Source organism: Alistipes sp. Marseille-P2263 (genome assembly GCF_018101075.1).
In the GTDB taxonomy this organism is placed as follows: domain Bacteria; phylum Bacteroidota; class Bacteroidia; order Bacteroidales; family Rikenellaceae; genus Alistipes; species Alistipes dispar.
This window is the reverse complement of sequence record NZ_JAGQEJ010000004.1, coordinates 230687-281099: the sequence shown is the minus strand read 5'-3', so window position 1 is coordinate 281099 and position 50413 is coordinate 230687. Positions and strand designations below refer to the sequence as shown.

At 63.8% G+C, this 50413-nt stretch carries 46 protein-coding genes and 1 pseudogene (1 of these 47 only partly in view); 15 read left to right on the top strand and 32 right to left on the bottom strand.

Translation table 11 applies throughout. The features are described 5' to 3' along the window. Nucleotides 1–140: 140 nt before the first annotated feature. The 3 genes from yidC to KB554_RS07055 are packed head-to-tail and all read right to left on the bottom strand — an operon-like array spanning nucleotide 141 to nucleotide 6003. Complete coding sequence (gene yidC / locus KB554_RS07065; protein WP_211035352.1) at nucleotides 141–2072, bottom strand: membrane protein insertase YidC; 1932 nt, start codon at nucleotides 2070–2072, stop codon at nucleotides 141–143. A 58-nt stretch (nucleotides 2073–2130) separates the two neighbouring features. Next, complete coding sequence (locus tag KB554_RS07060) at nucleotides 2131–3753, bottom strand: CTP synthase (protein ID WP_211035351.1); 1623 nt, start codon at nucleotides 3751–3753, stop codon at nucleotides 2131–2133. A gap of 45 nt (nucleotides 3754–3798) precedes the next feature. Beyond that, the gene (locus KB554_RS07055) at nucleotides 3799–6003 is read right to left on the bottom strand and encodes a DUF349 domain-containing protein (protein WP_211035350.1); all 2205 of its coding nucleotides are present in this window, start codon (nucleotides 6001–6003) and stop codon (nucleotides 3799–3801) included. 164 nt (nucleotides 6004–6167) lie between these two features. Here KB554_RS07055 and KB554_RS07050 point away from each other — a divergent pair, with 164 nt between their 5' ends. From KB554_RS07050 to buk, 5 genes are all read left to right on the top strand, one after another. After that, nucleotides 6168–6845, top strand: a complete 678-nt coding sequence (locus tag KB554_RS07050; RefSeq protein ID WP_141427757.1) for a response regulator transcription factor — start codon at nucleotides 6168–6170, stop codon at nucleotides 6843–6845. Nucleotides 6846–7085: 240 nt separating this feature from the next. After that, nucleotides 7086–7457, top strand: coding sequence for a fluoride efflux transporter CrcB (gene crcB / locus KB554_RS07045; RefSeq protein WP_141427758.1), 372 nt, complete (start codon nucleotides 7086–7088; stop codon nucleotides 7455–7457). Between the two features lie 23 nt (nucleotides 7458–7480). Next, entirely contained in the window at nucleotides 7481–8683 is a 1203-nt protein-coding gene (locus KB554_RS07040; RefSeq protein WP_211035349.1) for an acetate kinase, read from the top strand. Between the two features lie 37 nt (nucleotides 8684–8720). Continuing rightward, nucleotides 8721–9626, top strand: a complete 906-nt coding sequence (locus KB554_RS07035) for a phosphate acyltransferase (RefSeq protein WP_141427760.1) — start codon at nucleotides 8721–8723, stop codon at nucleotides 9624–9626. A 40-nt stretch (nucleotides 9627–9666) separates the two neighbouring features. Next, nucleotides 9667–10734 (top strand): butyrate kinase, encoded by a 1068-nt coding sequence (gene buk, locus KB554_RS07030; protein ID WP_141427761.1) that lies wholly within the window; start codon nucleotides 9667–9669, stop codon nucleotides 10732–10734. Between the two features lie 62 nt (nucleotides 10735–10796). Here the strand turns inward: buk and KB554_RS07025 are convergent, their stop codons facing one another. The 3 genes from KB554_RS07025 to aroQ all read right to left on the bottom strand — a co-directional run bounded on the left by KB554_RS07025 (nucleotide 10797) and on the right by aroQ (nucleotide 14254). Next, nucleotides 10797–12245 carry a lipopolysaccharide biosynthesis protein gene (locus tag KB554_RS07025; protein ID WP_141427762.1) on the bottom strand — a complete coding sequence of 483 codons (1449 nt, stop codon included), beginning with the start codon at nucleotides 12243–12245 and terminating at the stop codon, nucleotides 10797–10799. 12 nt (nucleotides 12246–12257) lie between these two features. Further along, a complete protein-coding gene (gene pyk, locus KB554_RS07020; RefSeq protein ID WP_211035348.1) occupies nucleotides 12258–13727 on the bottom strand; it encodes a pyruvate kinase in 1470 nt (489 codons plus the stop codon). 95 nt (nucleotides 13728–13822) lie between these two features. Beyond that, the gene (gene aroQ / locus KB554_RS07015; protein WP_141427764.1) at nucleotides 13823–14254 is read right to left on the bottom strand and encodes a type II 3-dehydroquinate dehydratase; all 432 of its coding nucleotides are present in this window, start codon (nucleotides 14252–14254) and stop codon (nucleotides 13823–13825) included. A 112-nt stretch (nucleotides 14255–14366) separates the two neighbouring features. Between aroQ and thiL the strand changes: the two genes are divergently transcribed. After that, entirely contained in the window at nucleotides 14367–15305 is a 939-nt protein-coding gene (gene thiL, locus KB554_RS07010; RefSeq protein ID WP_211035347.1) for a thiamine-phosphate kinase, read from the top strand. A gap of 189 nt (nucleotides 15306–15494) precedes the next feature. Here thiL and KB554_RS07005 read toward each other — a convergent pair whose 3' ends face one another. The 3 genes from KB554_RS07005 to hpt are packed head-to-tail and all read right to left on the bottom strand — an operon-like array spanning nucleotide 15495 to nucleotide 16955. Beyond that, nucleotides 15495–15770, bottom strand: a complete 276-nt coding sequence (locus KB554_RS07005) for a septum formation initiator family protein (RefSeq protein WP_141427766.1) — start codon at nucleotides 15768–15770, stop codon at nucleotides 15495–15497. Nucleotides 15771–15777: 7 nt separating this feature from the next. Then, the gene (locus KB554_RS07000) at nucleotides 15778–16413 is read right to left on the bottom strand and encodes a 7-carboxy-7-deazaguanine synthase QueE (RefSeq protein WP_211035346.1); all 636 of its coding nucleotides are present in this window, start codon (nucleotides 16411–16413) and stop codon (nucleotides 15778–15780) included. Beyond that, complete coding sequence (gene hpt, locus KB554_RS06995; RefSeq protein ID WP_141427768.1) at nucleotides 16413–16955, bottom strand: hypoxanthine phosphoribosyltransferase; 543 nt, start codon at nucleotides 16953–16955, stop codon at nucleotides 16413–16415. The genes KB554_RS07000 and hpt overlap by 1 nt, the downstream gene beginning before the upstream one ends. An 87-nt stretch (nucleotides 16956–17042) precedes the next feature. Here hpt and KB554_RS06990 point away from each other — a divergent pair, with 87 nt between their 5' ends. Continuing rightward, nucleotides 17043–18200 carry a sialidase family protein gene (locus KB554_RS06990; protein ID WP_211035344.1) on the top strand — a complete coding sequence of 386 codons (1158 nt, stop codon included), beginning with the start codon at nucleotides 17043–17045 and terminating at the stop codon, nucleotides 18198–18200. 117 nt (nucleotides 18201–18317) lie between these two features. Here KB554_RS06990 and rsxA read toward each other — a convergent pair whose 3' ends face one another. The 15 genes from rsxA to trkA all read right to left on the bottom strand — a co-directional run bounded on the left by rsxA (nucleotide 18318) and on the right by trkA (nucleotide 33173). Then, nucleotides 18318–18896, bottom strand: a complete 579-nt coding sequence (gene rsxA / locus KB554_RS06985; RefSeq protein ID WP_141427770.1) for an electron transport complex subunit RsxA — start codon at nucleotides 18894–18896, stop codon at nucleotides 18318–18320. A 4-nt stretch (nucleotides 18897–18900) separates the two neighbouring features. Further along, nucleotides 18901–19485 (bottom strand): electron transport complex subunit E, encoded by a 585-nt coding sequence (locus KB554_RS06980; RefSeq protein WP_141427771.1) that lies wholly within the window; start codon nucleotides 19483–19485, stop codon nucleotides 18901–18903. Next, nucleotides 19478–20215 (bottom strand): RnfABCDGE type electron transport complex subunit G, encoded by a 738-nt coding sequence (locus KB554_RS06975; RefSeq protein ID WP_232522920.1) that lies wholly within the window; start codon nucleotides 20213–20215, stop codon nucleotides 19478–19480. Before KB554_RS06975 ends, KB554_RS06980 begins: the two co-directional genes overlap by 8 nt. A 13-nt stretch (nucleotides 20216–20228) precedes the next feature. Beyond that, complete coding sequence (locus KB554_RS06970) at nucleotides 20229–21194, bottom strand: RnfABCDGE type electron transport complex subunit D (RefSeq protein ID WP_211035343.1); 966 nt, start codon at nucleotides 21192–21194, stop codon at nucleotides 20229–20231. Between the two features lie 23 nt (nucleotides 21195–21217). Further along, a complete protein-coding gene (gene rsxC / locus KB554_RS06965; RefSeq protein ID WP_211035341.1) occupies nucleotides 21218–22561 on the bottom strand; it encodes an electron transport complex subunit RsxC in 1344 nt (447 codons plus the stop codon). A gap of 16 nt (nucleotides 22562–22577) precedes the next feature. Then, nucleotides 22578–23576, bottom strand: coding sequence for an RnfABCDGE type electron transport complex subunit B (locus KB554_RS06960; RefSeq protein ID WP_211035339.1), 999 nt, complete (start codon nucleotides 23574–23576; stop codon nucleotides 22578–22580). Beyond that, nucleotides 23577–23996 carry a SoxR reducing system RseC family protein gene (locus KB554_RS06955; protein ID WP_211035338.1) on the bottom strand — a complete coding sequence of 140 codons (420 nt, stop codon included), beginning with the start codon at nucleotides 23994–23996 and terminating at the stop codon, nucleotides 23577–23579. A gap of 4 nt (nucleotides 23997–24000) precedes the next feature. Continuing rightward, entirely contained in the window at nucleotides 24001–25581 is a 1581-nt protein-coding gene (locus KB554_RS06950; RefSeq protein WP_211035337.1) for an NAD+ synthase, read from the bottom strand. Between the two features lie 246 nt (nucleotides 25582–25827). Beyond that, complete coding sequence (locus tag KB554_RS06945) at nucleotides 25828–26589, bottom strand: C4-type zinc ribbon domain-containing protein (protein ID WP_141427776.1); 762 nt, start codon at nucleotides 26587–26589, stop codon at nucleotides 25828–25830. A gap of 22 nt (nucleotides 26590–26611) precedes the next feature. Then, the gene (locus KB554_RS06940) at nucleotides 26612–27394 is read right to left on the bottom strand and encodes a Nif3-like dinuclear metal center hexameric protein (protein WP_141427777.1); all 783 of its coding nucleotides are present in this window, start codon (nucleotides 27392–27394) and stop codon (nucleotides 26612–26614) included. Nucleotides 27395–27479: 85 nt separating this feature from the next. Next, a complete protein-coding gene (locus KB554_RS06935; protein ID WP_211035336.1) occupies nucleotides 27480–28193 on the bottom strand; it encodes a MerR family transcriptional regulator in 714 nt (237 codons plus the stop codon). 5 nt (nucleotides 28194–28198) lie between these two features. Then, the gene (locus KB554_RS06930) at nucleotides 28199–29713 is read right to left on the bottom strand and encodes an RsmB/NOP family class I SAM-dependent RNA methyltransferase (protein ID WP_211035335.1); all 1515 of its coding nucleotides are present in this window, start codon (nucleotides 29711–29713) and stop codon (nucleotides 28199–28201) included. A 1-nt stretch (nucleotide 29714) separates the two neighbouring features. Beyond that, nucleotides 29715–30332 carry a deoxynucleoside kinase gene (locus KB554_RS06925; protein ID WP_141427780.1) on the bottom strand — a complete coding sequence of 206 codons (618 nt, stop codon included), beginning with the start codon at nucleotides 30330–30332 and terminating at the stop codon, nucleotides 29715–29717. A gap of 13 nt (nucleotides 30333–30345) precedes the next feature. Further along, entirely contained in the window at nucleotides 30346–31830 is a 1485-nt protein-coding gene (locus tag KB554_RS06920; protein ID WP_211035334.1) for a GH3 auxin-responsive promoter family protein, read from the bottom strand. A gap of 2 nt (nucleotides 31831–31832) precedes the next feature. Then, nucleotides 31833–33173 carry a Trk system potassium transporter TrkA gene (trkA, locus tag KB554_RS06915; RefSeq protein WP_141427782.1) on the bottom strand — a complete coding sequence of 447 codons (1341 nt, stop codon included), beginning with the start codon at nucleotides 33171–33173 and terminating at the stop codon, nucleotides 31833–31835. A gap of 156 nt (nucleotides 33174–33329) precedes the next feature. On the opposite strand from trkA, the gene KB554_RS06910 reads away from it, so the two are divergent. Beyond that, nucleotides 33330–33587, top strand: a complete 258-nt coding sequence (locus tag KB554_RS06910; RefSeq protein ID WP_141427783.1) for a hypothetical protein — start codon at nucleotides 33330–33332, stop codon at nucleotides 33585–33587. Nucleotides 33588–33664: 77 nt separating this feature from the next. Here the strand turns inward: KB554_RS06910 and KB554_RS06905 are convergent, their stop codons facing one another. After that, nucleotides 33665–34510 (bottom strand): inositol monophosphatase family protein, encoded by an 846-nt coding sequence (locus KB554_RS06905; protein ID WP_141427784.1) that lies wholly within the window; start codon nucleotides 34508–34510, stop codon nucleotides 33665–33667. A gap of 285 nt (nucleotides 34511–34795) precedes the next feature. Here KB554_RS06905 and rplU point away from each other — a divergent pair, with 285 nt between their 5' ends. Continuing rightward, nucleotides 34796–35107: a 50S ribosomal protein L21 gene (gene rplU, locus KB554_RS06900; RefSeq protein ID WP_141427785.1), complete on the top strand. Its 312-nt coding sequence runs from the start codon at nucleotides 34796–34798 to the stop codon at nucleotides 35105–35107. Between the two features lie 21 nt (nucleotides 35108–35128). After that, nucleotides 35129–35389 carry a 50S ribosomal protein L27 gene (gene rpmA / locus KB554_RS06895; protein ID WP_141427786.1) on the top strand — a complete coding sequence of 87 codons (261 nt, stop codon included), beginning with the start codon at nucleotides 35129–35131 and terminating at the stop codon, nucleotides 35387–35389. 509 nt (nucleotides 35390–35898) lie between these two features. Here rpmA and KB554_RS06890 read toward each other — a convergent pair. The 3 genes from KB554_RS06890 to nifJ form a co-directional block, all read right to left on the bottom strand. Continuing rightward, nucleotides 35899–36336 (bottom strand): META domain-containing protein, encoded by a 438-nt coding sequence (locus tag KB554_RS06890; protein ID WP_211035333.1) that lies wholly within the window; start codon nucleotides 36334–36336, stop codon nucleotides 35899–35901. Nucleotides 36337–36490: 154 nt separating this feature from the next. Then, nucleotides 36491–37366: a hypothetical protein gene (locus KB554_RS06885; RefSeq protein WP_211035332.1), complete on the bottom strand. Its 876-nt coding sequence runs from the start codon at nucleotides 37364–37366 to the stop codon at nucleotides 36491–36493. A gap of 188 nt (nucleotides 37367–37554) precedes the next feature. Further along, on the bottom strand, nucleotides 37555–41082 hold the full coding sequence (gene nifJ, locus KB554_RS06880) for a pyruvate:ferredoxin (flavodoxin) oxidoreductase (protein ID WP_141427789.1): 3528 nt from the start codon (nucleotides 41080–41082) through the stop codon (nucleotides 37555–37557). A gap of 599 nt (nucleotides 41083–41681) precedes the next feature. Here nifJ and KB554_RS06875 point away from each other — a divergent pair. Further along, nucleotides 41682–42920, top strand: a complete 1239-nt coding sequence (locus KB554_RS06875; protein ID WP_141427790.1) for a pitrilysin family protein — start codon at nucleotides 41682–41684, stop codon at nucleotides 42918–42920. After that, nucleotides 42917–44191 carry a pitrilysin family protein gene (locus tag KB554_RS06870; RefSeq protein WP_211035330.1) on the top strand — a complete coding sequence of 425 codons (1275 nt, stop codon included), beginning with the start codon at nucleotides 42917–42919 and terminating at the stop codon, nucleotides 44189–44191. Before KB554_RS06875 ends, KB554_RS06870 begins: the two co-directional genes overlap by 4 nt. A gap of 63 nt (nucleotides 44192–44254) precedes the next feature. Here the strand turns inward: KB554_RS06870 and rsmA are convergent, their stop codons facing one another. The 4 genes from rsmA to recQ all read right to left on the bottom strand — a co-directional run bounded on the left by rsmA (nucleotide 44255) and on the right by recQ (nucleotide 48012). Beyond that, nucleotides 44255–45184, bottom strand: coding sequence for a 16S rRNA (adenine(1518)-N(6)/adenine(1519)-N(6))-dimethyltransferase RsmA (gene rsmA, locus KB554_RS06865; protein ID WP_211035328.1), 930 nt, complete (start codon nucleotides 45182–45184; stop codon nucleotides 44255–44257). A gap of 91 nt (nucleotides 45185–45275) precedes the next feature. After that, complete coding sequence (locus KB554_RS06860) at nucleotides 45276–45515, bottom strand: hypothetical protein (protein ID WP_141427793.1); 240 nt, start codon at nucleotides 45513–45515, stop codon at nucleotides 45276–45278. 13 nt (nucleotides 45516–45528) lie between these two features. Beyond that, entirely contained in the window at nucleotides 45529–45747 is a 219-nt protein-coding gene (locus tag KB554_RS06855) for a DUF1003 domain-containing protein (RefSeq protein ID WP_141427794.1), read from the bottom strand. A 72-nt stretch (nucleotides 45748–45819) separates the two neighbouring features. Continuing rightward, nucleotides 45820–48012 (bottom strand): DNA helicase RecQ, encoded by a 2193-nt coding sequence (gene recQ, locus KB554_RS06850; protein WP_141427795.1) that lies wholly within the window; start codon nucleotides 48010–48012, stop codon nucleotides 45820–45822. A 101-nt stretch (nucleotides 48013–48113) separates the two neighbouring features. Here recQ and lptB point away from each other — a divergent pair. The 3 genes and pseudogenes from lptB to KB554_RS06835 all read left to right on the top strand — a co-directional run. After that, a pseudogene (lptB, locus tag KB554_RS06845) lies at nucleotides 48114–48896 on the top strand (LPS export ABC transporter ATP-binding protein); the annotation flags it as partial. Between the two features lie 142 nt (nucleotides 48897–49038). After that, complete coding sequence (gene aroA / locus KB554_RS06840; RefSeq protein ID WP_211035327.1) at nucleotides 49039–50283, top strand: 3-phosphoshikimate 1-carboxyvinyltransferase; 1245 nt, start codon at nucleotides 49039–49041, stop codon at nucleotides 50281–50283. A 76-nt stretch (nucleotides 50284–50359) separates the two neighbouring features. After that, nucleotides 50360–50413, top strand: the 5' portion of a protein-coding gene (locus KB554_RS06835; RefSeq protein ID WP_211035326.1) for a chorismate synthase. 933 nt of this gene lie beyond the right edge of the window; 54 of the gene's 987 nt are visible here — the first part of the coding sequence; it begins with the start codon at nucleotides 50360–50362; its stop codon lies beyond the right edge, outside the window.

The window sequence follows — 50413 nt, the reverse complement described above, 5'->3', positions numbered from 1 at the left end:
GACATGTCCCGCCCGGAACGGACCGTCCCCCTTCCGAAACACTCCGGCCCGAAACGCCCCGGCCCGAAACGAAACGCCCCCGTCGCAATCGTTGCGACGGGGGCGTTATCCCTATGCGGAACGGGAAGGTTCCGCAAATCCTATTTCTTCGAATTCTTCGCGCGCTGCATGGCTTCCTGCTGGCGCATCAGCTCTTCGTAGCGCTGCTGGAACTTCGACTTCCGGCCTTTCGATTTCCGCGCGGCGTTGGCCTGCATGATGGCCTGAATCTTCGAATCGTCCACCATGCGCCGGATCACGAGCGTCTGGCCGATGGTGAGCAGGTTCGACAGCAGGTAGTAGTAGCACAGACCGCTGGCGTAGCTGTTGAACCACAGGAGCAGCATGACGGGCATCATATAGACCATCATGAATTTCATGCCGGCCATCTGGGGCTGCGCCGAAGCCGTCTGCTGGTAGTTATAATACGAATAGACGAACATCGACAGGGCCATCAGCAGCGCGAACAGGCTCACGTGGTCGCCGTAGAACGGAATCGAGAAGGGCAGGTTCAGCACGCTGTCGTACGACGACAGGTCGTCGGCCCAGAGGAACGACTGGTCGCGCAGCTCGATCGACGCCGGGAAGAACCGGAACACGGCGATCAGAATCGGCATCTGGATCAGCAGCGGAATGCAGCCGCCCATCGGGTTGATCCCGGCCTTTTTGTAGAGCTCCATCGTCGCCTGCTGGCGCTTCATGGCATCCTCCTGCTTGGGGTACTTCTTCGCCAGCTCATCGACCTGCGGCTTGATCAGCCGCATCTTGGCCATCGAAACGTAACTCTTGTAGGTCAGCGGCGAGATCACCAGCCGGATCAGCACGGCCAGGATCAGGATGACGATGCCGAAGCTCGGAATGTAGTTGCGCAGGAAGTCGAAGACCGGAATCACGCACCAGCGGTTCACCCAGCCGAAGATGCCCCAGCCGAGCGGAATCAGACGCTCCATGTGCAGGTCGTCCCCCTCCGAAAGGCTCACCTTCTTGAGGATCGAGTACTTGTTGGGGCCGAAGTAGAAGGCGAAATCATACCCTTCGGTCTGCGGCGTGTAGGGCACGGTCATCCGCGCCGTGAAATCCTTCACGTAGCCCGAACCGGGATGCGCCGTCGAGAAGCCCAGATCGGCATACGAGACGTTCTCCGGGGCGATGAACACCGACGAGAAGAACTGCTGCTTGAAGGCCACCCAGTTGAGCGACGAGGTCACCTCCTTCGACTTCTCCTCCTCGCTCATGCCCAGCTCCTCGACCGACTTCTCGCCCGGGAAACGGTAGGCCACCGTGGTATACATGTTCTCGTTCTTGAAGCCCTTCTCGTTCTGGTAGGAGGTGTTCGACCAGTCGATCTGTATCTGGGTCTGGTTGGCCATCTCGCGGGCCATGTTCACCAGCCGGACGTCGAACCCCACCAGATAGTCGCGCTCGGGCGACGCCGTGTCGTAGATCGTATAGCGGTACTCGAGGCTCGCATCCCCCGACACCGGGAGGCGCATGACGACCACCTGTTCGCCCTCCGGGCCTTCGGCGACCGGCTCGGCCTCGAAAACGTAGTCGAGCGTATTGACATCGACGTTGCGCAGGCCGTTCTTCACGTAGAAGGTCATGCCGAAACGCGCCGTGGCGGGGTCCATCATCTCGACCGGACGGCCCTCCTCGCCGCGGGGGGCATAGCGCTTGTAATCCTTCAGCGTCACGCCCGTCACCTGGCCGCCGCGCGTCGAGAAACGCACCGCCATCACGTCGTTCTCCACCGTGAACTCCTCCGCTTCGGCCTCACGGGCCGCAGCGAGCGTCGCGCCCAGCGCCTCCACCTGACGTTCGCGCACGGCGGCGGCCGCCACCGAATCCGCCGCGGCAACCGCCTCTCCGGCGGCGGGCGCCGTCACGGCCGCGGCCGCGGCCAGCGAATCCTGATAGGCCTGCCACCGGGCCATCTCCTGCTGGTATTTCTCCTGTTCCTTCGTATTCATATAGGCGAAGCCCAAAAAGAGCACCGCCACTACGGCAATTCCGATAATTGATTTTTTATCCATCTAACCAAATAAAATCGCTCTTCGTTGTCCTGCTTTTTGTTTTCCGGTCTCCGGGCCGCTATTTCCGCTCCTCCGCACAGGCGAGCGCGGCCTTCACGAAGGCCACGAACAGCGGCGAGGGACTCAGCACGGTGCTCTTGTACTCGGGGTGGTACTGCGTACCCACGAACCACGGGTGGTTCTCGATCTCGACGACCTCCACCAGATTCGTGTCGGGATTGACACCCACGGCCTTCATCCCGGCCGCCTCGAACTGCGCGAGGTAGTCGTTGTTGAACTCGTAACGGTGGCGGTGGCGCTCCGAAATGTTGAGCCGGCCATAGGCCGCGGCCACCTTCGACCCCTTGCGGAGCGTACAGGGATAGGCCCCCAGACGCATCGTGCCGCCCTTGGCCGTGATACCCTTCTGCTCCTCCATCAGGTCGATCACCGGATGGGGCGTCTGCTCCATTTCGCTCGAATTGGCGTCGGCGATTCCCAGCACGTTGCGGGCGAACTCGATCACGGCGCACTGCATGCCGAGGCAGATGCCGAGGAACGGGATGCCGTTCTCGCGTGCGAAACGCACGGCCTCGATCTTGCCCTCGATGCCGCGGTTTCCGAATCCGGGAGCCACCAGGATCCCGGCCATCCGGCCCAACTGCGCGGCCACGTTCGACGCGTCGATCTTCTCCGAGTTCACGTAGCGCAGCTTCACCTTGCAGTCGTTCACCGCCCCGGCGTGCACGAACGATTCGCAGATCGACTTGTAGGCGTCGGGCAGCTCGGTGTATTTGCCCACCAGCGCGATCTCGATCGTCTTCGCCGGATGCTTGATCTTCTCGACCAGCGCCGTCCAGGCGGCCATGTCCGGCTCCTTGTCGGCCGGCAGGTCCAGCTTGGCGAGCACCACTTCGTCCAGATGCTGCTCATGCATCTTCATCGGCACTTCGTAGATCGTCGGCACGTCGATCGACTCCATCACGGCGTTGGCGTCCACGTTGCAGAACAGCGCCACCTTGCGCTTGATGCCCTGCGTCAGCGGATGCTCCGTGCGCAGCACCAGAATATCGGGCTGCAATCCGTTCTCCAGCAGCGCCTTCACGGAGTGCTGCGTGGGCTTGGTCTTCAGTTCGCCCGACGCGGCCATGTAGGGGATGAGCGTCAGGTGCACCAGCGCCGTGTTCCTGTACCCGAGCGAATAGCGCAACTGGCGCACCGACTCGATGAAGGGCAGCGATTCGATGTCGCCCACCGTACCTCCGATCTCGGTGATAATCACGTCGTATTTCTTGGTCTGCCCCAGCAGCTGAATGCGCCGCTTGATCTCGTCGGTGATGTGCGGAATGACCTGCACGGTCTTGCCCAGGTACTCACCCTTGCGCTCCTTCTCGATGACGCTCTTGTAGATCTTGCCCGTTGTGACGTTGTTGGCTTTCGACGTGGGGTGGTTCGTAAAGCGCTCGTAGTGGCCCAGGTCGAGGTCCGTCTCGGCGCCGTCCTCCGTCACGTAGCACTCGCCGTGCTCGTAGGGATTCAGCGTTCCCGGATCGACGTTGATGTAGGGGTCGAGCTTCTGGATGGTCACCGAATAGCCGCGCGCCTGCAACAGCCGTGCGATCGAAGCCGAAATGATACCCTTGCCGAGCGACGACGCCACGCCGCCCGTCACGAATATGTACTTGGGTTTGGAGAGTTTCATGCTGTACTCTTAAAATATTTTAGTATCTGTCTTTTCCTGATGCCGTCAGGCCTTCTCCTGCCCGCCGGCGTCGCTCTCCGCCTGCCGGTCGATCAGTTTCACCTTCTCGATCGTGGCGGCCAGCTCCTCGCGGGCCCGGTCGATCTTCGCCCGCACCTCGGCGATCAGCGCTTCGGCGTTCTTCGACTTGGCGAAGAAGCCCACGTTGTTCTCCAGCAGGGCGATCTCCTGCTCGATCTGCCGCACCTTGTTGTAAAGGCGCTCGCGCTCCGAGCGCAGGCGGCGGTCCCCCGAGGCCTTCAGCGAGGAGACCTTCTCGCGGAAACGGGTCATCGAACGGTCGCGCTCCGAGCCGCGCAGCGTCGCGAACAGCTCATCGACGGCCGCCTTGTAGCGCTTCTGCACCGCCTCCTTCTGGCGGATGGGCACGAATCCGATCTCGCCCCAGCGGCGCTGGAAATCCCGGATCACCTCGTAGCCGCCGGCCCTGACGTCCGCCGCGGCCATCTCGTCGAGCAGCGCCAGCTTGCGGCGCAGGTTCTCCTCGTGCTCGCCGTCCACGCCGGCGAAATGCGCGCTCTTGCGCTCGAAGAAGCGGTCGCATGCCGCGCGGAAACGTTTCCACACGGCATCGGAATGCCGGCGCGACACAGCGCCGATCTGTTTCCAGCGGGCCTGCAAGGCGATCAGCTCGTCGGTGGCCTTCTTCCACTCCTCGCTCTGCATCAGCGACTCGGCAGCCTCGCACAGCTCGGTCTTGAGCTGCAAGTTGTGCTCCATCTCGGCCTTCACCCCGGCATAGAACTGCCGCTTGGCCTCGAAGAAGCGGTCGCACGCCGCACGGAACCGTTCGTAAATGCGGTTGTTATCCTTTTTCGGGGCGAACCCGATCGTCTTCCATGTCTTCTGTATCTCGAGCAGCCGGTCGCTCGCCCGGTTCCACTCCTTGCGCGCGGTGAAAGGCTGCGCGGCCAGCTCCTCCGTGGCTTCGCACAGCCCGGTCTTCAGCTCGAGGTTCCTGACCTGCTCGGCCTTCAGCGCCTCGAAATGCTCCTGATGCTGCTTGTTGATGCGGCTCGAAGCGGCCTTGAACCGCTCCCACAGCGCCTCCTTGTATTCGTTGGCCACGGGACCCGTCTCGCGCCATTCGTCGTGGAGCTTCTGCAACTTGTGGAACGCCTCCACCACCGACGGCTCCAGCACCAGCGCCTCGGCCTGCTCGCAGAGGGCGAGTTTCTGCTCGTAGTTCTTCTTCAGGTCCAGGTCGCGCAGCTCCTTGTTGATCTTGATGAAGTTGTAGAAATTCTCGACATGCAGGTTGTAGGTCTCCCACAGGTCCTTGACATGCTGCTGGGGCACGATGCCCGTCTCCTTCCAGCGCTGCTGCAACTCGCGGAATTTCGTGAAGGTATGGTTCAGCGTCTCGTCCGAATCGACCAGCTCCTTGAGCTCCTCGATGATCCCGAGTTTCGTCGCGAGGTTCTTCTCCTTTTCGGCCTCCAGTCCGGCGATGAACTCGTCGCGGCGGCGGCGGTACTCCCTGAACAGCTCCTTGAGCTGCACCTCGGCGCCGTCCACGGCGGGCGAGAACTCCTCCTCGGCGCCCCCCTCCTCAATGAAGCGGCGGCGCGCAGCCTCCACCTCGGCGCGGCGCAGCCGGTAGAAGGCGATCTTCAGCGCCTCCACGTCGCGCCGCAACGCCTGCACGGGCTGCTCCCCGAGCATCTTCCCGAACAAGGCCACCAGCTCCTCCTTGCTCTTTCCGACGAAACGGTCCTCGGCCGCGGGAGCCTCCGCCGCCAGCCGTTCGGCGGCCTCCTCCTCGGCCGTGGCCTCGTCCAGTTCGAGCCCGGCGCTCCGGGCCGCCAGCGCGGCGTCCTCGTCCGAAAAGTCCACCTGCACCTCCTCGGGCGCATCCTCCTCCTGCGGGGCTTCCACGGGCTCCGCCGCCGCCCTGATGCGGGCGCGGCGCGGACGCGGCGCATCCTCCTGCCGCACGGCCTCCCCGGCGGGAACCTCTCCGGCGACCTCTTCGGCGGCAGTCTCCGTCACGGAATCTCCGGCAGCGGTCTCCCCGGCGGCATCCGTCCCGGATTCTGCGCCGGCGGCCTCCGCGACAGGGGGTTCCGCCGCAGCGGGCATTTCGGGATCGGCGACGCCGTCGGTCGCCTCGCAGGCAGCGATCACATCTTCAGCCGCAGGGCTGATTTGCTCCTCGGAAGCAGGAAGGTTCGGTTTTTCAGTAGCCATTTCAGTACGCGTTTTCTTGCCCGCCGCGAAGCGGGAGTACATAAATCCCGCAAATATACTTATTTTTCCCGGTACGCCGAAGGTTTTAGCGGGAAATTTGCTATCTTCGCGGAAAGATAATCCGGGCCTCCGTCCGAAGGACGCCCCCATCGGAAAACCGACACATGAGCCATCGCATCCTGCTGGTGGACGACGAGGTGGACATCCTCGAATTCGTCCGTTACAACCTCGTCCGCGAAGGGTACGAGGTCTATACGGCCCAGAACGGCGCCGAAGCGCTGCAACGGGCCGCCGCCTGCCGTCCGCACCTGATTCTGCTGGATATGATGATGCCCGTGATGGACGGCGTGGAGACCTGCCGCGCCATCCGCCGCGACCCCCGGCTGCGCGACACGATGATCGTCTTCCTCTCGGCACTGGGCGAAGAGGAGCAGCAGCTCGCCGGCTTCGGCGTCGGAGCCGACGACTACCTCACCAAACCGATCAAGATGAAGCTGCTCGTAAGCCGCGTGCAGGCCATTCTCAAACGCATCGACGCCGACGACACCCCCGCCGCGCCGGACGGCGCGCAGACAGGAATCACGGTGGACCGCGAACGCCACACGGTGCTCTGCGACGGCCGCGAAATCACCCTGCCGCGCAAGGAGTTCGCCCTGCTGGAGCTGCTCTGCGCCGCCCCGGGAAGGCTCGTTTCGCGCGAGGAGATCTACGCCCGGATCTGGGGCTCGGAGGTGGTCGTGGGCGACCGTACGATCGACGTGCATATCCGCAAGCTCCGCCAGAAGATCGGCGAGCGGCGCATCGTCACGGTCAAGGGCATGGGTTACAAATACGAGCCGTAATCCCGCCGCACCCGGGAAACCGTCCCCGGAAGCGCACCGGCAATATCCCGCCCGGGCCGTCCCGAAGCCCCTGCCCGGAACCGTATCCGCTCCCCGCAGCCGGTCCCGCGCGGCCTCCGATTCTCCGACGCCGCGCCCATTCCGACAAAATTCCCGAAAAATTCGGCAGGCATCATAACAATCCGTAATCATTTTTTATCTAAATTTGCATATTCGCAGAAATATACATATATTTAACTTATGATTCGTGAACTCATCGCCGTAGGAATCGGGGGCGCCGCCGGAAGCGCCGCCCGCTACGCGATCTCCTGCTGGATGCTGGCCGGGCACACGCTGCTGGGCTTTCCCGCTGGGACGTTCGCCGTCAATGCCGCGGGGTCGCTGCTGATCGGCATTCTGCTCGAAAGCCTTTCGTCCGCCGCGGCCGGATGGCTGCTCGTCACGGGGTTCTGCGGCGGGTTCACCACCTTTTCGACCTTTTCGGCCGACGCCGTCCGCCTGCTCCGCGCCGGGGACTACGGCCCCGCCGCCGCATACATCGTCCTGAGCGCCGCGGTCTGCATCGCGTTCGCCGCGCTGGGCATGTGGATCGGCCACCTGTCACGCAATTAACTCAAAAAACCGCATAGAGAAAAATGGTAATTCTGGTACTGAACTGCGGCTCGTCGTCGATCAAATATCAGGTCATCGACATGGAGGCCGCCTCGAGCAAAGTGCTCGCAAAGGGAATCGTGGAACGCATCGGACTGGCCGAGGGCGATCTGGTGCACAAACCCGTCGGCAAGGAGCGGTTCGAACTGCGGCAGCCGATTCCCGACCACACGACCGGCATCCGTCTGGTGCTCGACGCCCTGACGGATCCTGCGCACGGCGTGATCCGCTCGCTGGACGAGGTGAAGGCCGTCGGCCACCGCGTCGCCCACGGCGGCGAATTTTTCCCCGAAAGCTGCCTGGTCACCGAGGAGGTCAAGGAGAAGATCCGCTCGCTGTTCGAGATCGCCCCGCTGCACAACCCCGCCAACCTCGAGGGCGTGCTCTCGATCGAGAAGGTGCTGCCGGGCGTGCCGCAGGTCACGGTCTTCGACACGTCGTTCCACCAGACCATCCCGGCCGTCAATTACATGTACGCCCTGCCCCACGCCTACTACGACAAGTACCGCGTGCGCAAATACGGTTTCCACGGCACGAGCCACCGCTACGTGGCCCGCGTGGGCGCCGAACTGGCCGGGCTGGACTTCCTCCGCTCGAAAATCATCACCTGCCACATCGGCAACGGCGCGTCGGTGACGGCCGTGCTCAACGGCAAGTCCTTCGATACGTCGATGGGCTTCTCGCCGCTCGACGGGCTGGTGATGGGCACGCGCTGCGGACAGGTGGACGCCAGCGCCGTCACCTACATCGGCGAAAAGGAGGGCATGTCCTACGCCGAGCTGAACGACATGATGAACAAGCGTTCGGGCGTGCTGGGGCTCACGGACCTCTCGAGCGACATGCGCGACATCGACCGCGCCTACGACGAGGGCGACCCGCGCGCGATTCTGGCCCGCGACATGCACTACGGCCGGATCAAGAAGTTCGTCGGACAGTACGCCGCCGAGATGGGCGGCGTCGATCTGATCGTCTTCACGGGCGGCGTGGGCGAGAACTCCGAGGAGATGCGCGAATCGGTCTGCTCGGGACTGGAGTTCATGGGCGTGAAGTTCGACCCTGCGGCCAACAAGGGCGCGCGCGGCGTGGACAAGCTGCTCTCGGCGCCCGACTCGCGCGTGAAGGTGGCCATGATCGCCACCGACGAAGAGCTGATGATCGCCACGGACACCTACAATCTGGTGAAATAAAACGCACACACGACAACAAATCAAACGACACAAAACTATGATTGAGCATCTTACGGAAATCGTCGAAGAGGCGAGAAAGAGAGGTAAAAAACGTCTTGCCGTAGCCTACGGGCAGGATTCGCATACGCTGGAGGCCGTCTATGAGGCCTACAAGGAGGGGCTGGTGGAGCCGACGCTCTACGGCGACAAGGCCACGATCGAACGGGTCTGCGAGGAGAACGGCCTCGACCTGAAGGCCTTCAACGTCGTGGACGAACCCAACGACGTGAAGTGCGTGCAGCAGGCCGTCGCCGCCGTGGTCGCCGGCAACGCCGACGTGCTGATGAAGGGGCTGGTCTCGACGGACAAGTACATGCGCGGCATCCTCAACAAGGAGGCCGGGCTGTTCCCCCCGAAAGGCGTGCTGAGCCACGTTTCGATCGTCGAGATGCCCTGCTACCACAAGCTGCTCGTCATTTCGGACGTCGCCGTGATTCCGCTGCCCGACTTCAAGCAGAAGACCGTGCAGATCGGCTACCTCGCCCGCACGGCCAACCTGCTGGGCATCAAGACGCCGAAGATCGCCTGCATCGCCCCCTCGGAGCAACTGCTCCCCAACGTCGTCTCCTCGACCGAAGGCGCGCTGCTGGCCAAGATGGCCGACCGCGGCCAGTTGGGCGACGTCGTCGTGGACGGTCCGCTGTCGCTCGACGTGGCGCTCTACAAGGAGGTGGCCGAACACAAGAAGGTACGGGGTTCGTCCGTCGCGGGCGATCCGGACTGCCTGCTCTTCCCCAATCTGGAGTCGGCCAACGTCTTCTTCAAGTCGGTGTCGCACCTCTGCGGCGGCGAACTCGCGGCCATGGTGATGGGCACGAAGGTTCCCTGCGTGCTCACCTCGCGCGGCGACACGAGCAAGACGAAACTCTACTCGATCGCCCTGGCCTGTCTGGCCGCCAGATAACCCCGAAACCGACCTGCTACTAACCTGAACCGAGAACTTTATGGGCTACAAAGTATTAGCGATAAATCCCGGCTCCACATCCACCAAGATCGCCCTCTACGACGACGAACGGCCCTTGCTGGAGGTGACCCTGCGCCACAAGACCGAAGAGATCGCGCAGTTTCCCGACATCATCAACCAGTTGGACTGGCGCCGGGGCCTGATCCTCACGGCGCTCCGCGAGAAGGAGTTCGACATCAAACAGCTCGCGGCCGTCATCGGCCGCGGCGGGCTGATCCGTCCGATCCCCGCGGGGGTTTACGAGGTCAATTCGCGGATGCGGTACGACCTGCGGAACGCCCAGATGAAGCACGCCTGCAACCTCGGAGGGCTGCTGGCGGCGCAGATCGCCCACATGGCGGGCGTGAAGGCCTACATAGCCGATCCGCCCGTGGTGGACGAGATGGACGACGCGGCCCGCATCACGGGCATGCCCATGTGCCCGCGCAAGCCGATCTTCCACGCCCTGAACCAGAAAGCCACGGCACGCCTGCACTGCGACCGCGCGGGACTGGTTTACGAACAGGCGAACCTGATCGTCGCCCACATGGGCGGCGGCATTTCGGTCGCGGCCCACAGGCAGGGCCGGATCGTGGACGTGAACAACGCCCTGGACGGCGACGGCCCCTTCGCCCCCGACCGCGCGGGAAGCATCCCCTCGAGCGAGCTCATCAAGGTCTGCTTCTCGGGGCAGTACACCCGCGAGGAGCTGCTCAAGTTCGTCTCCAGCAAGGGCGGCCTCGTGGCCTACCTGGGAACGAACTCCGTCATGGAGGTCATGGGACGCATCGCCGAGGGCGACCAGCGGGCGCAGAAGGTGCTCGACGCCATGTGCTACAACATCGCCAAACAGATCGGCGCCATGGCCGCTGCGCTTTCGGGACGGGTGGACGGGATCCTGCTCACGGGCGGCATCGCCTACAACGAGCCGGTCACCGACTACCTCCGCGACCGCTGCGGATTCATCGCCCCGGTCACGGTTTACCCCGGCGAGAACGAGCTGGAGGCATTGGTGGCCAACGCTCTCGTCGTCCTGCGGGGCTCCGTAGAGCCGAAGGTTTACGCATAGCGGCCGAATCTCCTTCCGGCGACGGTTCCGATACATTCATCCGAAACGAAAACAGGCTGTCCTCAACGGGCAGCCTGCTTTTTCAACAGGGAGACCACCTGCCGGAAAGCCTCCAGCCGGAAAAGCAGCGAAACGAGCAGGTAGCTCGCGCAGCCCGCCGCGACCTCCGCCGCGACCCGCAGCAGCGCGTGCCCGGGAGGCATCGCCGCAGCCGTCAGCCGCACCACGGCGTACATCGCCGCGGAAGCCAGCGCCACGGGCAGCATGGTCCGGAGGAACCGCCCGACGGAGAGCGTCGTGAAGCGCAGCGTGGCCCAGAAATTGACGGCCATTTCGCAAAAGGCGATGACGACCAGCCCCCACACCACGGCCATCACGCTGCAAGGGATCGTCACGGCGAACACGGCCGTCATGACGAGCTTCTTGAGCACTTCGAGCCGGACGATCAGCGGCCCCCGGCTTTTGATCTTCAGCACGTTGTAGGCGATCATCCCCACCGAGTAGAACATTCCGGCCAGACACACCACCTCGAAATAGGGAACCGTCGGCCGCCACTTGTCCGTCAGCAGCGCGTCGAACAGGTCGCGGGCCACGGCCGACAGCCCCAGCAGTGCGGGAAACATCACGTAGGCCATGACCATCATCACCTGCCGGTAGCTCTCGGCGAACTTCGGGGCGTCGTCCCCGATCTTCGCCAGCGCGGGAAAGGTGACGCTCTGCACGGACTGCACGGCGGCCGTCGTGGGCATGTCCTTGAGCTTGACGGCCTGTTCGAAGACGCCGAGCGTCGCCGCCGGATAGAGCCTGCCGAAGAAAAACTGCGGCAGCTTGTTGTAGAGAGTCGAGATCAGGTCGGTCGCCATGAGGCTCATGCTGAACGGAGCCATCTCGCGCAGGGGCGCGGCGCTGAACCGTCCCGAGGGATGCCAGTCGCTGAACCGCCACAACAGCGCGGCCCGCACGCCCATCGCCAGCAGCCGTTCGGCCACGAGGCTCCAGATGCCGCACCCGAGGGCAGCCAGCGCGACGGCGGCCAGTCCGCTCACGAAAGAGGAGAGGAAATTGACCTTCGAGAGCAGCGCGAAGCGGAACTGCCGCGTGAAGATGGCGTTCTGCACCGAGCAGAGCGACGAGAGGGGCAGCAGCAGCAGGAACACCGGCGCGATGCGGGCGATCTCCGGCATGCCGTAATAGCGCGCCGCAACGGGCGCCAGCAGCGCCAGCAGCACGTAGAGCGCCGACGAGAGGGCCATGTTGAAGACGAACACCGCCTTGTAGTCGCGCGGCCCGGGATCCCGGCGGCGTATCAGGTTCTGCGAAAAACCGCTGTCGGCCACCACCATCGCCACGGCCGCCACGGCCGAGGGGATGGCGAAGCAGCCGAAAATCCGGGGCTCCAGCAGGTTCAGGATCACCAGCCGCACGGCGGTCATCGAGAGCATCGACCCGATCTTCTCGGCCATGCTCCACGCCACGCCGCGGGCCACCTGCTCTCTGAGCTGCTCCTCCAAGCCCCGCTCCGTTTATTTGTGCGCCTCGATCTCCGCGTTGCGCCGGCGGATGTTGCGCACGCTGGCGAACTCGATGTACGACGCGCCTCCGTCGGGCCCGAAGCTGCCGCCCACGATGGCCAGCAGATCGTCGTCCGCGAGTTTACGGTACTGGTCGAGGAACTCCAGCGCGTCGATCAGGAAGTGGTACTTATCGCGCAACTCCTGATTGCGGAGAATCGGCACGACGCCGTACGAAAGCGCCAGGATGCGCTGCGCGTGAAGCTGGTAGCAGACGGCCATCACGGTCTTCCGGCCGCGGAACGCCGCCAGGTAACGCCCCGTGCGGCCCGTCTTGGTGTCGAGCACCACGTACTTCACCGGCAGGTTCGTCGAGGCGCGCACGGCCGAACGGGCCAACTGCGCCGTGATCTCGTGGTTCACCGAGACCATATCCATGTCGATCATCGGCTTGAAATGCGTCTCGTCGCGCTCGATCTCGCGGGCGATACGTGCCATCGTCTCCACGGCCTCCACCGGATAGTCGCCCATGGCCGTCTCGTCGCTCAGCATCACGGCGTCCACGCGCTCGTAGATCGCGCTGGCCACGTCGCTCACCTCGGCGCGCGTCGGACGGGGCGACTTGACCATCGAATAGAGCATCTGCGTGGCGATGATCACCGGACGTTTGGCGCAGATGCACTTCTCGACGATGCGCCGCTGCGCGTTGGGAATCGCCTCGGCCGGCAGCTCCACGCCCAGGTCGCCGCGCGCCACCATGATGCCGTACGACGCTTCGATGATCTCGTCGATATTGTCCAGCCCCTCCTGGTTCTCGATCTTCGAAATGATCTTGATCTGGCTGCCGTGGGCGTCCAGGATCTCCTGCACGGCCCGGATGTCGCGCGCCGAGCGCACGAACGAATGGGCTATGAAATCGACGTCGTGGCGCACGGCCCACTCGATGAAACGGCGGTCCTTCTCGGTCACCGACGGCAGATCGACCGAGACGCCCGGCACATTGACGCTCTTGCGCGAACGCATGGCGCCGCCCACGACGAACTCGCAGTCGAGCTCCGTGTCGTTCTTGCCCACGACACGTATCTCCAGCTCGCCGTCGGCGATGAGCATCCGCGCCCCCACGGGAATGTCGCGCACGATCGTCGGAACATTCATGTACACCACCTTGCGCGTGGTCATGTCCGAACCGTCCGACCCGCGCACGGCGACCCGGTCGCCCGCACGGAAATGGATGCTGTTGCCGTATTCGTCGGCGATCGTCGTCACGCGGATCTCCGGCCCCTTGGTGTCGATCATGATCGGAATGGCCGGATTGACCTTGTGCACGATCTCCACGATGCGCGTGGCGCCCTCCTCGGTCACATGGGCCGAATTGACGCGGATCACGTCCATCCCCGCATCGAAAAGCTCCTTCACGAACTCCTCCGTGCAGCGGAAATCCGACATGGTCGCAACGATCTTCGTTTTTTTCATTCTATACATAGGAAATATCGTTATTTTGTGTTTCTCTCAATCGTCCGGATTCTTACCCGTCCGTCCCGCGGGGCTGCCCCGCCCCGTCCGCTCCGCCGGAAAAGCTACCGCTTTCCGCAGCCTCCCAGCAGGGCCTCGGCGCCGAGACGGTAGGAGTCCAGCCCGAAACCCATGATCGACCCCTTCACGACGGGGGCCAGCAGCGACACGTGCCGGAACTCCTCGCGGGCGAGAATCGACGAGATATGCACCTCCACGACCGGAACCGACACCGCCGCCACGGCATCCCGCAGCGCCACCGAAGTATGCGTGTATCCCCCAGCATTGAGCACCACGCCGTCGTAGCGTCCCTCGGCCCGTTGCAGGGCGTCGATCAGCTCTCCCTCGACATTCGACTGGAAATACCCGAACTCCACGCCCTGAAAGCCGGCCCGGAGCCGTTCCAGAAACTCTTCGAAGGTCTCCGTGCCGTACACCTCCGGATCGCGCCGTCCCTGCAAATTGAGGTTCGGGCCGTTGAGAATCAATATCTTCATATCCGCATCGTTTGCTTCGTGCGCCGCAGCGGACCCCGGTCCGCCGTTCACGAGACAAAGATAGTGATAATTCCCGGAAAATTCGATACCTTTGTCCGACAGCTCCGCAACAATGACTGAATTCGGATTCATCGACTCGATCCGGCGGCTCTTCGCCGAACTCCCCGACAACGGCTTCGAGGGCATCGGCGACGACTGCGCCGTGCTGCCGCTCGGCGACGGAACGTCGCTGCTCTTCACCGCCGACCTGCTGACCGAGGGGGTACACTTCCTGCGGGCCGCGACCTCGGCCCGCGAACTGGGCCGCAAATCGCTGGCCGTCAACCTGAGCGACATCGCGGCGATGGGCGCCCGTCCCGTCGCCACGCTGCTCTCCCTGGCGCTCCCCGCCGATGCGGAGGATGCCTGGACCGCGGAGTTCATGGAGGGATACCGCGAGCTGTCGGCCCGCTACGGCGCGGCACTCGTCGGAGGCGACACGACCCGCTCGGCCGGGGGCATCACGATCAACGTCACGGCCATCGGCCGCGCCCCCGACGCACACGTCAAACGCCGCGACGCCGCCCGGGAGGGCGACATCGTCTTCGTCGCGGGCGAACTGGGGGCCTCGGGCGCCGGACTGCGGGACATTCTCGCCGGACGGTACGACACGCCGCTCGCCGCCGTGCACCGCAACCCGGAGCCGCAGGTCGGGGAGGGTGCATGGCTGGGCGCCCGAAGCGAGGTGCACGCCATGATGGACCTCTCGGACGGACTGGCTTCGGACCTCGGACACATCCTCGACCGTTCGTCGGCGGGTGCGGAGGTGGAGCTTTCGCTCATCCCCGTCGCCCCGGGGTCCGACCTGCGCACCGCCGCCTGCGGAGGCGAGGACTACAAGCTACTCCTCACCGCCGATCCGTCCGCCGCCGACCGCCTGGCCGCCGACTACCTCGCCCGCTTCGGCTCGCCGCTCTATCCGCTGGGCCGCATCACCGCCCGCCCGGGCCTCGTCTGGCTCCGCGACGGGCGTCCCGAGCCGCTCGACTGGCACGGCTTCGAACACTTCTGATTCCCGCACGGAAACGGCGTCCGCACCCCGGTCCTCCGAAACCGGCCCCCTGAAAAAAGAAAAACCGACGGGAATTTTCCCGCCGGAATCATTGAAACGCCCTGGCCGAAAACCGCGCCGCACGCCTTCATCCGCAAATCCGCCGGACGGACGGAAATCCGTCGGGAGAGGAGACGGAATGAACGCCCGCTACTCCTCGACGATATAGACGTGTTCGTCGCGCCGCTGCATGTGGTAATTCTCCCGGGCGTACTCCTCGAGGTAGTCGTCGTAACGCAACTGCTCGACGAGCGCGCTGTCCTGTGCGATCCGCTCCCGGTAGAACAGCTCCTCGCGCAGCAGGGCGTTGATCTGCCCCTTGATCTTCACGGCGTGCAGCGCATTGCGCCCCACCACGAAAAGCGTGAGCACCACGATGATCGCCGTCGCCGCGATCCAGAACTTCCGGCCCGGTCGGATTTTCATAGGCGGATCAGGGAATGCGCATGTACTTGTGCGTCTGGATGGAGATGTTCCACTCCGGACGGACCTTGACATACTCCACGATCGCGGGCATCACCCGTTCGGAGACGCTCCATTCGGGCTGGAGATACAGCCGGCAATGCCGTCCGACGCGCGCGGCGTTCCGCTCGGCCCACTCGAAATCGGCCTCCGATTCGACGATCACCTTCAGCTCGTGGGCCCTACCGTAGGCGTCGTCCAGCGGCGGCTGCCTGCGCTTGGGCGAAAGGCACACCCAGTCGAACACCCCGCTGAAGGGGTGCGAACCCGAGGTCTCCAGAAAGATTTCGAGCCCCCTCCGGCGCAACTCTCCGGTCAGGATTCCCAGCGGATAGATCAGCGGCTCGCCGCCGGTGATGACGATGGCCCGCGCGGCGCACGACGTGGCCCGGTCGATCACCGTCCCCACGTCGGTGGGCGGATAGAGCTTCGGATTCCACGTGTACTTGGCGTCGCACCAACTGCAACCCACGTCGCACCCGCCCAGACGGATGAAGTAGGCCGGCTTGCCGGCGTGGTAACCCTCGCCCTGGATCGTGTAGAAATCCTCGACGAGCGGCAACAGCCGCCCCCCGTCGAGCAACGCGTTATCGGTTCCTGCGGCCATCACTCCGTCACGACGTAAATATCCTTCAGGCTGCGGCCCAACTGGTCGTAGTCGAGCCCGTAACCCACGATGAACTCGTTGCCGATCTCCATCGCGCGGTACTTGATCGGCACCTGCTTGCGGTACGATCCCGGCTTGAAGAAGAGCGTGCACACCTCGACGCTGGCCGGACGGCGGGCTTGCAGGTCGCGCATCATGTGCTCGATCGACTCGCCCGTATCGACGATATCCTCCACGACGATCACGTGCCGCCCCTCGATCGAGCCGTTCAGTCCGATGAGGCTCTTCACCTCCCCCGTCGAGCTGGTTCCCTCGTAGGAGGCCAGCTTCACGAACGAAAGTTCGTTGTTGAAGTCGATCTTCTTGATCAGATCGCTCATGAACATGAACGACCCGTTCAGCACGCCCACGAACAGCGGCGTCGGGCAGCCGGCGTAATCCGCATTGATGCGGTCGGCCACGGCCGTCACCGCCTCGTCGATCTTCTCGGCGGGAATCATGATCTTGAACTTCTTGTCGTGAAGTTTTATGATGTCCTTCATCGCAATTCGGGATTTGTGTTTAATTTTGCAAAAATAACGAATCTCGGACAACATTGCCAACGTTTCACGCAAAATAATCGCAAAAAGATGAAAACCCCGCATCTGCGGCCGCTCGTCCTGCCGCTCGTCCTGCTCCTGGCGGCCTGCGCCGCCCGCCCCGAAGATCCCGTGCACACGACGCTTTTCCGCCCGGGCGACCACGGCTCGAAGTACTACCGCATCCCGGCGCTCGCCACGACCGCCGAGGGTACGCTGCTGGCCGTGGCCGACCGCCGCAACGACTCGCAGGGCGACCTGCCGAACGCCATCGACCTCGTCGTGCGCCGCAGTACCGACAACGGCCGCACGTGGAGCGACCAGATTCCGATCGCCCTGCACACCGCCGAGACCGGATACGGCGACGCCGCGCTGGTCACCGACCGCACCTCGGGCGACATACTCTGCATCTTCGCCTCGGGCTGCGGGCTCTGGGCCTCGACGGCCGAACACCCGCTCGACGTCAACGTTTCGCGCAGCCGCGACGACGGCCGCACGTGGAGCGCCCCGGAACGCATCACCCCGCAAATCTACGGCCCCGGCTGCAACAACCCCGCGGCGGACTCCCTCTCGGGACTTTTCGCCGCCTCGGGACGCGCCCTGCAACTCGCCGACGGCACGCTGCTGTTCGCCGCGGCCGCCCACCGGACGGGAACGAAATGGCCGCCGCTGTACAACTACGTCTGCCTCTCCGGGGACGCGGGCCGCACCTGGCGGCTGCTTCCCGCCGCAGCCTCCGACTGCGGCGACGAGGCCAAACTCGCGGAGCTGGCCGACGGCGGCTGGCTCATGAGCATCCGCAACCCCGACAAGGGCTGCCGCCGCTTCGCCGTTTCGCACGACCGGGGCGCGACATGGAGCCCCGTCGGCACGTGGTCCGACCTGCCCGATCCGGCCTGCAACGGCGACCTGCTGCGCTACTCGCTCCGCAGCGAAGGGGCCTCCCGCGACCGCCTGCTGCATTCGATTCCGGCCGACACGGCCGAGCGCCGCAACGTCTCCATCGCCCTGAGTTACGACGAGGGCCGGACATGGCCCGTCCGCAAAACCGTCTGGGAAGGCCCCGCGGGCTACTCCTCGCTCACACGGCTCGCCGACGGCGGAATCGGCCTGCTCACCGAGGTCGGCGACTGGGATTCGGGCTTCGAGATCCGCTTCACCCGCCTCTCCATCGACTGGCTCACCGACGGAGCGGACGACGGACGGTAAACGGACGGCGGCGGTTTCCCGGCATCCCGACGCCCCGATCCGTCCCCCCTCCGGCATGCAAACGCCCGGAGCTCTTTCGAAGAGCTCCGGGCGTCTTTTTCCCGTAAGGTTCCGCTGCTACACCAGCCCCGAGAAGCCCATGAAGGCCATGGCGAGGATGCTGGCCGTGATGAGCGCGATGGGAACGCCGCGGAACGCCGCGGGCACGTCCTCGAACTCGAGCCGTTCGCGGATACCCGCGAAGAGCACCAGCGCCAGGCCGAATCCCAAGGCCGTCGCGACGGAGTAGGTGACGCTTTGCAGGAGCGTGAACTCCTTCTGGATCATCAGAATCGCCACGCCCAGCACAGCGCAGTTCGTCGTGATGAGCGGCAGGAAGATACCCAGCGCCTGATAGAGCGACGGGGACATCTTCTTGAGAATGATTTCGACCATCTGCACCAGCGCGGCGATCACAAGGATAAAGACGATGGTCTGCATGTACTCGATACCCAGCGGCACGAGGATATAGGTCTGGATCGGCCAGGCCACCACGGCCGTCAGCGCCATGACGAACGTCACGGCCGCGCCCATGCCGAGCGACGTCTCGACCTTCGACGACACGCCCAGGAAGGGACAGATGCCGAGGAACTGCGCCAGCACGACGTTATTGACGAAGATGGCGCCGATGATGATTGCGAAATAGGATATCTCCATGACTCTACTTCTTGACTAATTTATTAAACAGGACCATCAGGTATCCGAGCGTGAGGAATCCGCCGGGAGCCAGCACGAACACCAGCGGCGTCAGGTCGGAAATGCCGAGATCGACCCCGAAGACGGCGCCGCTGCCCAGCACCTCGCGCACGGCTCCCATGACCGTGAGCGCCAGCGTGAAGCCCAGACCGATCCCTACGCCGTCGAGGATGGAATCCAGCGGCGAATTCTTCGATGCGAAAGCCTCGGCGCGTCCCAGAATGATGCAGTTCACCACGATCAGCGGGATGAAGACGCCCAGCGCGGCGTACAGCGCCGGCACGAAAGCCTCCATCAGCATCTGGATGATCGTCACGAACGAGGCGATCACCACGATAAAGGCCGGAATGCGGACCTTGTCCGGAATGATGTTCTTGATGAGCGAAATCACCAGATTCGACATGATCAGCACGGCGGTCGTCGCCAGCCCCATGCCCATGCCGTTCGCGGCCGACGTCGTCGTGCCGAGCGTGGGGCACATGCCCAGCACCAGCACGAACGTGGGATTGTTCCGGACAATCCCGCTCAAAACTATCTGCAACTTATTCATTATGACCTCCTTCCTGAATCTGCGATTCGTTGGTTCCTACAGTTCCGGACTCTTCCTTACCTTCCGGGGCGGCCTGTGCCGAGGCCTCTCCGGCCGCCGCGGCATCCCCGGCAGAGGCGGTCTGCGACGCCCCCGAAGCCACGTCCGAGGGCGCTTCGCCCGACGCCACGCTCCGGTAAGCCATCCACGCGCGGTTGATCGCATCGACATAGGCGCGCGAGGAGATCGTCGCCGCCGTCAGCGCATCCACGTCGCCGCCGTCCTTGCGAACGGCCAGTTTGCCGTCCACGAGTTTCTTCTCCTCCAGTTTCTGTCCTTTGACGCTCATCAGCAGCGGGTTGCCCTCGTCTGCCATCTTCGTGCCGAGGCCCGGCGTCTCGGACTGCTCCAGCACATTGACGTTCACCACTTCGCCTTCGGGCGTGAATCCCACCATCAGGCGCACCACGCCGCTGAAACCCTGTTTGGTCATCGTCTGCACGGCATAGCCCGCCACGGCGCCGCCCTTCGTGGCGGTATAGACCGTGATCGGCATTTCGTCGATCGTCAGCTCCTCGCTCGTCGTCCCGTCGAAAGGCGGGAGGACCTCCGTGAGCGCCGCCTTCGTCGCGGCCTGCTTGGCCTGCGCGATCGGCTCCGCCGTAATCATGTTCACGACGCCCACCCCGGCCGAAGCCACGAGGGTGATGCCGAAGAGCACGGCGGTCATGTTCAAAAGCGTACTTTTCATACCTCGCACCTGCTTATTTCACGCCGAAGCGCTTGGGTTTGACATATTTGTTGATAAGAGGAACGCAGGCGTTCATGATCAGGATGGCGAACGACATGCCCTCGGGATAGGCTCCCCAGAGACGGATCAGCATCGTGATGACGCCGATTCCCGCAGCGAAGATCACCCCTCCGCGGACGGTCATCGGCGAGGTCGAATAGTCCGTCGCCATGAAGACCGCACCGAGAATCGCACCGCCGGCCAGCACGTGGAACAGCGGCAGTTGCCAGAGCGCCGCGCCCGTCATCCCCTTGCCCAGCGCATAGACGAAGGCGAACACGGCCATCGTCGCCAGCACCGTCACGGGGACATGCCACCGGATCACGCGCCGCCACAGCAGGTAGGCGAATCCCGCCAGCAGCGCCAGCGCGGCCACCTCGCCCAGCGAACCGGGCATGTTGCCCAGCAGCAGCTCCTGCACGCCCACCACATCGGCCGCCGCACCGTGCTTGACGGCCGCCAGCGGCGTCGCACCCGACAGCGCGTCGAACGCCCCGTTCACGGGCATCGGGAACGAAGTCATCTGCACGGGATAGGCGATCAGGAGAAAGACACGCCCCACCAGCGCCGGATTGAAGGGATTCTTGCCCAGCCCGCCGAAGGTCATCTTGCCGATGGCGATGGCCACGAAAGCGCCGATCACCACGATCCACCAGGGAATCGAGGCCGGGAGGTTGAAGGCCAGCAGCACGCCGGTCACCGCGGCCGACCCGTTGGAGACCGTCAGCGGGCCGCGGACCAGAAAGCGCTGGATCAGGTACTCGAACGCCACGCACGCCGCCACCGAGAGGGCCACGACGCGCAGCACGTCCATGCCGAAGACCACCGTCGAAACGACCAGCGCGGGCATCAGCGCCACGATGACGTCGCGCATGATCGAGGCGGTCGATTGCGCGGACTGCACGTGCGGCGCAGGAGCTACGATAAGTTTATTAGCCATAGATTATCCGTATTTTTTCGTTATCACTTCTTGGCCGCCGCGGCGCGTGCGCGGATCAGCCCCATGACGGTCTGCTTGCCCAGACGCACCCAGTCGAGCAGAGGCAGGTAGGCCGGGCAGGTCGCCTGGCAACTGCCGCACTCGATGCACGAGGTGATCATCCGCGCCTCCAGCTCGTCCCAGCCCTTCTTCTGCGTCATCTTCGAGAGGAAGTAGGGTTCGAGGCCCATCGGGCAGGCCTCCACGCACTTGGCGCACTTGATGCACTGCGAGGGTGCGCGGCGCACGGCGTCGCGGCCCGAGAGGATCGTGATGCCCGAGCAGCCCTTCGTCACGGGCGACCCGAGATTGACCATCGCACGGCCCATCATCGGGCCGCCGTTGATCGCCTTCAGCTCGCCGTCGGGAAGTCCTCCGGCCGCCTCGACGAGCGTCATGACGGGCGTTCCCATGCGCGTCAGCAGGTTCTTCGGCTCCCTGAGCCCCTTGCCCGTGATCGTCACGACACGCTCGATGAGCGGCATGCGCTTCTGCACGGCCCGGTAAACGGCCACCGTCGTCGAGGCGTTGCACACCACGGCGCCCACGTCGATCGGCAGCGCCGGCGGAGGCGGGACCTGACGGCCCGTCACGGCCGCGATAAGCTGCTTCTCACCGCCCTGCGGATACTTCACCTGCAGGGGGACGATCTCGATGCCCCCGTATCCGGCGGACAGGCCGCGCAGATGCGCGATGGCGTCGGGCTTGTTGTTCTCGATACCGATATAGGCCTTACCGACGCCCACGGCCTTCATGAGGATCGTGACGCCGACGAGCAGCTCCTCGCCGTATTCGAGCATCGTGCGGTGATCCGACGTCAGATAGGGTTCGCACTCCACGCCGTTAATGATCACGCATTCGGCCTTCTTGCCGGGAGGAACCGAGAGTTTCACGTGCGTGGGGAACGTCGCGCCGCCCATGCCGACGATGCCGGCCTCCCTGATGCGGGCGACGATCTCCTGCACCGAAAGCGTGCATTCGCGCACGAGCGTCTCCGAGCGGTCGATGCCCTCGGCCCACTCGTCGCCCTCGCGCCGGATCGTAATCATCATCTGGCGCAGCCCCTGCCCGTTGGGCTGCAGGTCCACGGCCGTCACCGTTCCCGACACCGGAGAGTGGATATTCGCCGACATGAAGCTGCCGGCCTCGGCGATGAGCTGTCCCGTGAGCACCCGGTCGCCTTTGGCGACCCTGGCCACGGCCGGCGCCCCGATATGCTGCGCGAGGGGGATCGTCACCGTCTCGGGCAGCGGAAGACGCTCGATCGGCCTGGCGCAGCTCAGTTTGTTTTCCGACGGATGCACTCCGCCCATTGGAAATGTCTTCATATCTCAATTGCTGTTTTTACGATTCGTTGGCGGGAGCGTCCGCGGCCGGCGCACCCTGCTTTTCAGCGGCCGCCGGCGCAGGTTCCGGATCCTTCTTCCCGGCCTTCGGAGCCGCCGCAGGCTTTGCAGGCGCAGGCTCCGCCGCCTGAACAGCCGCGGCCGGCTTCGGTGCGGCGGGCGTCTTCGGCGCCTTCGGCAGCGGCTCCATGCCCACCAGGCGGATCGCTCCGGTCGGACACTCGTTCACGCACTTGCGGCACAACTTACACTTCTGCGGGTCGATGTAGGCGAGGTTGTTCTCGACGGTGATGGCCCCGAAGGCGCACACCTTCTCGCACTTGCCGCAGCCGATGCAGCCCGCCTTGCAGGCTTTCATCACCGCCGCGCCCTTCTCCTTCGACACGCACGACACATAGACCGCGCGGTTCTTGGGCCACTTCTTGCGCAGCTCGATAATCATGCGCGGGCAGGCTTTCACGCAGGCGCCGCAGGCCGTGCACTTGTCGGGATCGACCTCCGGAAGCCCCGTCTGCGGGTCGATGCGGATGGCGTCGAACGCACAAGCCGCCACGCAGTCGCCGAATCCCAGACAGCCGAACGCGCAGGCCGTCTCGCCGACGTAGAGCGACGACGCCACGGCGCACGACCGCACGCCGTCGTACCCGTTCGTGCGGGGGCGCTTCTCGCATGTGCCGCCGCAGCGGACCGTCGCCACCTCGGGCTGCTTCTCGGCCGCGGCCTTGCCCAGATACGCCGCCACGGCCTTCATGCAGTCGCTGCCGCCCACCGGGCAGAACAGCGCCGAAATGTCGTCGCGTTTCACGAGCGCATCGGCCATGCCGCGGCATCCGGCGAATCCGCAGCCGCCGCAATTCGCCCCGGGGAGCATCTTCTCCACCTCGTCGATGCGCGGGTCCTCCTCGACCCGGAATTTCCGGGCCACGAAGTAGAGCACCACGGCCGCGAGCACTCCCAACGCGCACAACGTCAGGATCGTGTAAAGTAATACTTCCATTTAGATTTTAGTTATTGTAAAATGAATTGTGTGTTCGATTCTCCGCCGGCAGAGCCACAGTACGACGTAGTAGAGCCCCACGCCGCCGAGCGCTGCGAGCGCGCTCGCCCCCTCGCTCCAGCCCAAAGCGGCATTCGCCGCGAAGAGCACGGCCAGCAGCACGGCCAGTGCACCGACATAGGCCAGGGCGACGGCACGCATCCCCGCGCTGCGGCGCACGCCGACCACGACCTGCTCACCGGCGGCGTAATGCGGAGCATCGGCCGTCTTCACGGCGACGATCTTCTCCTGCGTCTCCGCCAGACCGCACGCCTGCCGGGCCCGGCACGCTCCGCAGGCGCTCCGGGAGGTGATTCTCACGTACACCGCATCGGGCGCCGTGCGTTCCACCACCCCGCTATGTTCGATCGGGCGCACCACGGCCTCAATCTCCGTATTTGTTCGTCAGGGGCATCAGCCGTTCGTGGCCGAACGAGCAGGAGGAAAGACGCAGCACGGGCGGGAACTGGTAGCGTTTCTTCTCGTTGCGCATGATCATCGAATGGATCTTCTCCACCACTTCGGCGTCGAAGCCCGCATTGACGATCTCCTCGCGGTGCTGCCCCTCCTCGATCATGCGGAACAGAATGACGTCCACCACCTCGTAGGGAGGCAGGATGTCGCTGTCCTTCTGCCCGGGGTGCAGCTCCGACGAAGGCTCCTTGGTCAGGATGCTTTCGGGAATCGGATTGCCCATCGTGCGGTTGATATAGCGCGCCACGTCGTACATTTCGCTTTTGTAAAGGTCGCCCGTGGGGCTGAACGCCCCGGCCGTGTCGCCGTAAAGCGTGCAGAGTCCCAGCGCGTTCTCGCTCTTGTTCGAGGAGTTGAGCAGGATATGCCCCGTCTTGTTCTGCAGGGCCATGAGCAGCACGGTGCGGATACGGGTCTGGATGTTCTCCTCGGTCGAGTCGAACTCCGTGCCGCCGATCACCGGCTTGAGCGTGTTCACCACGCTGGTGTAGATCTCCGAAATGGGAATGACGTTGTAACCGATGCCCAGGTTCGCGGCCAGCCGCTTGGCATCCTCCACCGACTCGTCGGACGAAAAGGGCGAAGGCATGAGCAGCGCCCGGACATTCTCCGCCCCCAGCGCATCCACGGCGATCGAGGCCACCACGGCCGAGTCGATGCCGCCCGAAAGGCCGATCGAGGCTTTCGCGTAGCCGTTCTTGCGGAAGAAGTCGCGTACGCCGCAGCGGGCCGCCTCGTAGATCAGCCGCGTACGCTCATTATACGACGACGAGACCGCAATCGGTGCGGCCTCGGCCTTCGTATCGAAGATCTGGAAATCCTCTTCGAAACTCTTCATCATCACGACCACCTCGCCGCGGCTGTTCATCGCCCCCGAAGTGCCGTCGTAAACGATCTCCGTCGAACCGCCCACCTGATTGGCCATCACGAGGTTCTTGCCCTCGACGAAGGCCAGGTCGCGCATCATCTCGTAGCGGTAGGTCATCGTTCCCTTGCCGTAACGGCGGGCGTTGATCGAGATGATCGTCTCCACCGACTTGTCGAAATCGCGCTCGCGGCTCAGATCGTCGCCCACCACCACGGCGCACTTGTGGCCCTTGACGGTGATGTACTCGTAGCCCTTCGAAGGGACCAGAAAACCCATTTCGCGCCGCGCCGAGATGTATTTCTTGCCGATATAGCGCTGTATCCTGCCGTTTTCGAGAAGCGCGGCGGCGCTGATCGTTCCCTCGCGGGTCAGCACCGGAAGCCCCACCAGGGCCGTGATCCCGTCGCAGCGGGACGCTATCTTCTCCAGCGCCTCTTCGCACAGTTCGAGAAAGGTCGTCTTGCGCAGCAGGTCGAAGGCCGGCGTGCCGCTCACGGCCTGCTCGGCGAAAATCACCAGATCGGCGCGCCGCGCCTTCGCCTCGTCGATCGCGCCGACGATCTTCGCCGTGTTTCCGTCGATATCCCCCACCGTGTAGTTCAGCTGGGCTATGGCTATTTTCATGGCAGTAATTTAAGTCGGTAAGTTACAACTCCGCAAATTTAAAGATTATTTGCAAAAGTCGGAAAAATTTTCAATGTTAATAATATAACAGGCCGCCCCGCCGAACGCCCCCGCCGCCGGCATCTCCGAAGCGGAACGCGGCCCCCCGGCTCCGCATTCCGGCCGCACTTCGCACCGGCCGGATACGGCGGAGGCTCCCCGTCCTTTCCGGACGGAGAGCCTCCGCATGTCGCACGACACGTCTCCCTACTCCTGCTCCCCGGCGGGATCGGCGACCAGGATACGACCGCAGTACTCGCAGACGATGATTTTCTTTCCCTGGCGAATGTCCACCTGGCGCTGGGGCGGAATGCGGTTGAAGCAGCCTCCGCAGGCGTCGCGCCTGACGGTCACCACGGCCAGTCCGTTGCGGACGTTGCGGCGGATACGCTCGTAAGCCGCCAGCAGGCGCTCGTCGATCTTCTCCTTGGCGCGGGCCTCCTGCGCTTCGTATTCGGCCACCTGCGGCGCCGTCTCGGCCTCGATGCCGTCCAGCTCGGCCTTCTTGGCCTGCAGATCGGCGGCACGGCCCTCCACGAGCCCCTCGGCCTCCTCCAGCTGGAGTTTCTTGGCCTTGATGCCCGCGGCGTACTCCTTCAGGCGCTTCTCGGCCAGCTCGATCTCGAGCTCCTGGTACTCGATCTCCTTCGAAATGGCGTCGAACTCGCGGTTGTTGCGCACGTTGTTCTGCTGTTCCTTGTAGTTTCCGATCATGATCCGGGCCTGATCCACCTCGCGCTTGCGCTGTTTCGTGAGCGTGTTCAACTCCTCGATCTCGGCGTTGATGTGCTCGATGCGGGTCTTCATTCCGGCCACTTCATCCTCGAGGTCCTGCACCTCGAGAGGCAGTTCACCTTTCACCTTGTTGATCTCGTCGATCCGGCTGTCGATCTTCTGCAGTTCGTAGAGCGCCAGAATCTTCTCCTGCATCGAGTAATCAACTTCGGCAGTCTTCTTTTGTGTTGCCATATGTTGTCTTTAGAGTTTAGACTTAAACCAGATAATTCACCGGATTGCGAGAGCATTCACTCTTGCGAACCGCAAAGGTACGTAAATTTTTCGACAAAATGTCAAATAAAAGCTGAATTGCGCAATATTCGCTTTCAAAATGGCCTATATCCGCCACGGTGAGGGCCTTATCGGGCATCATGAAGTCGTTGTACTTCATGTCGGCCGTGAGGTAGAAATCGGCCCCGGCGCGGCGTGCGTCGCCGATGAGCGAGGCCCCGGCCCCGGTGCAGACGGCCACGCGGCGCACCGCGGAAGAGGCGATGTCGCTGTAACGTACGACGCTCGCCCCGAGCCGCCGCTGAATAAAGCGCATGAACTCCACGGTATCGACCGCTTCCGCGAGCTCGCCCACGACGCCGAATCCGACACCCTCCTCGGCCGCGGGCTGCAACACGCGGAGGTTCCCCACGCCCAGCATCCCGGCCAGATGCCAGCTCATGCCTCCCGGAGCGCTGTCGAGGTTGGTGTGGCAGGCGTACAGCGCGATGCCGCGGCGGATGGCCCGTTCGACGCAGCGCTGCACCGTGTCCGCCGAATTGAAGCGCTTGAGCGCATGGAAGACGATCGGATGGTGCGTCACGACCAGGTCGCATCCCAGCCGCTCGGCCTCGTCCAGCACCTCCTCGGTCACGTCCACGGCCAGCAGCGCGGCGTGCGCCTCGTCCTCCCCGCGACCCACGATAAGCCCCGCATTGTCATAGGATTCCTGCCACCGAAGCGGCGCAAAGGTTTCGATAACCGTCGTAATATCCCTGATCTTCATAATCCTGAAAAATATGTCATCCGTTTTCTCCGCTCCGCGGCTCCGAACGCCGGAACCTTCCGGAAACGGTCCGCGCCCCAGAATCTCAGAACAACGACTGCTCGTAGAAGGCGAACAGCTCCTTGTGCTCCGGCTCCTCCTTCTTGCGGCGGGGCTTGCGCACCGGACGCCGCGCGGCGCCGGGCGCTCCGTCCGCCGGGGATTCCGCTCCGGACGGAGCGCCGGCCGCTTCGTCGATCTTCACGACGGCCCGGTTCCGGCGGCGCGCCGGAGTCTCCGTATCGGGTATTCCTGCCTGCGGAGCCTCCGCGGCAGGCGTCGCCGCATCATCCGCAGATACGGCGGGCGGGGTATCGGGCGCGAGGCTCCCGGCCGCCGCGGGTCGTTCCGCGGAAACCGGTGCGGACGCGGGCGTTTCCGCCGGGGATTCGGCGCCGTAGTCGTCGCCCACCGCCACGATCTCGCCGTCGGCGGTCTTCAGGTCCTCGCGGACCTCGACGAGCAGGGCCCGAATCCGCTGCAACCGCTCCAGCAATTCGCCCGAGCGGTCCGCCGCATCGCCCGCAGGCTGGCGGCGCATCGCCCGCTTGGCCCCTTCGAGCGTCATGCCGCACTCCTTGACCAGGTGGTAGATCCGCTTCAGGTTCTCGACGTCCTGCGGCGTGAAGAGCCGGTTGCCCTTCTTGTTCCGCTTCGGCCGCAACACGCTGAACTGCGACTCCCAATGACGGATGAGCGACTGATTGACGTCGAACATTTCGGCGACCTCGCCCATCGAGTAATAGAGTTTTTCAGCCATATCTGTCAATCCTGTTTTATGATTCGCAACGAATTGGGATACAAGTTGTTCACCCGCCGCCCGATCCGCTTGGCGAAGCCCAGCGCGCGGCCGCGGGCCGCAATGAGGTTCATCCCCTCGGCCAATTCCCCGGGCGGGATGTCCTGCCGCCGCAGGTAGCGCACCGCCGTCGGCCCGTCCAGCTCCGCCACGGGCAGCGCCCCGCGGTTCAGCCCCGTGTGGAAGGCCAGCGCCGGATCGGGCTTCAGCACCCCCCGGAACACCTGTCCGAACGCCACGCCGGAATAGATCGCGGGCAGCGCTTCCGAAAGCGCCCGGACGGCGTCGGCCTGCGCCGCGAACCAGCCGTAGCAGGAGCCGGCCACCGTGCCGAAGCGCATCGCGCCGGGATCGAGCGTCCAGCGCGCCAGCTCGGCCGCAGTCGCCCGGTCGGCCGGAGCGAACACCGCACGGCGCGCCCGGGGCGTGCGCATCCGCCCCTCCGCATCGGGAGCCTTGCGGGCCACGGCGGCGAAAAATCCCTCGCCGACGGCCCGGTGGGGATAGAACCGATAGGTGCGGAACGCACCGACCCGGCCGCAGACGACGCTCCAGGCCCCGTCCACGGGCCGCTCCTCCGTCTCGGCAGCCTCGCTGCCGACGGCGGCGAGCAGCCGCTCCAGCACGCCCTCGTCCTCGTCGCGGTTGAACGTGCAGGTGCTGTACAGCAGCGTGCCGCCGGGTTTGAGCGCCCGCCACGCCTCGCGCAGAATCTCCTCCTGCCGCGCGGCGCACACGCGCACGCCGCCCTCGCTCCACTCGGCGCGGGAGGCCGGGTCCTTGCGGAACATGCCCTCGCCCGAACAGGGGGCATCTACGGCCACGACGTCGAACCACGCCTCGAAGTCGCAGACGGCGCGCGGCTCGCAGGTCGTCACCACGACGTTGCCCGTGCCCCACTTGCGGACGTTGTCCGCCAGCACGGCGGCGCGGCGGCGGTCGATCTCGTTGGCGACGACCAGCCCCTCCGGCCCCGCGAGCGAGGCGTAGAGCGTCGTCTTGCCGCCCGGAGCGGCGCAGAGGTCCAGCACACGCGCACCGCGTACCGCCGCGCCGCCGAGCAGGTGTCCGACCGCCTGCGACGACGCCTCCTGCACGTAGTAGGCCCCGGCGTGGAAGTCGCTGTCGAAGGTGAACTGCGGCCGCGAAGCGAGGTAAAGGCCCCCGGCGCACCAGGGAACCCGCCCCGCGACGTCGAGCTGCGGCAGGCCGGGCGGTGTCTCCGTCCCGGAAAACGCCGCGCTCCCGGAGGCCCCGGAAGACACGGACGCACCGGATACGGCCTGCGGTGTCCCAGCGCCCCCCGGCCCCCCGGGGAGCACTTCGGGAAACAGCTCCGGGAGCCGGTCCGTCCCCGTCTTCGCGGGATTCAGGCGTACGGAGACCGGCGGCGGCGCGTCGAGCGCCCCGCACAGGGCGCGCCCTTCGGCCGTCCCGAGGTCGCGCAACACGCGTTCGACGAATTTCGGAGGCAGTTCCATGCTATTTTCCGGCCGCTTTCAGCGCATCGAGGCGCGCGCAAATCTTATCCAGCACCGCGGGGTCCGAGACGAAGTCCTCGTGGTCCTTGTCCACGACGAGCACCTCGCCGTCGTAGTTGTGTTCGATCCAGTCGTTGTACTTGTCGTTGAGCCGCTTGAGGTACAGCTCGTCGATGTTCATCTCGTATTCGCGGCCCCGCTTGCGGATCTGCGAGGTGAGCGTCGGCACGCCCGCCTTGAGGTAGATCAGCAGGTCGGGCTTGGGAATGAGCGTCGTGACGAGCCGGAAAATGCTCATGTAGGTCTCGATGTCGCGCGTGGCCATCAGCCCCATCTCGTGAAGGTTGCTCGCGAAGATGTACGCGTCCTCGTAGATCGTGCGGTCCTGGATGATGTCGCCCTGCGAGACGTCGGAGAGCATCTCCATCGTCTGCCGGATGCGGCTTCCGAGGAAATAGATCTGCAAGTTGAACGACCAGCGGTTCATGTCCTCGTAAAAATCGCCGATATAGGGGTTGTTGCTCTCCTCGAGGTAGGACCGCGCGTCGTAACGCGCCGTGAGCATCTGGGTCAGCGTGGTCTTCCCGCTGCCGATATTTCCGGCTATGGCTATATACATAATGATCCGTGTTTTAATCCTGTTCCGTTATCCGCTCCCCGTCCAGCGCGAGCACGTCGTCCGCCACGCGGCGATCGTTCACCAGCCGCGGGACCTTGTTCTTGCCCCGCGCACGCATCCATCGCAGGAAATAGCCCCGGGGAACCGTCACGATGCGCTGCCGTTCGAGCGTCGTGCGGCGCTTGGCATCGTAGTCCGAATTGACGGCCCGCAGCGCCTCGTCAAGCGCCCCGGCGAACCGTTCGGCGCTCTCCGGCTCGCGGTCGAACTCCACGATCCACTCGTGCGCCCCCCGTTCGCGCAGCGACATGTAGCACGGCGCCACGGTGTACTCCGCGACCGCGGCTCCCGACGCGCGGCAGGCCGCGGCCAGCGCCCGGTCGGCGTTATCGGCGATCAGCTCCTCGCCGAAGACGTTGATATACTGTTTCGTCCGGCCCGCGAAGCGGATGCGGTAGGGCGTCGTCGAGGTGAACTCCACCGTGTCGCCGATCTCGTAGCGCCACAGGCCGTTGTTCGACGTGACGAGCATCGCATAGACCTTGCCGCACTCCACGTCGGCCAGCGGCACGATGCGCTCCCCGTCGCGGAACTCGAAGAACGTGCCGTAGTCGAGCATCAGCAGCATGTCGTCGCGGCCCGGGTCGTCGGCCAGCGCGAAGAAACCCTCCGAAGCGTTATAGGTCTCCATGTAGTGCATCCCCTCCGAAGGCAGCAGCTCTTCGAACATGCGGCGGTAGGGGGTGAACTCCACCCCGCCGTGGGCGAACAGCTCCAGCCGGGGCCACACTTCGAGCAGATTCTTCCGCCCGGTGAACTCCAGCACGCGGCGCATGAGCGCCAGATTCCACGACGGCACGCCCGCGAAGGCCGTGATCGGTTCGCCGACGCATTCGCGGCAGATCGCCTCGCACTTCGCGTCGAAGTCGGGAATGATCGCCGTCCCGATGCGCGGCGCGCGGAACCAGCCGCTCCAGAAGGTCGTCTCGTGGATCAGCAGCGCCGAGAGGTCCCCCACGAGGTTCCGCCCCTCGCACGCGCACGAACCGCCGAGCGTCAGGGTCTTGCCGTCGAAGACCCGCGTGCCGGGATAGGCCGCGGCGTAGAGCGTCGCCACGTCGCGCATACCCAGCGTATGATTCCACCACAACGACTCCCGCGTGACGGGGATGTACTTGCTGCGGTCGGAGGTCGTGCCCGACGAACGGGCGAACAGCCGGACGCGCCCGGGGGCCGTGACGCTGCGCACGCCCGCCATCATACGCTCGACATAGGGCTTGAAGGTCTCGTAGTCGAACGTCTCGACCTGCGACTGGAACCGCTCCACGGAGCGGATGTGCCGCAGGTCGTAGCGGTCGCCGAACTCCGTCAGGCGGCCCCGGCGCACCAGACGGCGGAGCATCCGCTCCTGCGTCTCGACGGGGTGCCGCCGGAAGCGGTCGATCGCCCGCGCACGCTGCGAGAACCACGTCTTGAGAATCGTATTGCGAAAAGACATAGTCAGTTAAAATAATACCCCACCTTCCCCACCGACGCAGGCATGGCGAAGAGCACGACCCGGTCGTAAGCCGAAATCTGCGTGTCGTCCACGGCGATGAAAACCTTGTCGCCGCGCACGATGCCGCCGATGATCGCGTCCTCGGGCAGCCCGAGGTCCTTGATCGGGGCCTTCGTGGCCGGGGAGTTGGGCTTGACGATGAACTCCAGCACCTCGGCGTCGCTGCCCGTGAGGCACTTGATCGCCTGCACGTCGGTAGACATGGTGAAACGGAAAATATTCGACGCCGTGACCAGCTTCTTGTTGATGATCGTGTCGATGCCGATCGACTCGGCCAGATTGATGTAATTGAGGTTCTCGACCTCGGCGATCACCTTCTTCACGCCCATGCGCTTGGCAAGCATCGCCGCCAGGATGTTCGTCTCGCTGCGGCCCGTCACGGCCACGAAGGCGTCCATGTTCGAAAGCCCTTCCTCCATCATCGCCTCCGTATTGCGGCCGTCCTCGTTGATGATGAGCGTCTTGTCGAGCGTCTCGGCCAGCCGGTAGGCCTTCTCGGCGTTGTAGTCCACCAGTTTGATGTTGATCTCGTCCTGCAACTCCGTGGCGATGCGGATGCCGATGCGCGAGCCGCCGAGGATCATCATGTTGCGCACGTCGATATTCGACCGACCGGAGAGCTCCATCACGTCGTGCACGGCGTCCTGCCGCGCGATGACGTAGATCACGTCGCCCTCCAGGTAGCGTTCGCCCAGACGCGGAATGATCGTCTCGCCGCCGCGCGTGATGGCCACGGTGCGGTAGCTCAGCGCCTCCTGCCCCTCGCCGAACCCCGACAGCGCCTCGCCCACGAGCGGCGAAGCCGGTTCGAGGCGGAAGACAGCCAGCGAGAGCTTGCCGCTCGAGAAATCGACGTACTCGGTGGTCGAGGTATGGCCCAGCAGGTTGATCACCTCGCGCGCCGCGACCTTCTCGGGATAGAACAGGTAGTCGATGCCCATGTCGATGAACAGCTCCTTGTTGTCCGGTTCGAGGTACTCGTTGTTGTCGATGCGGGCGATGGACTTCTTCGCCCCGAGCCGCTTGGCCAGCGTCGCCGCCACGATATTGTCCGTCTCCTCGTGATTGACGGCGATGAAAAGGTCGCACCTGCGCACCGCAGCGCGCCGCAGCACCGCGAAGGTCGTCGAGTCGCCCTCGACGGTGAGCACGTCGGCCAGACTGCCCACCTCGGCCAGCAGTTTCTGGTCGGCGTCGATAATGGTGATATCGTGGCCGTTGCCGCTCAACATCCGGGCCAGATGGCTGCCCATCTCGCCGGCTCCCGCAATTACGATCTTCATGGTCCGTGGTTCGCCGCCGGAGCCTCCCCCGCCGCACGCCGGGACACCGGCGAACGCGGAGCGGGAAACGACGGCCGCATTTTTGCAATTTAACTCACAAATATATACATTTGTCCCGGAAACCGCAAATCGCGGGAAAATTAAAAAACGAAACGTATGCCCTCCTGGTTGATCCTTCTGCTATGCGCCGTGGCGGCCGTCGGTCTGTTCGTCCTCGGCATGTCGCTGACGCTGATGATAAAAGGCCATCACATCGACTCGGAAATCTCGACCAACAAGAACATGCAGCGGCTCGGAATCAAATGCGCCGTCCAGGAGACGCGCGAGGAGGACGGCACGGCCGCCTGCTCCGACGCCTCCCCGCTGTCCGGCTGCTCGGGCAACTGCGGGGCCTGCGACATCGAGCACAAATAGCCTCCCCGGCGCCCCGCCCCGGAGGCCCGGAAAAAGGCCGTTCCGGAAAAAATCGGGCTCCGGGAACGACAGGAATCCTACAATTCGCAGTATTTCGACCGGCAGACGAACCAGGGGTTGTGCAGGTCCGCCTCGTTGTACCGCAGCTCCGCATCCCCGGGCAGCGAACGGGTCGTCCCGCCGGCCTCCGCGAGAATGAGCTCCCCGGCGGCCGTATCCCACTCGTAGGTGCGGGTCGTACGCACGTAGTAGTCCACGCTCCCCTCGGCCAGCATGCAGAATTTATAGGAACTGCCCTGCTCGACGACCTCCAGATCGGGATGCCGCGCCCGCAGGCGTTCGATATGCTCGTGCGTCTCGGATGTCTGGTGCGAACGCGAAACGGCCACCCGCAGGTGGTCGTGACGCCCCTCCCGGGGCAGCGGCAGCCGGGTCCAGCCGCAGACGATCTCGTCGTAGGTGTAGGAGGCGCCGGCATCCGGAGCGACGCCCTCCTTGAGAAAGGAGCCGGCATTCCGCCCCGCGACATACATCTTCCCGAAATAGGGCACATAGACCACCGCTCCGATGCAGACGTTGTTCTCCATCAGGGCGATATTGACCGTGAACTCGTTGTTGCCCTTGATGAACTCCACCGTCCCGTCCAGCGGGTCCACCAGCCAGTAAAGCTCCCAGTTGCAGCGCTCCTCGTAGCGCATCTCGCGCCCCTCCTCCGAAAGGATCGGAATGCGCGTCGGCCCGAGGTACTCGCGGATGGTCCGGTGAGCCAGCCGGTCGGCCACCGTGATCGGCGTGCGGTCGTCCTTGAGGCTTATGTCGTAGTCGTCGAGGTTCTTATAGACTTGCATGATCGAGGCTCCGGCTCTCACGGCCGCATTGAACAGGGGCGGCAGCAGATACATTCTCACCTTGTCGTCAATCATCGTAGCGCGTTTTTGGGAATCCGAAGTTTGCATTGCCATGGTAAAGGTAACAACAATTTATCATATAACGAAGGATGCGGCGCACATATTTTGCGCCGTTCCGCTTTCGGACACGATCCCCGACCCGGGGACGAACGAGGGCGGAAGCGGAGGCTCCCTCCGCGCGTCGAAAACCGTGCCGGAACGCCGCGGTGCGAAAAAATTCCGCACAACGTTTTGCATATCCCGCAAAAAGCCGTATATTTGCACTCCGAATTATGTTTCAACACATAACACTCGAATTTAATGTACGTTATAGTAGAGATCGCAGGTCAGCAATTCAAAGCTGAAAAAGGTCGGAAACTTTATGTTCACCGTCTTCAGGGCGAAGAGAATTCGTCCGTAAGTTTCGACAAAGTCCTGCTCGCAGACAACGACGGTCAGGTCAAGGTCGGCGCACCTGTAGTAGAAGGCGCCGCAGTGAAATGCAAGATCCTGAAACATCTGAAGGATGACAAGGTTCTGGTCTTCAAGAAGAAGCGCCGCACGGGCTACCAGAAGTGCAACGGCCATCGCCAGTACCTGACGCAGATTCTCGTGGAGGAAATTGTTGCATAAACCTTTAAAAACGAAAGTAACATGGCACACAAGAAAGGTGTAGGTAGTTCGAAGAACGGCCGCGAGTCGGAAAGCAAGCGACTCGGCATCAAATTGTTCGGCGGCCAGTTCGCAAAGGCGGGCAACATCATCGTCCGTCAGCGCGGCACGGTTCATAACGCCGGCGAGAACGTAGGCATGGGCAAGGATCACACGCTGTTCGCACTCGTGGACGGAACCGTGGAGTTCTGCAAGAAGAGCGAGGGCAAATCCTACGTGAGCGTAACTCCGCTGAGCGAGTAAGCCAGCGGCACTGCAAAAGTTCGGGGGGGGGTGATAAGGTCTGCCTCCGGAAAGGAAAACGAAATCATCGGTCTCCGGTTCGCCGGGGACCGATTTTTCTTTTTCATCGCAGGAACGACCGGAAACGAACGCGGCAGGTCTCCCCTGCTATCGGCCCCTGTCCGGCGGAGGCTGGAAGAGACAGGGACGGCGGTAGCAGAGATTTTCGCGCGGCAGCACCGAAGAGGTCCGGACCGGCAGATGAAAGGTCCGAAACCCGGAAACAGGCGGCAACGACGGCCATAAAGGCGGTCGGGGAAAAGGCCGGGGCAACCGGAACTGCCGGGGCAGGACCCGGCCTCCGGAGCGACAGGCAGCCGGAGCGAGGGGTTACCGGAGCGACAGGCTGCCGGAACGACAGGCACGGAAAATCCGGCTGCCGGGGAGTATCGCAAAACAGACGCAAAAAGTCCGGCTGCGGAATGCAGCCGGACCTGTCGCACGAAGATGCGGGACAGCCCGCACCGTGTCTATTTCCGCTCCGCTTCGGCGGAAGCCTCGGGAGCCGCGGCACGGAACCCGGCCAGCAGCGTCTTGTCGTCGTAGAGCTTCAGCTCCGAACCCACGATCTCGTAGCGATCCACTTCGTCGAGCATCCTGACGAAAGCATCCTCGTACTGCATGTCGGGGCAGGCCATCCGGGTCATGCCCAGATTGCCGAACTCCAGCTTGCCGTCCTGCTTCTCGTACTTGCCGAAGAAGCGGTTGCAGTTGGTGCGTCCCGAAACGAGCGTGTCGGCGGCATCGAATTTCAGCGTGAAGGCATCCGCCCCGGCATTGATCGCTTCGGCGGGGATTCCCTCCATCTCCGCGAGTTTCCAGGTCGTGCCTTCGAGTGCGGTCTGCGCGCCTCCGCAGCAAGCCGTCATGGCTGCAAACAGAACGGCAGCCGTAAAAATCTTTTTCATGCTTTATTGTTTTTAAAGAGTCATTTCAACCGACGGGTCCGCCGGGAAGCCCCGGCCGCAGACGGAATCGCAAATATACGCAAAGATTCCCGCATCCGCAAAAAAGCGGGCCGCCTTATAAGGCCGGCCCGCAACTTGCATGCCCGAAAGAGCGTCAGATCTTCTGAAGCCGCAGCGCGATCTCCATTTCGGTCGTATTGTCCTTGAGATCCTTGATGATCTTGCCAGCGTCGATGCCCATCGTCACCGACGAATCGAGCGAACCGAGCAGCGAGGAGAATACGTCGAGGAACGGAACCATCATGGCACGGTCCACATAAACCTTGACCACACCGTTCTCCTGAACATATTTCAGCGGAATGGCGTAATAATCATCGGCCGATACGATACCCAGCGAGGGATACTGCGTCAGCAGTCCGTCGATCAATGCGGGAACGTCGAGGTCGGCTCCGCCCGCGGCCTTCAGAAAGTCACGGCCGATCTTGAAATAGAGCTTGCTGTCCTTCGTGTAGTAGCCGATCGCACCCTCGGGCAGAATCTCCGAGGTCTCGGCGTTCGGGAACGACTTCACCTCCTCACCGAACTTCGGTTCCAACAAAGCGCCCAAAATGGCCGAAACGTCCGTTCCCTCGACGATCAGATCCTTGTACTGCGCACCGAACGAACCGTCGTTGTTCAGCTCCACGCCGATCAGGCCGCCCTTCACGATACCCGATCCTATGGCCTCGACCATGCTCAGCACCGTATTCATCGGCATCTGATAAGGAAAACCGAAAATCTCCGTCAGGTCTATTCCCGGAATGTTGTCGGGATCGGTCCATGTAACGTCGAAAGTCAGGTAGTACTCCTGCATCTCTTCGGGATCGGCGGCGGTCGGCCGGGATACGGAGGCCGGCTTATAGCTGCCGATAAGCTCCGAGGAGAAAGGCGGCGGCGTATTTTTCTTGTTATCGTCGTCGCACGACACGGACGACACGGCTATCGCACAGAGAGCGGCGATCAGCGAGAATTTCGTAAACAGGTTTTTCATAACGATCTTATTAAAGTGTTTTCCATTCAATTCCGGACAAAAATATCCCTTTCCGCAGAATGAAACAAATTAATTCATCGGACCCGGGGCATTCCCCCACGAACGCACCGTTTTTCATCACGAAAAAAAACACGGAAGGGCCGCGGCAGACAAGCCGCGGCCCTTCGCACCTATTTTTATATACGGGATCAGTACTCCATCTTCGCACGGCGCACATAGCCGTTGTAACGCCACTTGGCGTTCTCCTCGGCAGCGGCGAACAACTCGTCGGCCTCGGCCGGGAAGGATTTCTGCAACGACGTGTAGCGCACCTCCTTCATCAGGAACTCGCGGAACTTCGTCCAGTCCGGCTCCTTCGAGTCGAGCACGAAGGGATTCTTGCCCTCCTCCTCGAGCTGCGGATTGTAGTGCCACAGATGCCAGTAGCCGCAGGCCACGGCCTCCTTGCCCACGGTCTGCGTGCGCGTCATGCCGCCCTTGATGCCGTGGTTGATACACGGCGCATAGGCGATCACCAGCGACGGACCCGGGTAGGCCTCGGCCTCCTTGAGCACGTTGAAGAGCTGCTGCTGCGAAGCGCCGATCGAAACCTGCGCCACATAGACATAGCCGTAGGTCATGGCCATCGCGCCGAGGTCCTTCTTGCGGATGCGCTTGCCGCTCGAAGCGAACTTCGCCACGGCGCCCACGGGAGTGGCCTTCGACGACTGTCCGCCGGTGTTGGAGTAAACCTCGGTGTCGATCACCAGGATATTCACGTCCTGACCCGACGCCAGCACGTGGTCCACGCCGCCGTAGCCGATGTCGTAGCCCCAGCCGTCGCCGCCGATGATCCACTGCGACTTCTTCACGAGCCAGTCCTTGTGCTCGAGAATCTTCCGGCAGTAGTCGCAGCCGCAGGCCTCCAGCATCGGAAGCAGGCGTGCCGTGACCTCGGCCGAACGGGCCGACGAACCGCGGTTCCCGATCCACTCGCGCATCACGCCCTTCAACTCCTCGGAGCACTTGTCGCACGAGGCGATGGCGGCCTCCATCGTCTCCTGGATCCGGTCGCGGAGCTTCTCGATACCGATGTGCATACCCAGACCGAACTCGGCGTTATCCTCGAAGAGCGAGTTGGCCCAGGCCGGCCCCTGCCCCTTCTCGTTGGTGCAGTAGGGCGTCGAGGGAGCCGAACCCGAATAGATCGAGGTGCAGCCCGTGGCGTTGGCGACCATCATCTTGTCGCCGAACAGCTGCGTGATGGCCTTGATGTAGGGCGTCTCGCCGCAGCCGGCGCAGGCTCCCGAGAACTCGAACAGCGGCTGCGCGAATTGCAGGTTCTTCACCGATTTGGTCTTATCGACGACCTGCTTGTAGCCGATGTTCCCGGTGATGTAGTCCCAGTTCTTCTGCTGCGGGAGCTGCTCCTCGAGCGGACGCATGACGAGCGCCTTCTGCTTGGCGGGGCAGACGTCCACGCAGTTGCCGCAGCCCGTACAGTCGAGCGGCGAAATCTGGATGCGGAACTTGTACTCCTTCGTCTCGCCCAGGCCCTGCTTCCACTCCACGCCCGAAGCGGCGGCCTCCTCCTCCGTGGCGAGGAACGGACGGATCACGGCGTGCGGGCAGACATAGGCGCACTGGTTGCACTGAATACAGTTGGCGATCTGCCACTCGGGAACGTTCACGGCGATACCGCGCTTCTCGTAGGCGGCCGTGCCGTTGTCCCACGTGCCGTCCTCGCGGCCGTCGAAGGCCGAGACGGGCAGCCGGTCGCCCTTCAGGCCGTTGATCGGCTCGACGATCCGGCGGACGAACTCGGGATACGAGGCGTTCGAGACGTGCTCGAAGCCCTTGTCCTCGATCGCGGCCCACTCGGCCGGAACCTCGACCTTCACCACGGCGCTGCCGCCGGCATCCACGGCCGCGTAGTTCATGTTCACGATGTCCTCGCCCTTCTTGCCGTAGGACTTCAGGATGGCGTGCTTCATCTCCTCGACGGCCTTCTCGAACGGAATGACGTTCGCAATCTTGAAGAAGGCCGACTGCATGATCGTATTCGTGCGCGAACCCAGCCCCAGCTCGGCGGCGATCTTCGTGGCGTTGATGACGTAGAAGTTGATCCTGTTCTTGGCAAGGTAAGCCTTCATGTGGTCGGGCAGCGTGGCGCAGGTGGTCTCGGGGTCATGCACCGAGTTGAGCAGGAACGAGCCGCCGGGCTTCAGGCCCTTCAGCACGTCGTACTTGTCCACGTACGACGGCACGTGGCAGGCCACGAAGTCGGGCGTGGTCACCAGATAGGGCGACGTGATGGGCAGGTCGCCGAAACGCAGGTGCGACGAGGTATAGCCGCCCGACTTCTTCGAGTCGTAGGAGAAGTAGGCCTGGCAGTACTTGTTCGTCGAACCGCCGATGATCTTGATCGAGTTCTTGTTGGCGCCCACCGTGCCGTCGGCGCCCAGACCGAAGAACAGCGCCTCGAACGTGCCGGGCTTGGCGAGCGAAATCTCCTCGCCCACCGGGAGCGAGAGGTTCGTCACGTCGTCGGTGATGCCCACCGTGAAGTGCTCCTTCGGAGCCTCCGCGGCCAGGTTCTCGAAGACGGCCAGAATCTGGGCCGGCGTGGTGTCCTTCGACGAGAGGCCGTAGCGGCCGCCGACGATCATCGGCTGGAGCTTCTTGCCGTAGAACATGGACTTCACGTCGAGGTAGAGCGGCTCGCCCTCGGCTCCCGGCTCCTTCGTGCGGTCGAGCACGCAGACTCGTTTGACGCTCGCGGGCAGCACGTCGAAGAAATATTTCTCCGAGAAGGGACGGTAGAGGTGTACGGTCACCAGACCCACCTTGCGGCCCTGCTTCGACAGGTAGTCGATCGTCTCCTTGACGGTCTCCGTCACCGAGCCCATGGCCACGACGATGTGTTCGGCCTCGGGATGGCCGTAATAGACGAAAGGTTTGTAGTCGCGGCCCGTGATCTTCGAGATCTCGCGCATGGTGTCGGCCACCATGTCGGGCACGGCGTCGTAGAACTTGTTGGCCGCCTCGCGCGTCTGGAAATAGATGTCGGGGTTCTGCGCCGTACCGCGCGTGACGGGGTGCTCGGGGTTGAGCGCCCGGGCACGGAAGGCCTTCAGCGCATCGCGGTCGAGCAGCGCCGTGAGCGACGCCTCGTCGATCAGCTCGATCTTCTGAATCTCGTGCGAGGTGCGGAATCCGTCGAAGAAGTGCAGGAAAGGCACGCGGGCCTTCAGCGCCACGAGGTGCGCGACGCCCGCCAGGTCCATCACCTCCTGCACGGACGAGGTGGCCAGCATGGCGAAGCCCGTCTGCCGGGTGGCCATCACGTCCTGATGGTCGCCGAAGATCGACAGCGACTGCGCGGCCAGCGCGCGGGCCGAAACGTGGAAGACGCCCGGCAGCAGCTCGCCCGAAATCTTGTACATATTGGGGATCATCAGCAGCAGACCCTGCGACGCGGTGAACGTCGAGGTCAGGGCGCCGCTCTGCAGCGAACCGTGCACGGCGCCCGCGGCGCCCGCCTCCGACTGCATCTCGACGACCTTCACGGTCTCGCCGAAGATATTCCTGCGCCCCTGCGCGGCCCACTCGTCCACGAGTTCGGCCATCGTCGATGACGGCGTGATGGGATAGATCGCCGCAACCTCCGAGAACATGTAAGCCACATGAGCCGCAGCGTAGTTTCCATCACACGTGATGAATTTCTTTTCTGCCATTTTTCCGAGTTTTAGATAATATTCGTGTGTTATGACGGCCTTCCGGCCGCTGTCCTGCGGGACAGCGCTGCAAAGATAAAAAATTCGGCGCAAAAAACAGCCCGGTTTCCGTCCGAAAAATTGTAAAAAAACACGTTTTCGGGTGTTATCCGAATAACAGCCGCATTGTTATTCGGATAACAGAAACACGCATAGAATCACGGGGTTGCGAAAAGGGACTTTCCGACAGCGGATTACCCGCAACGCTCCCGCGCGGCGCGGCGGAATGCGGCAAAGGAAGGTGCGGCACAGCAAGGTGCGGCAGGGTGCGGCGGGACACGGCGGAGTACGGCAGTACGGCAGGACGGCGCGGCACAAAAAGTGCGGCGGGACACGGCGCGGCGGGACGCGAAAGACCCGGAGACGCAGGGACGGCCGCATCACGGTCCGAACGCAGGCTCCCCCGGAGGCCCGGAAGCCCGGCCGCCCCGACCGGACATTTCTCCGGAAACTCCGCACGAACTCCCTCCCCCGGACGGAACCGTGGGGAACGAAGGGTCCCCGACGACGGCTGCGGAAATAAATTTGACATTGCACGCTCCTTGCACTATCTTTGCCGTATGATCGCATACGAACGAACGACACTCGCCAACGGCCTGACCGTGGCGGTGAACCGCGACCGGGCCTCGAAGCTCGCCGCGGTGAACATCCTCTACAAGGTCGGGGCGCGCAACGAAAACCCCGCACGCACGGGATTCGCCCACCTGTTCGAGCACCTCATGTTCCGCGGCACGCGCGAAGTGCCGAACTTCGACCTGCCGGTGCAGATGGCCTCGGGCGACAACAACGCCTTCACGAACAACGACTACACGGACTTCTACATCACGCTCCCGAAGGACAATCTCGAAACGGCACTCTGGCTCGAAAGCGACCGCATGGAAGGGCTGGAGATCACCCCCGAGAAGCTCGCCGCCGAGAAGAAGGTGGTCATCGAGGAGTTCCGCCAGCGCTACCTCAACCAGCCGTACGGCGACCAGACGATGCTTCTGCGCGCGCTGGCCTACAAGGTACATCCCTACCGCTGGGCGGCCATCGGACTGACGACGGAGCACATCGCCTCCGCATCGCCGGACGACGTCGGGGAGTTCTACCGCACCCACTACCACCCGTCGAACGCCATCCTGTCGATCTCGGCGGACATGGAGGAGGAGCGGATGCTGGAGCTGGCCGAAAAATGGTTCGGAGGGCTGCCGGACACGCCCCGCCCCGCCGCACCGATTCCGCAGGAGCCGCCGCAGGAGGCCCCGCGGCGCGAGGAGGTAGAACGCGACGTGCCGGCCACGACGGTCACCGTGGCCTACCGCATGGGGACGCGCACCTCGCCCGACTTCTATACGGCCGACCTGGTTTCGGACCTCCTGTCGGGCGGCGACTCCGGGCGGCTGTACCGCCACCTGGTCAAGGAACGGCGGCTGCTTTCGAGCGTCAATGCCTACGTGACGGGAGACCTGGACCCGGGGCTGTTCGTCTTCACGGGACAGTTGCTGCCGGGCGTGGCTCCCGAAGCGGCCGAAGCGGCCTTCCGCGAGGAGATCGAGGCGCTCCGAACCGACCCCATATCGCAGTACGAGACCGAAAAGGTCAAGAACAAATTCGAGGCGAACACGCTGTTCGGCGAGTTGAACGTGATGAACAAGGCCATGAACCTCGGCTTCTACGAAATGCTGGGCGACCTGCCGCTCATCAACGGCGAGGTGGCGCGTTACCGCGCCGTCTCGGACGAGGACATCCGCGCTTTCTGCCGCAGCACGCTCCGGCCCGAAAACGCCTCCACACTCATCTACAAAGCGCGCAAATGACACGACAACCCCGCATAACGCACTCCGAAGTCGAGGTTCCCGCAGCGGCGGAGACCCTCCTCGGAAACGGCATCCGCCTCTACACGCTCGCCTCGGAGGATTTCGAGGTGCTGCGCATCTCGTTCGTATTCCGCGCCGGATCGGCCGTGCAGCGCACGCCCTTCTCGGCCTCGGCCACCGCGAACCTGCTCGCGGAGGGGTCGCCGGAGATGACGGCCGCCGAGATCGCCGAACGGCTGGACTACTACGGCTCGTGGTACGACGTGAACATCGACCGCGACTACGCCTACGTCAATTTCGCCACCCTCTCGAAATTCTTCGCCGAGACGCTCGCCGTGGCCGAACACATCCTGCTGCGCCCCGCCTTTCCCGAGGAGGAGCTACGCACCTACTGCGCCAAGCGGAAGCAGCGGCTGGCCATCGACCGCACGAAGGTGGACGTCGAGGCGCGCGAAGCCTTCGCCCGGGCCCTGTTCGGGCCGCAGCACCCCTACGGCACGTCGTACGACGAGGCGGAGTACGACCGTCTGACGCGCGCCGACGTGGTGGAGTTCCACCGCCGCCGCTATACGGCGGAGAACTGCTTCGTGGTATGCAGCGGCCGGATCGGCGAGCGGGAGCGGCAGGCCGTAGCGGCCCTGGCCGAACGGATTCCGCACGGCGGAGATACGGTCCCGGCAGCGTTTCCCGCCCCGGTCACCGAACACGAAGCGTTCGTCGGACACCCCGGCGCCGTGCAGTCGTCGCTGCGGATCGGACGGCTGCTCTTTCCGCGCCAGCACCCCGATTTCCTGGGGATGCAGGTCGTGGCCACGGCGCTGGGCGGCTACTTCGGCTCGCGGCTGATGCGGAACCTGCGCGAGGAGCACGGATACACCTACGGCGTGGTGGCCGCGATGGTCAATTTCGAACGCGAAGGCTACTTCGCCGTGGCCACGCAGGTCGGAACCGACGTGACGCGCGCGGCCCTGCAAGCGATCTACGACGAGATCGAACGGCTGCGCACGGAGCCGATGCCCGCCGAGGAGCTGGAGATCGTGAAGAACATGATGACGGGCGAGATGATGCGCATACTCGACGGACCGTTCGGCATTGCGGACGTGACGATCGAAAACATCCTCTGCGGCACGGACAACGCCTCGATCGGCGAGAACATCCGCCGCATCCGCGCCATGACGCCCGCCGACGTGCAACGCCTCGCACAACGCTACCTCGCCCGCGAGGAGCTGGTGACGGCGGTGGCCGGCGCGGCGGATCCGCGGCAGGCATAAAACGACCGGCACAGGACGGTCCGGGCGCAGGAAGTCCGGACACAGGAAGCCCGGCGCATTCCGTCAGGCGCGGTGTTCGGCGACCCAGTTCGTCAGGGCGACGAAATCGGCGACCGAAAGCTGCTCGGCACGGCGGGTGAAGAACGGATGTTCGGCGCCGCCGAAATCCCCGAAAGCCGCCCGGAGCGCATTGCGGATCATCTTGCGCCGCTGGCCGAAGGCGGCCTTCACGACGCGGACGAACAGCGCCTCGTCGCACGCGAGACGCCGCGTGGCGTTGCGGCGCAGGCGGATGACGGCGCTCTTGACCTTCGGGGGCGGGCTGAACACCGTCTCGCTGACGGTGAAGAGGTATTCGATGTCGTACCACGCCTGCAGAAGCACCGAGAGGATGCCGTACTCCTTCGATCCGGGCCCCTCGGCGATCCGTACGGCGACCTCCCGCTGGACCATGCCGACGCACTCGGGAACCAGGTCGCGGTACTCGAGCACCCTGAAGAAGATCTGCGACGAAATGTTGTAGGGGAAGTTGCCGATGATCCGCAGCCCGCGGGGAAAACGCGCACGCAGGTCCATCTTCAGAAAATCGCCCTCGATAAGCCGCGGGGCGAACTCCGGGTAGTGCGCATGAAGATAAGCGACGCTTTCGGCGTCGATCTCCGCGCCCCAGGTCACAAGGTCCGTGCGGCGCAGCAGAAACTGCGTCAGCACTCCCATACCGCACCCCACCTCGAGCACGTCGCACGCCTCCGCAGCCGTGTCTGCGGCCGAAACATCCGCCCCGGCCGCCCCGGCACACGGTACGGCATGCTCCGAAGCCGCCGGCCCCGGAGCGGCCGTTTCCGAAAACGCCGCATCCGGAACTCCGGTCCCCGGAGCGGCCGGATGCAGGCGGATCGCACCGCCCGACAGGGCGTCGCAGATCTTGCGTGCGATATTGAGGTCCGTCAGGAAATGCTGTCCCAACGCCTTCTTGGCTCTTACTTCCGTCATAGTGCCGCAAAGATAGCAATTCCCGCAGGGAAGCGCAACAGCACGCGCCGAAAAGCGGCCCGGAGACAAGAAAGAGACCGGAGACGCCCGGTCATCGCTTCGAACGGCGGAGGCGGCGCTTCTCGCGCAGCTCCTCCTCGCGCTGCTCCCGGCGCAGCCGCCGCTGCGTCAGGCGGAACGTGTAGAGCAGTCCGACGAATCCGACGCCGAGAAGCGCGACCCAGAACCACACGGCGATCCCGTGCGGCACGTACTCCAGCGCATAGATTATCCCCGCGACGGCCAACACCATCAACACCAGGCGCACGACCTGCATCAGATTGAGTTTCATAACACGGTAAAAATTAAGGTATCCTGTATTTGTCCGCCTCGGCGACGTGTCTGCGCCGTTTCTTCTTCGCTTCGTTCCAGACCATGGCGGCCCCGAAGACGACGAACAGCAGCGAAAGCAGCGTGTTGTACACGTCCACCCTCCGCACGCAGTCCCAATAGACATTGACACCGAACCACACCAGCGTCACACAGAAAAACAATACGGCCAACGTAAAAGTCTTCTTGTTCATAGGCATCTATTTTTAAGGTTCCAGGTTGTCCTTCTCCACTCCCCGAGGCTGCCGCGCCGGCGCTGCGCCGGATCAGTTGCCCTGCTCGCAGATGAATTTGATCCGCACCAGACGGATCTCCTCCTCGGTATAGTCCGACCCCAGCTCCCCGATGGCCGCGTCGAGCGAATCGCTCTCGGCGTCCTCCTTGAAGTAGAGGTAAATGTCTTCCACCTTGTCCTCGTCCATGAAATCCTTCAGGTAGTACGAAATATCGAGTTTCGTACCCGAATTGACGATGCCTTCGATCTCCGTGAGCAGCTCGTCGAAATCGAGGTCCTTAGCCCGGGCGATGTCCTCGAAGTCCATCTTGCGGTCGATCGACTGGATGATGAAAATCTTGTTGCCCGACTTGCTGGCCACCGACTTGACGACCATGTCCTGCGGCCGGATGATCTCCTTCTCCTCGACGTAGGCCTTGATGAGCTTGACGAACTCCGCGCCGAACTTGCGGGCCTTGCCCACGCCGACGCCCGTGATGTTCTGCATCTCCTCGATCGTCACGGGATACTGCACGGCCATATCCTCGAGCGACGGGTCCTGGAAAATGACGAAAGGCGGCAGCCCGTGCTGCTTGGCGACCTTCTTGCGCAGGTCCTTGAGCATCGAGAAGAGCTCCTCGTCGGCCGCGCCGCCGCGCCCCACCGGAGCCACGGCCTCGGCCTCCTTCTCCTCCTCGTCGTAGTCGTGGTCGAGGGTCACGGTGACCGGATAGGGCATGGCCACATAGTCCTCGCCCCGCTTGTTGATCGAAATCAGGCCGTAATTCTCGATATTCTTGTCCACCAGTCCCATGATGAGCGCCTGCCGCAGCACCGCGCCCCAGAACCGCGCGTCGTGTTCGGCCCCCGCGCCGAACCACTTCGACTTGTTGTGCCCGTAGCTCTTGATGAGGGCCGTATTCTTGCCCACCAGCACGTTGATCAGGTAGTCCGTCTTGAACTTGTCGCCGAGGTCGCGCAGCGCCTCGAGGGCCATGCGGAGCGCAGCCCGGGCGTCGATCCTGGGCTTGGGATGGCGGCAGTTGTCGCAGTTGCCGCAGTTCTCCTCGGTGTACTCCTCGCCGAAATAGTGCAGCAGCGTCTTGCGGCGGCACATCGAACTCTCGGCGTAGGAGACCGTCTCGAGCAGCAGCAGCTTCCCGATCTCCTGCTCGGCGACGGGCTTGCCCTGCATGAACTTCTCGAGCTTCTGAATGTCCTTGTAGCTGTAAAAGGTCAGGCAGTGTCCTTCGCCGCCGTCGCGGCCCGCACGCCCCGTCTCCTGGTAGTAGCCCTCGAGCGACTTGGGAATGTCGTAGTGGATGACGTAGCGCACGTCGGGCTTGTCGATGCCCATGCCGAAAGCGATCGTGGCGACGATCACCTCGACGCGCTCCATGAGGAAGGCGTCCTGGTTGGCGGCGCGCGTCGCGGCGTCCATGCCGGCGTGGTAGGCCAGCGCGCGGATGCCGTTGGCCACGAGCAGTTCCGTGAGCTCCTCGACCTTCTTGCGGCTCAGGCAGTAGATGATGCCGCTCTTGCCCTCGTTCTGCTTGATGAAGCGGATGATCTCGCGGTCCACGTCGTGTTTGGGCCGGATCTCGTAGTAGAGGTTCGGACGGTTGAACGACGACTTGAAAACCGCGGCGTCGGACATGCCCAGGTTCTTCTGGATGTCGAGCTGCACCTTGGGGGTGGCCGTGGCCGTCAGGGCGATCAGCGGCGCCGGACCGATCTCGTTGATGATCGGCCGGATACGGCGGTACTCCGGGCGGAAGTCGTGGCCCCACTCCGAGATGCAGTGCGCCTCGTCGATGGCGTAGAACGAAATCCGTATCTTGCGCAGGAACGCCACGTTGTCCTCCTTGGTGAGCGATTCGGGAGCGAAGTAGAGCAGCTTGGTCTTGCCCGCCAGCACGTCCGAGCGTACCTGCGTGACGGCCGTCTTGTTGAGCGACGAATTGAGGAAATGGGCGATGCCCGACTCGGCCGAGAAGGTGCGCATGGCATCCACCTGGTTCTTCATCAGGGCGATCAGCGGCGAGATGACGATGGCCACCCCGTCCATGAGCAACGCAGGGAGCTGGTAACACAACGACTTGCCCCCGCCCGTGGGCATGAGCACGAACGTATCCTTCCCCTCCAGTACATTGCGGATGACCGCCTCCTGATTCCCCTTGAACGACGAAAAGCCGAAATACTCTTTCAGTTTGCCGTGCAAGGAGGCCGAATCGTATTGTTCCATTTCGACGCTATTGCTCCGTTAAGATTAGAAAATTCATTGTAAAGATAAAAAAGATTTCGGAAAAAAACATAACTTTGTGAAAAATTTATCGAAAACACGCCATGCGCCTATACACCAGCGAACTCGTCAAGAAATACAAGGCCCGTACGGTCGTCAATCACGTCTCGATCGACGTCAATCAGGGCGAAATCGTCGGCTTGCTGGGACCCAACGGCGCCGGCAAGACCACGACCTTCTACATGATCGTGGGGCTTATCAAGCCCAACGACGGGCGCATCTTCCTCGAGAACGACGAAAAGCAGATCACCGAGCTGACCGGGCTGCCCGTCTATCGCCGCGCGCAACTGGGCGTGGGCTATCTGGCCCAGGAGGCTTCGGTTTTCCGCCGCCTGTCGGTCGAGGACAACATCCGGGCCGTACTCGAGATGACCGACTTTTCGAAGGAGTACCAGCGGGAGCGCGTCGAGGCGCTCATCGAGGAGTTCCGCCTCCAGAAGGTGCGCAAGAGCCTCGGCATCCAGCTCTCGGGCGGCGAGCGGCGGCGCACGGAGATCGCGCGGGCGGTGGCCATCAACCCGGCCTTCATCCTGCTCGACGAGCCGTTCGCGGGCGTGGACCCGATCGCCGTGGAGGACATTCAGTCGATCGTGGCGACGCTCAAGCACAAGAACATCGGCGTCATCATCACCGACCACAACGTGGACGAGACGCTGGCGATCACCGACCGCACCTACCTGCTCTACGAGGGCAAGATACTCAAGACCGGCACGGCCGAGGAACTGGCCGCCGACCCGATGGTGCGCAAGGTTTACCTGGGACAGCACTTCGAGCTGAAGAAAAGCCACCAACTGACGCAGGAGATGAAAAACCGCAAGGGACAGGAGTTGCAGGCGCAGGCCGCCTCCGACACCCGGACGGCGCGGGGAGAGCAGTCGGTTCCGGCCGGCACCGGCGCCGGGAACGCTCCGGCGGAAGCGGACGAAAAGCCCGGAACGGGCGCGGCACCGCGGAAAAACGGATAATCTTATGGACAAGACGGTTCCGCAGGGCCGCGTCAAAGGCACGCTGACGCCGCCCTGCTCGAAAAGCTATGCACAGCGTGCCCTGGCGGCGGCGCTGCTCACCGAAGGGGAGTCGTGCCTGCGCAACCTCGAATACTGCGACGACACCCGTGCGGCCCTGCGCTGCATCGAAACGCTCGGCGCCTCCGTCCGCGGCGCGGACGGAGGGACGGTGACGATCCGCGGCGGTCTCCGTCCGCGGGGCAGCATTCTCCGCGTCGGAGAGTCGGGGCTCTCGACACGGCTCTTCACCCCCATTGCGGCGCTTTGCGACATGCCCGTCACCATCGAAGGCGAAGGGACGCTTTTAAGCCGCCCGATGCACATGATGACCGCCCCGCTGCGGGCGCTGGGCGTCGAGATCGCGGACACCGGCGGGCGGCTGCCCCTGCGGGTGCGCGGTCCGATCCGCGGCGGCGAGGTCGCGGTGGACGGCTCGGTCTCGTCGCAGTTCATCACGGGGCTGCTGCTCGCGCTGCCCCGGGCGGAGCGGGACACGACGCTCTACGTCCGGCGGGCCGTCTCGACACCTTATTTAGATATGACGCTGGCGACGGCCGCACGCTTCGGCGTAGAGATCAGCCAGCGCGACTACGAGGAGTTCTACATCCCCGGCGGGCAACGCTACGAGCCGGCGGATTTCGCCATCGAAGGCGACTGGAGCGCCGCGGCGATGCTGCTGGTGATGGGCGCCACGGCCGGAGAGATCACCGTAAGGAACGTCTCGATGCTCTCGAAGCAGGCCGACACGGCCGTCTGCACGGCCCTCGCACGCGCCGGAGCCGCCGTCATCCACGAAGGGCAGGCCGTCACGGCGGCTCACCGCCCCCTGCACGCCTTCGAGTTCGACGCCACCCACTGTCCCGACCTCTTCCCCGCCCTCGCGGCGCTGGCGGCGGCGGCCGAAGGGGTGAGCACGATCCACGGCACGTCGCGGCTGGAGTACAAGGAGTGCAACCGTGCGGAGGCGATCCGCGACGAGTACGCCAAGCTCGGAATCGAAGTGGACACCTCGGAGGAGGACGTCATGCGGATCCGCGGCGGCGCGATCCGCAGCGCGCGGGTCCGCAGCTACGGCGACCACCGGATGGCCATGTCGCTGGCCGTCGCGGCGCTGCGCTCGGACGGAGAGGTGGAGATCGAAGGGGCCGAGAGCGTGGCCAAGAGCTACCCGGACTTCTTCGGAGACCTGGAGCGGGTCCGCATCTGATCCCCGGCCGACAGCGGCCGAAACCGTACCGGCACGAAGCCGGCTGCGGCAACGATAAACGAACAACCGAAATTCCATGAATCAATTCGGAACCAATTTCCGGCTCGCCGTATGGGGCGAATCGCACGGC

Excerpts from the sequence above, each read along its gene's own strand:
- yidC (WP_211035352.1), bottom strand. The coding sequence starts at position 2,072 with ATGGATAAAAAATCAATTATCGGAATTGCCGTAGTGGCGGTGCTCTTT.
- KB554_RS07060 (WP_211035351.1), bottom strand. The coding sequence starts at position 3,753 with ATGAAACTCTCCAAACCCAAGTACATATTCGTGACGGGCGGCGTGGCG.
- KB554_RS07055 (WP_211035350.1), bottom strand. The coding sequence starts at position 6,003 with ATGGCTACTGAAAAACCGAACCTTCCTGCTTCCGAGGAGCAAATCAGC.
- KB554_RS07050 (WP_141427757.1), top strand. The coding sequence starts at position 6,168 with ATGAGCCATCGCATCCTGCTGGTGGACGACGAGGTGGACATCCTCGAA.
- crcB (WP_141427758.1), top strand. The coding sequence starts at position 7,086 with ATGATTCGTGAACTCATCGCCGTAGGAATCGGGGGCGCCGCCGGAAGC.
- KB554_RS07040 (WP_211035349.1), top strand. The coding sequence starts at position 7,481 with ATGGTAATTCTGGTACTGAACTGCGGCTCGTCGTCGATCAAATATCAG.
- KB554_RS07035 (WP_141427760.1), top strand. The coding sequence starts at position 8,721 with ATGATTGAGCATCTTACGGAAATCGTCGAAGAGGCGAGAAAGAGAGGT.
- buk (WP_141427761.1), top strand. The coding sequence starts at position 9,667 with ATGGGCTACAAAGTATTAGCGATAAATCCCGGCTCCACATCCACCAAG.
- pyk (WP_211035348.1), bottom strand. The coding sequence starts at position 13,727 with ATGTATAGAATGAAAAAAACGAAGATCGTTGCGACCATGTCGGATTTC.
- aroQ (WP_141427764.1), bottom strand. The coding sequence starts at position 14,254 with ATGAAGATATTGATTCTCAACGGCCCGAACCTCAATTTGCAGGGACGG.
- thiL (WP_211035347.1), top strand. The coding sequence starts at position 14,367 with ATGACTGAATTCGGATTCATCGACTCGATCCGGCGGCTCTTCGCCGAA.
- KB554_RS07005 (WP_141427766.1), bottom strand. The coding sequence starts at position 15,770 with ATGAAAATCCGACCGGGCCGGAAGTTCTGGATCGCGGCGACGGCGATC.
- KB554_RS07000 (WP_211035346.1), bottom strand. The coding sequence starts at position 16,413 with ATGGCCGCAGGAACCGATAACGCGTTGCTCGACGGGGGGCGGCTGTTG.
- hpt (WP_141427768.1), bottom strand. The coding sequence starts at position 16,955 with ATGAAGGACATCATAAAACTTCACGACAAGAAGTTCAAGATCATGATT.
- KB554_RS06990 (WP_211035344.1), top strand. The coding sequence starts at position 17,043 with ATGAAAACCCCGCATCTGCGGCCGCTCGTCCTGCCGCTCGTCCTGCTC.
- rsxA (WP_141427770.1), bottom strand. The coding sequence starts at position 18,896 with ATGGAGATATCCTATTTCGCAATCATCATCGGCGCCATCTTCGTCAAT.
- KB554_RS06980 (WP_141427771.1), bottom strand. The coding sequence starts at position 19,485 with ATGAATAAGTTGCAGATAGTTTTGAGCGGGATTGTCCGGAACAATCCC.
- KB554_RS06975 (WP_232522920.1), bottom strand. The coding sequence starts at position 20,215 with ATGAAAAGTACGCTTTTGAACATGACCGCCGTGCTCTTCGGCATCACC.
- KB554_RS06970 (WP_211035343.1), bottom strand. The coding sequence starts at position 21,194 with ATGGCTAATAAACTTATCGTAGCTCCTGCGCCGCACGTGCAGTCCGCG.
- rsxC (WP_211035341.1), bottom strand. The coding sequence starts at position 22,561 with ATGAAGACATTTCCAATGGGCGGAGTGCATCCGTCGGAAAACAAACTG.
- KB554_RS06960 (WP_211035339.1), bottom strand. The coding sequence starts at position 23,576 with ATGGAAGTATTACTTTACACGATCCTGACGTTGTGCGCGTTGGGAGTG.
- KB554_RS06950 (WP_211035337.1), bottom strand. The coding sequence starts at position 25,581 with ATGAAAATAGCCATAGCCCAGCTGAACTACACGGTGGGGGATATCGAC.
- KB554_RS06945 (WP_141427776.1), bottom strand. The coding sequence starts at position 26,589 with ATGGCAACACAAAAGAAGACTGCCGAAGTTGATTACTCGATGCAGGAG.
- KB554_RS06940 (WP_141427777.1), bottom strand. The coding sequence starts at position 27,394 with ATGAAGATCAGGGATATTACGACGGTTATCGAAACCTTTGCGCCGCTT.
- KB554_RS06935 (WP_211035336.1), bottom strand. The coding sequence starts at position 28,193 with ATGGCTGAAAAACTCTATTACTCGATGGGCGAGGTCGCCGAAATGTTC.
- KB554_RS06930 (WP_211035335.1), bottom strand. The coding sequence starts at position 29,713 with ATGGAACTGCCTCCGAAATTCGTCGAACGCGTGTTGCGCGACCTCGGG.
- KB554_RS06925 (WP_141427780.1), bottom strand. The coding sequence starts at position 30,332 with ATGTATATAGCCATAGCCGGAAATATCGGCAGCGGGAAGACCACGCTG.
- KB554_RS06920 (WP_211035334.1), bottom strand. The coding sequence starts at position 31,830 with ATGTCTTTTCGCAATACGATTCTCAAGACGTGGTTCTCGCAGCGTGCG.
- trkA (WP_141427782.1), bottom strand. The coding sequence starts at position 33,173 with ATGAAGATCGTAATTGCGGGAGCCGGCGAGATGGGCAGCCATCTGGCC.
- KB554_RS06910 (WP_141427783.1), top strand. The coding sequence starts at position 33,330 with ATGCCCTCCTGGTTGATCCTTCTGCTATGCGCCGTGGCGGCCGTCGGT.
- KB554_RS06905 (WP_141427784.1), bottom strand. The coding sequence starts at position 34,510 with ATGATTGACGACAAGGTGAGAATGTATCTGCTGCCGCCCCTGTTCAAT.
- rplU (WP_141427785.1), top strand. The coding sequence starts at position 34,796 with ATGTACGTTATAGTAGAGATCGCAGGTCAGCAATTCAAAGCTGAAAAA.
- rpmA (WP_141427786.1), top strand. The coding sequence starts at position 35,129 with ATGGCACACAAGAAAGGTGTAGGTAGTTCGAAGAACGGCCGCGAGTCG.
- KB554_RS06890 (WP_211035333.1), bottom strand. The coding sequence starts at position 36,336 with ATGAAAAAGATTTTTACGGCTGCCGTTCTGTTTGCAGCCATGACGGCT.
- KB554_RS06885 (WP_211035332.1), bottom strand. The coding sequence starts at position 37,366 with ATGAAAAACCTGTTTACGAAATTCTCGCTGATCGCCGCTCTCTGTGCG.
- nifJ (WP_141427789.1), bottom strand. The coding sequence starts at position 41,082 with ATGGCAGAAAAGAAATTCATCACGTGTGATGGAAACTACGCTGCGGCT.
- KB554_RS06875 (WP_141427790.1), top strand. The coding sequence starts at position 41,682 with ATGATCGCATACGAACGAACGACACTCGCCAACGGCCTGACCGTGGCG.
- KB554_RS06870 (WP_211035330.1), top strand. The coding sequence starts at position 42,917 with ATGACACGACAACCCCGCATAACGCACTCCGAAGTCGAGGTTCCCGCA.
- rsmA (WP_211035328.1), bottom strand. The coding sequence starts at position 45,184 with ATGACGGAAGTAAGAGCCAAGAAGGCGTTGGGACAGCATTTCCTGACG.
- KB554_RS06860 (WP_141427793.1), bottom strand. The coding sequence starts at position 45,515 with ATGAAACTCAATCTGATGCAGGTCGTGCGCCTGGTGTTGATGGTGTTG.
- KB554_RS06855 (WP_141427794.1), bottom strand. The coding sequence starts at position 45,747 with ATGAACAAGAAGACTTTTACGTTGGCCGTATTGTTTTTCTGTGTGACG.
- recQ (WP_141427795.1), bottom strand. The coding sequence starts at position 48,012 with ATGGAACAATACGATTCGGCCTCCTTGCACGGCAAACTGAAAGAGTAT.
- aroA (WP_211035327.1), top strand. The coding sequence starts at position 49,039 with ATGGACAAGACGGTTCCGCAGGGCCGCGTCAAAGGCACGCTGACGCCG.